The sequence below is a fragment of the Vibrio sp. CUB2 genome (genome assembly GCF_001557945.1).
GTDB lineage: Bacteria > Pseudomonadota > Gammaproteobacteria > Enterobacterales > Vibrionaceae > Vibrio > Vibrio owensii.
Genome location: NZ_LNRB01000004.1, coordinates 1 through 57671, shown reverse-complemented (window position 1 = coordinate 57671; position 57671 = coordinate 1). Strand labels below are relative to the sequence as shown.

The 57671-nt window shown below is 45.6% G+C and carries 53 protein-coding genes (1 of these 53 running past the window's edge); 20 read left to right on the top strand and 33 right to left on the bottom strand.

Annotated elements, in window-relative coordinates:
- The 3 genes in view from ATB78_RS07340 to ATB78_RS07330 are tightly spaced (at most 6 nt apart) and all read left to right on the top strand, a layout consistent with a single transcriptional unit that may run on beyond the window.
- A protein-coding gene (locus ATB78_RS07340; protein WP_005432209.1) for an ECF-type riboflavin transporter substrate-binding protein crosses the window boundary here: on the top strand, positions 1–28 show its end. The gene continues 521 nt to the left of window position 1, outside the view; only the last 28 of its 549 coding nucleotides appear in the window; its start codon lies off the left edge, out of view; its stop codon occupies positions 26–28.
- Positions 29–34: 6 nt separating this feature from the next.
- Positions 35–1816: a DUF3744 domain-containing protein gene (locus tag ATB78_RS07335; RefSeq protein ID WP_061008254.1), complete on the top strand. Its 1782-nt coding sequence runs from the start codon at positions 35–37 to the stop codon at positions 1814–1816.
- On the top strand, positions 1813–2652 hold the full coding sequence (locus ATB78_RS07330) for an energy-coupling factor transporter transmembrane component T (RefSeq protein ID WP_061008253.1): 840 nt from the start codon (positions 1813–1815) through the stop codon (positions 2650–2652). The genes ATB78_RS07335 and ATB78_RS07330 overlap by 4 nt, the downstream gene beginning before the upstream one ends.
- Positions 2653–2756: 104 nt before the next feature.
- On the opposite strand, the gene ATB78_RS07325 is transcribed toward ATB78_RS07330, so the two are convergent.
- Together ATB78_RS07325 and ATB78_RS07320 are read right to left on the bottom strand one after the other, a co-directional pair.
- Positions 2757–3938, bottom strand: a complete 1182-nt coding sequence (locus ATB78_RS07325) for an MFS transporter (RefSeq protein WP_061008252.1) — start codon at positions 3936–3938, stop codon at positions 2757–2759.
- Positions 3939–4113: 175 nt separating this feature from the next.
- Positions 4114–4581, bottom strand: coding sequence for a YhcH/YjgK/YiaL family protein (locus ATB78_RS07320; protein WP_061008251.1), 468 nt, complete (start codon positions 4579–4581; stop codon positions 4114–4116).
- A 306-nt stretch (positions 4582–4887) separates the two neighbouring features.
- Between ATB78_RS07320 and ATB78_RS07315 the strand changes: the two genes are divergently transcribed.
- The 3 genes from ATB78_RS07315 (at position 4888) to ATB78_RS07305 (ending at position 7836) form a co-directional block, all read left to right on the top strand.
- A complete protein-coding gene (locus ATB78_RS07315; protein WP_005438999.1) occupies positions 4888–5766 on the top strand; it encodes an NAD(P)-dependent oxidoreductase in 879 nt (292 codons plus the stop codon).
- Positions 5767–6009: 243 nt separating this feature from the next.
- The gene (locus ATB78_RS07310; protein ID WP_061008250.1) at positions 6010–6756 is read left to right on the top strand and encodes a metalloregulator ArsR/SmtB family transcription factor; all 747 of its coding nucleotides are present in this window, start codon (positions 6010–6012) and stop codon (positions 6754–6756) included.
- An 834-nt stretch (positions 6757–7590) separates the two neighbouring features.
- Complete coding sequence (locus ATB78_RS07305; RefSeq protein WP_005439002.1) at positions 7591–7836, top strand: hypothetical protein; 246 nt, start codon at positions 7591–7593, stop codon at positions 7834–7836.
- 37 nt (positions 7837–7873) lie between these two features.
- Here the strand turns inward: ATB78_RS07305 and ATB78_RS07300 are convergent, their stop codons facing one another.
- From ATB78_RS07300 to napG, 3 genes are all read right to left on the bottom strand, one after another.
- Positions 7874–8125: a hypothetical protein gene (locus tag ATB78_RS07300; RefSeq protein ID WP_061008249.1), complete on the bottom strand. Its 252-nt coding sequence runs from the start codon at positions 8123–8125 to the stop codon at positions 7874–7876.
- Between the two features lie 204 nt (positions 8126–8329).
- Positions 8330–9184, bottom strand: coding sequence for a quinol dehydrogenase ferredoxin subunit NapH (gene napH, locus ATB78_RS07295; protein WP_061008248.1), 855 nt, complete (start codon positions 9182–9184; stop codon positions 8330–8332).
- The gene (napG, locus tag ATB78_RS07290; RefSeq protein ID WP_061008247.1) at positions 9184–9954 is read right to left on the bottom strand and encodes a ferredoxin-type protein NapG; all 771 of its coding nucleotides are present in this window, start codon (positions 9952–9954) and stop codon (positions 9184–9186) included. The genes napH and napG overlap by 1 nt, the downstream gene beginning before the upstream one ends.
- A gap of 405 nt (positions 9955–10359) precedes the next feature.
- On the opposite strand from napG, the gene ATB78_RS07285 reads away from it, so the two are divergent.
- A complete protein-coding gene (locus ATB78_RS07285) occupies positions 10360–10860 on the top strand; it encodes a GNAT family N-acetyltransferase (protein ID WP_005439016.1) in 501 nt (166 codons plus the stop codon).
- Positions 10861–10920: 60 nt separating this feature from the next.
- Here ATB78_RS07285 and ATB78_RS07280 read toward each other — a convergent pair whose 3' ends face one another.
- Positions 10921–11904, bottom strand: a complete 984-nt coding sequence (locus ATB78_RS07280) for an aminoglycoside phosphotransferase family protein (RefSeq protein WP_061008246.1) — start codon at positions 11902–11904, stop codon at positions 10921–10923.
- A complete protein-coding gene (locus ATB78_RS07275) occupies positions 11904–12179 on the bottom strand; it encodes a GNAT family N-acetyltransferase (RefSeq protein WP_061008245.1) in 276 nt (91 codons plus the stop codon). The genes ATB78_RS07280 and ATB78_RS07275 overlap by 1 nt, the downstream gene beginning before the upstream one ends.
- A 155-nt stretch (positions 12180–12334) precedes the next feature.
- Here ATB78_RS07275 and ATB78_RS07270 point away from each other — a divergent pair, with 155 nt between their 5' ends.
- Positions 12335–13069, top strand: a complete 735-nt coding sequence (locus ATB78_RS07270) for a flagellar brake protein (protein ID WP_009704960.1) — start codon at positions 12335–12337, stop codon at positions 13067–13069.
- A 163-nt stretch (positions 13070–13232) separates the two neighbouring features.
- Here ATB78_RS07270 and ATB78_RS07265 read toward each other — a convergent pair whose 3' ends face one another.
- From ATB78_RS07265 to ATB78_RS07255, 3 genes are all read right to left on the bottom strand, one after another.
- Positions 13233–14198 carry a porin gene (locus ATB78_RS07265; RefSeq protein WP_061008244.1) on the bottom strand — a complete coding sequence of 322 codons (966 nt, stop codon included), beginning with the start codon at positions 14196–14198 and terminating at the stop codon, positions 13233–13235.
- A gap of 408 nt (positions 14199–14606) precedes the next feature.
- Positions 14607–16235: a methyl-accepting chemotaxis protein gene (locus ATB78_RS07260; RefSeq protein ID WP_005439025.1), complete on the bottom strand. Its 1629-nt coding sequence runs from the start codon at positions 16233–16235 to the stop codon at positions 14607–14609.
- A gap of 227 nt (positions 16236–16462) precedes the next feature.
- Entirely contained in the window at positions 16463–18823 is a 2361-nt protein-coding gene (locus ATB78_RS07255) for an ATP-binding protein (protein ID WP_005439027.1), read from the bottom strand.
- A gap of 197 nt (positions 18824–19020) precedes the next feature.
- Between ATB78_RS07255 and ATB78_RS07250 the strand changes: the two genes are divergently transcribed.
- Positions 19021–19518, top strand: a complete 498-nt coding sequence (locus ATB78_RS07250) for a hypothetical protein (RefSeq protein ID WP_045499762.1) — start codon at positions 19021–19023, stop codon at positions 19516–19518.
- 74 nt (positions 19519–19592) lie between these two features.
- The gene (locus tag ATB78_RS07245) at positions 19593–21224 is read left to right on the top strand and encodes an ABC transporter ATP-binding protein (RefSeq protein ID WP_061008243.1); all 1632 of its coding nucleotides are present in this window, start codon (positions 19593–19595) and stop codon (positions 21222–21224) included.
- Between the two features lie 221 nt (positions 21225–21445).
- On the opposite strand, the gene ATB78_RS07240 is transcribed toward ATB78_RS07245, so the two are convergent.
- On the bottom strand, positions 21446–23485 hold the full coding sequence (locus tag ATB78_RS07240) for a prolyl oligopeptidase family serine peptidase (RefSeq protein ID WP_061008242.1): 2040 nt from the start codon (positions 23483–23485) through the stop codon (positions 21446–21448).
- Between the two features lie 137 nt (positions 23486–23622).
- Positions 23623–24522, bottom strand: coding sequence for a LysR family transcriptional regulator (locus ATB78_RS07235; RefSeq protein WP_005439033.1), 900 nt, complete (start codon positions 24520–24522; stop codon positions 23623–23625).
- Between the two features lie 156 nt (positions 24523–24678).
- Here ATB78_RS07235 and ATB78_RS07230 point away from each other — a divergent pair, with 156 nt between their 5' ends.
- A complete protein-coding gene (locus ATB78_RS07230; protein ID WP_061008241.1) occupies positions 24679–26370 on the top strand; it encodes an L-lactate permease in 1692 nt (563 codons plus the stop codon).
- A 290-nt stretch (positions 26371–26660) separates the two neighbouring features.
- Positions 26661–27800: an FMN-dependent L-lactate dehydrogenase LldD gene (lldD, locus tag ATB78_RS07225; protein WP_061008240.1), complete on the top strand. Its 1140-nt coding sequence runs from the start codon at positions 26661–26663 to the stop codon at positions 27798–27800.
- Between the two features lie 74 nt (positions 27801–27874).
- Here lldD and ATB78_RS07220 read toward each other — a convergent pair whose 3' ends face one another.
- Positions 27875–28930, bottom strand: a complete 1056-nt coding sequence (locus ATB78_RS07220; protein WP_061008239.1) for a glycosyltransferase family 9 protein — start codon at positions 28928–28930, stop codon at positions 27875–27877.
- Between the two features lie 92 nt (positions 28931–29022).
- On the bottom strand, positions 29023–29370 hold the full coding sequence (locus ATB78_RS07215) for a helix-turn-helix transcriptional regulator (protein ID WP_005439037.1): 348 nt from the start codon (positions 29368–29370) through the stop codon (positions 29023–29025).
- 349 nt (positions 29371–29719) lie between these two features.
- Between ATB78_RS07215 and ATB78_RS07210 the strand changes: the two genes are divergently transcribed.
- On the top strand, positions 29720–30823 hold the full coding sequence (locus ATB78_RS07210; protein WP_061008238.1) for a mechanosensitive ion channel family protein: 1104 nt from the start codon (positions 29720–29722) through the stop codon (positions 30821–30823).
- 66 nt (positions 30824–30889) lie between these two features.
- Here ATB78_RS07210 and ATB78_RS07205 read toward each other — a convergent pair whose 3' ends face one another.
- The gene (locus ATB78_RS07205; RefSeq protein ID WP_039988583.1) at positions 30890–31609 is read right to left on the bottom strand and encodes a carbonic anhydrase; all 720 of its coding nucleotides are present in this window, start codon (positions 31607–31609) and stop codon (positions 30890–30892) included.
- 503 nt (positions 31610–32112) lie between these two features.
- Here ATB78_RS07205 and ATB78_RS07200 point away from each other — a divergent pair.
- A complete protein-coding gene (locus tag ATB78_RS07200; RefSeq protein ID WP_061008237.1) occupies positions 32113–33093 on the top strand; it encodes a hypothetical protein in 981 nt (326 codons plus the stop codon).
- Between the two features lie 145 nt (positions 33094–33238).
- Here ATB78_RS07200 and tdh read toward each other — a convergent pair whose 3' ends face one another.
- The 9 genes from tdh to ATB78_RS07155 form a co-directional block, all read right to left on the bottom strand.
- Positions 33239–34270 (bottom strand): L-threonine 3-dehydrogenase, encoded by a 1032-nt coding sequence (tdh, locus tag ATB78_RS07195; protein ID WP_005383983.1) that lies wholly within the window; start codon positions 34268–34270, stop codon positions 33239–33241.
- A 201-nt stretch (positions 34271–34471) separates the two neighbouring features.
- Complete coding sequence (locus tag ATB78_RS07190; RefSeq protein WP_061008236.1) at positions 34472–35665, bottom strand: glycine C-acetyltransferase; 1194 nt, start codon at positions 35663–35665, stop codon at positions 34472–34474.
- Positions 35666–35877: 212 nt separating this feature from the next.
- Complete coding sequence (locus ATB78_RS07185) at positions 35878–38205, bottom strand: EAL domain-containing protein (RefSeq protein ID WP_061008235.1); 2328 nt, start codon at positions 38203–38205, stop codon at positions 35878–35880.
- Positions 38202–39134 carry a transporter substrate-binding domain-containing protein gene (locus ATB78_RS07180; RefSeq protein ID WP_061008234.1) on the bottom strand — a complete coding sequence of 311 codons (933 nt, stop codon included), beginning with the start codon at positions 39132–39134 and terminating at the stop codon, positions 38202–38204. The genes ATB78_RS07185 and ATB78_RS07180 overlap by 4 nt, the downstream gene beginning before the upstream one ends.
- A 61-nt stretch (positions 39135–39195) precedes the next feature.
- Positions 39196–40590: an aminotransferase class V-fold PLP-dependent enzyme gene (locus ATB78_RS07175; RefSeq protein ID WP_061008233.1), complete on the bottom strand. Its 1395-nt coding sequence runs from the start codon at positions 40588–40590 to the stop codon at positions 39196–39198.
- 599 nt (positions 40591–41189) lie between these two features.
- Positions 41190–42563, bottom strand: coding sequence for a HAMP domain-containing sensor histidine kinase (locus tag ATB78_RS07170; RefSeq protein ID WP_061008232.1), 1374 nt, complete (start codon positions 42561–42563; stop codon positions 41190–41192).
- Positions 42564–42679: 116 nt separating this feature from the next.
- Positions 42680–43411, bottom strand: a complete 732-nt coding sequence (locus ATB78_RS07165; protein WP_061008231.1) for a response regulator transcription factor — start codon at positions 43409–43411, stop codon at positions 42680–42682.
- A gap of 146 nt (positions 43412–43557) precedes the next feature.
- Complete coding sequence (locus ATB78_RS07160; RefSeq protein WP_061008230.1) at positions 43558–44253, bottom strand: spondin domain-containing protein; 696 nt, start codon at positions 44251–44253, stop codon at positions 43558–43560.
- Positions 44254–44262: 9 nt separating this feature from the next.
- A complete protein-coding gene (locus ATB78_RS07155) occupies positions 44263–44946 on the bottom strand; it encodes a spondin domain-containing protein (RefSeq protein WP_005384002.1) in 684 nt (227 codons plus the stop codon).
- Positions 44947–45234: 288 nt separating this feature from the next.
- Here ATB78_RS07155 and ATB78_RS07150 point away from each other — a divergent pair, with 288 nt between their 5' ends.
- The 3 genes from ATB78_RS07150 (at position 45235) to ATB78_RS07140 (ending at position 47091) form a co-directional block, all read left to right on the top strand.
- On the top strand, positions 45235–45708 hold the full coding sequence (locus tag ATB78_RS07150) for a hypothetical protein (RefSeq protein WP_061008229.1): 474 nt from the start codon (positions 45235–45237) through the stop codon (positions 45706–45708).
- A gap of 77 nt (positions 45709–45785) precedes the next feature.
- Positions 45786–46715, top strand: a complete 930-nt coding sequence (locus ATB78_RS07145; RefSeq protein ID WP_061008228.1) for a LysR family transcriptional regulator — start codon at positions 45786–45788, stop codon at positions 46713–46715.
- Positions 46708–47091 carry a VOC family protein gene (locus tag ATB78_RS07140; RefSeq protein WP_005375080.1) on the top strand — a complete coding sequence of 128 codons (384 nt, stop codon included), beginning with the start codon at positions 46708–46710 and terminating at the stop codon, positions 47089–47091. Before ATB78_RS07145 ends, ATB78_RS07140 begins: the two co-directional genes overlap by 8 nt.
- Before the next feature lie 51 nt (positions 47092–47142).
- Here the strand turns inward: ATB78_RS07140 and ATB78_RS07135 are convergent, their stop codons facing one another.
- From ATB78_RS07135 to ATB78_RS07120, 5 genes are all read right to left on the bottom strand, one after another.
- Positions 47143–48582 carry a PepSY domain-containing protein gene (locus ATB78_RS07135; protein ID WP_061008227.1) on the bottom strand — a complete coding sequence of 480 codons (1440 nt, stop codon included), beginning with the start codon at positions 48580–48582 and terminating at the stop codon, positions 47143–47145.
- Between the two features lie 150 nt (positions 48583–48732).
- Positions 48733–49092, bottom strand: a complete 360-nt coding sequence (locus tag ATB78_RS28250; protein ID WP_081096574.1) for a hypothetical protein — start codon at positions 49090–49092, stop codon at positions 48733–48735.
- Positions 49093–49265: 173 nt separating this feature from the next.
- Complete coding sequence (locus ATB78_RS07130; protein WP_005436021.1) at positions 49266–49655, bottom strand: cytochrome b562; 390 nt, start codon at positions 49653–49655, stop codon at positions 49266–49268.
- A 100-nt stretch (positions 49656–49755) separates the two neighbouring features.
- The gene (locus ATB78_RS07125; RefSeq protein ID WP_039987536.1) at positions 49756–50508 is read right to left on the bottom strand and encodes a phosphatase; all 753 of its coding nucleotides are present in this window, start codon (positions 50506–50508) and stop codon (positions 49756–49758) included.
- Positions 50509–50594: 86 nt separating this feature from the next.
- The gene (locus ATB78_RS07120; RefSeq protein ID WP_005436019.1) at positions 50595–51035 is read right to left on the bottom strand and encodes an SRPBCC domain-containing protein; all 441 of its coding nucleotides are present in this window, start codon (positions 51033–51035) and stop codon (positions 50595–50597) included.
- Between the two features lie 255 nt (positions 51036–51290).
- Here ATB78_RS07120 and ATB78_RS07115 point away from each other — a divergent pair, with 255 nt between their 5' ends.
- Positions 51291–51476, top strand: coding sequence for a hypothetical protein (locus tag ATB78_RS07115; protein WP_033005232.1), 186 nt, complete (start codon positions 51291–51293; stop codon positions 51474–51476).
- Positions 51477–51483: 7 nt separating this feature from the next.
- Positions 51484–52191, top strand: a complete 708-nt coding sequence (locus ATB78_RS07110) for an EAL domain-containing protein (RefSeq protein WP_061008226.1) — start codon at positions 51484–51486, stop codon at positions 52189–52191.
- Positions 52192–52199: 8 nt separating this feature from the next.
- Here ATB78_RS07110 and ATB78_RS07105 read toward each other — a convergent pair whose 3' ends face one another.
- The 4 genes from ATB78_RS07105 to ATB78_RS07090 are packed head-to-tail and all read right to left on the bottom strand — an operon-like array spanning position 52200 to position 57275.
- Positions 52200–53141: a hypothetical protein gene (locus ATB78_RS07105; protein ID WP_061008225.1), complete on the bottom strand. Its 942-nt coding sequence runs from the start codon at positions 53139–53141 to the stop codon at positions 52200–52202.
- Between the two features lie 18 nt (positions 53142–53159).
- Entirely contained in the window at positions 53160–53888 is a 729-nt protein-coding gene (locus tag ATB78_RS07100; protein WP_061008224.1) for a fimbria/pilus periplasmic chaperone, read from the bottom strand.
- Positions 53854–55206 carry a fimbrial usher protein StbD gene (stbD, locus tag ATB78_RS07095; protein WP_061008223.1) on the bottom strand — a complete coding sequence of 451 codons (1353 nt, stop codon included), beginning with the start codon at positions 55204–55206 and terminating at the stop codon, positions 53854–53856. The genes ATB78_RS07100 and stbD overlap by 35 nt, the downstream gene beginning before the upstream one ends.
- 2 nt (positions 55207–55208) lie before the next feature.
- On the bottom strand, positions 55209–57275 hold the full coding sequence (locus ATB78_RS07090; protein WP_276278477.1) for a fimbria/pilus outer membrane usher protein: 2067 nt from the start codon (positions 57273–57275) through the stop codon (positions 55209–55211).
- 80 nt (positions 57276–57355) lie between these two features.
- Here ATB78_RS07090 and ATB78_RS07085 point away from each other — a divergent pair.
- Positions 57356–57671: transposase (locus tag ATB78_RS07085; RefSeq protein WP_179946996.1), on the top strand; the 316-nt coding region annotated here is incomplete at its 3' end.

The following is a 57671-nucleotide window of genomic DNA, read 5'->3' as shown; positions in this document are numbered from 1 at the left end:
GCAAAGCCGCAACTTAACAGAGGCTTAATGTCGAATGACAATCGAATTTTCTAACTTCTCTTTTAGATATGAGTCGCTGGACAAACCGACACTAAAAAATATCAATCTAAGGATAGAGAAAGGAGAGAAAATCGTCATTATCGGTCCAAGTGGTAGTGGTAAATCTACCCTTGGCCAATGTCTTAACGGACTGATCCCACACGCTATCAAAGGGGAAACCAGTGGCCAACTGACCATCAACGGTCAAGACACCGCCCCTTTTGACATGCACCAATTCACCGAACAAGTTGGTACCGTACTACAAGATACGGACAGCCAATTTGTTGGGTTGAGCATTGGTGAAGACATCGCATTCGCGTTGGAAAACCAATTGATGTCTAACATCGACATGTACCCATTGGTCAAAGCAACGGCCAAAATGGTCGATTTGGAACAGATGTTAGATCGCTCCCCTCACGATTTATCAGGCGGTCAGAAACAACGCGTTTCTTTGGCGGGTATTTTAGTCGATGACGTCGACATCTTGTTGTTTGACGAACCACTTGCTGCCCTTGATCCAAAGACGGGCAAAAAGACCATCGAGATTATCGATGATCTGCACTGTGAAACGGGCAAAACCATCATCATTATCGAGCACCGTCTTGAGGATGTACTGCATCGCTCTGTTGACCGCATTATTCTGATGGAAAGCGGTGAAATCATCGCAGATACCACACCAGATGAAATCTTAGCGTCCCCGCTTCTTGAAGAATACGGTATCCGTGAGCCTCTTTACCTTTCTGCTTTGAAAGAAGCAGGCTGCGCGATTGAAGGCGATGCAAAACCATCGAGCTTAAGTACATTGCCATTGGCGCAATACCAATCCGCCGTCAGCGCATGGTTTGAAGCCTCAAAAGCAACCAATGTTGAAAAACAAGCCGAGACTCTTCTGGCTGTTCGTAACCTTACCTATTCATACGATGGTGAGAAAAACGCGCTTGAAGACGTTAGCTTCGATGTAAAACGCGGCGAATTCGTTTCGGTTTTGGGTAAAAACGGCTCTGGTAAATCCACCATCACTAAACTTGTGATGGGCGTGATTGAACCAGACCAAGGCTCGATGATCTTGAACGGCCAAGACTTAAATGAGCTAACGATTTTCGAGCGTAGCCAAAAGGTTGGCGTGGTAATGCAAAACCCAAATCATATGATTTCGCATCACATGATTTTCGACGAAGTGGCTTTCGGCCTGCGTAACCGTGGTGTTGAAGAGAAACAAGTCGAAGCGAAGGTATTGGAAGTCCTTGAGCTGTGTGGTTTGAGCAAGTACCGCCACTGGCCAATTGAGGCATTAAGCTACGGTCAGAAGAAGCGCGTAACGATCGCATCGATTCTTGCCCTAGAGCCTGAGCTTTTGATTCTGGACGAGCCTACTGCTGGTCAGGATTATCGTAACTACACATCAATGCTGAGCTTCATCGAGAAGCTTAATCGCGAACTTGGCATTACGGTGATGATCATCTCTCATGACATGCACTTGGTCTTGGAATACACCACTCGTTCCATCGTGATTGCTGACAGCAAGTTGATTGCCGACGCGCCAATGACTGAAGTGTTTAGTTCCCCTGCACTGTTAGACCAAGCGAACTTGGCGACAACTAGCTTGTATGAACTGGCCACTGAGTTAGGCATTGAGAATACGAACGACTTTATGCAGCACTTTATTGACGTTGAAAAAGCGCGTCGAGAGCGTGAAAACAACGCCGATATCCAAGCTTCAGAAGCTCAAGATTCACAAAATAATGATGCTAAAAACATTGAGAAAGTAGTGGCATGAAAGACAACAAGATGAAGTTTGGTATCAACTACATCGATACCCACTCGCCACTGCACAAACTCAATGGCATCACCAAGTTTTTGATGTTCATTGCATGGGTAACGGTGGTACTTACGACCTTTGATTTGCGCATCATTGCTCTACTGATCGTTGTAGGTCTTGGTTTGTTAAAAATGACCAAGGTACCTTTCCATGTGTACAAGCCTTTACTGATCGGTACAAGCAGTGTTTTGTTGATTAATGCGCTGTTTATGTTTGCATTAGCACCGCAGCAAGGCAGTGAATACATGGGCTCAAAAACGGTATTACTATCGTTACCGGGTAATTACTCACTCACCCAAGAGACCTTGTTCTATCTGGTCACCGTGACACTGAAATACTTCAGCATGTTCCCAATTGCCTTGGTGTTTGTGTTTACTACGCATCCTACTGAGTTTGCAGCAAGTTTGAACCGCATGGGTGTGCCTTACAAAATCGCCTATGCCGTCAGTTTGACCTTACGTTACTTGCCAGAAGTGAAGAAAGACTTCGTGAACATCATGCACGCTCAACAAGCTCGTGGTGTTGAACTGAGTAAGAAAGCGCCGTTGTTTACCCGGATGAAGAACGTTTCTAAGATCTTAGGCCCGCTGATTTTCTCTAGCCTAGATCGCGCTGACCAAATCTCTAACGCGATGACATTGCGTGGTTTTGGGCGTCACTCTTCTCGTACTTGGTACAGTTTAAAGCCGCTGACCAAAGCCGATATGATGTGTATGGCGGGCATCGCCGTGATTGTTACCGCAGCGATTAGCAAACGCGTTATAGACACTCAACTGTTTTGGTATCCGTTCTAAACGAACCAGTCTCACGTTGAAAACTGAATACAAAAATGGGATGCCTCTGCATCCCATTTTTATAACCAGCTTTCGCGTTAAGCTATTGAGTAGTAAGTACTAACTTAGTTCCATCTCAACACACGCGTTTCGTTACCCTCTCCCGGCTTAGCTGGGATATTTAAAGACAGTAACAAGCTTACCCCGGCCATAGCCGCACCAATGTAAAACACGCTTGAAGGTGAAACCAACCAAATCACACCAAAGGTTACCGGAATCACGACAGCAGCAATGTGGTTGATGGTAAACGCCACACCAGCCGTTGATGCCATGTCTGCCGGATCGGCAATCTTCTGGAAGTAAGTTTTGATTGCGAGAGCCAGTGCAAAGAACAGATGGTCAATCACGTACAATGCTGCCGCCCACTCCGCAGTTTGCACTAAACCGTAACCGACGAAGACAAAAATCAATCCCACATATTCAAACATCAGTGCTTTGCGCTCACCAACGGCTCCGATAAAGCGACCAATACGTTTAGCAAACAGGAAATTGAACAAATAGTTGATTAAGAAGAGAAGCGTAATGTCTGCAGCCGAATAGCCAAACTTCTCAACCATCAAGAACCCGGCAAAAACCGTGAAGATTTGACGTCGAGCACCGCTCATAAAGGTCAACGCGTAGTAAAGCCAGTAACGCTTACGCAGAACAAGCTTTTTATTTTGTGGCACTTCCGTTTTGAATTCAGGGAACGCAAACGCCATCACCATGATCAGGATAAAACCCGTACCACCTGCTAACAAATAGACCGTCTTAAAATCCAACTTCAGCTGTTCTAGCAGTACCCAAATCGCCCCATAGGTAATTAAAGACGCCAACGCCCCAACCGAGATGAACTTACCCAGCATCTCTGGCGCTTCTTCTTTAGAAAGCCATTGTAAGGACAAAGATTGCTTCAATGTTTCGAAATAGTGGAAGCCAGTCGACATCAACAAGGTTGTGAAAAGAAGTCCAAACAAAGATGGGAAGTAACCTGTGATTGCCGTGCCCAGTGTCAACATGGCGAGCGAGATCAACATAAAACGTTGCTCGCGGATAAACAGCAAAACAAAGACAACAGTGAAAGCAAGGAAACCGGGAATCTCACGCACACTTTGCAGTAAGCCGATATCGGCTCCATCAAAGTTGGCTTTTTCGATAACGAAGTTGTTCAGCAGCGCCATCCAAGTGGAGAAGGCAATAGGAACAATAATGGAAATCAGCAGAAGAAAGTTTTGTGGCGTTCTCCAGCTTTTTTGTGGCGTATTCATGATGAGTCCTTAGAATATGAAGCCGCCATCATACCGCCAAATGTAACAAATTCGCAATATCATTATTATTTATTTACTTTCTGTTTTTTACTTAAATTTCCGAAAGTTAGAATAAAAAACCGCCTCTAAACTTGCGTTTTAAAAGCGGCTATGTCGTTATTTTTTAAAGTTTATTTTACAAAAAATCTTTATGTACTTTGATGATTGCCTTACGAACTGATGCCGGTCCTGACTCTGTAACAACCAATGGACGATGTGGTTGCCCCGGATAGAAAATAATGAACTCTCCGGTCCCCACTTTTATGAACTTCTCATCAACCAACTGTTCACTAAAGGCCACGTCTTTATCTGCTAGAAGGTCTTCTTCTATTGCTGTGAAAGGATTCAAACTGTAGCCAAATACCTCTTCACCTTCGAGCAGGATTTGTACATCGAGATAGTTACGGTGGATTTCAGAACGTCGGTGTTCAAGTGGCTGAGTTTGATCTTCAACCACCATCATAAAAGCCGGTTCTCCAAATAACTCATACTTACCATTTTCAATCGGTGTGCTGAGCTTATCTTTTGCTATCTCGATGACGCTTTGCAGCTTAGGAGATAAATAAGAAAGGAACGTTAAGTGTGCTAAATGTCCGGTGTACATAAATGCCTCAAGTAAATAAAACAAGATATATTTGTAATACAAATGAACCTATTCTACTTACGAAGACTTGTATGCTCGCCAGATCACAAAACCGTGAATTCATGCCTCTAGCTTTTTAACCTTTTCAGGCGTCAAAACTGAACGTAAGCCATTGATATAAATTAAAAACAAAAACATAAAATTTAATTCACTAGAAGAAACTGAGATCCGACAACACATTTGGGGAATTTTTTCATTGCAAATTCCAGACGGGCGAATATTATAATGACCATATAATCATACAATAGTATATTTTAGGAGTTAGATATGACAAAACCTGTGATTGGTTTCATTGGACTAGGTCTAATGGGCGGCAACATGGTTGAGAACCTACAAAACCGTGGTTACGAACTAAACGTAATGGACCTGAACAAAGAAGCGGTTGCAGCGTGTGTTGCTCGTGGTGCGAAAGAAGCAAGCTCTGCAAAAGAACTGGCTGCAGCAAGTGACATCGTGATGCTTTGTCTAACCACTTCAGAAGTTGTAGAAAAATTGGTTTACGCAGAAGACGGTATCCTAGCAGGCATCAAAGAAGGTGCAGTGCTGATCGACTTCGGTACTTCTATCCCAGCTTCTACTCGTAAGATTGGCGCAGATCTAGCGGCAAAAGGCGCAGGCATGATTGACGCACCTCTTGGCCGTACTCCTGCTCACGCGAAAGAAGGCCTACTAAACATCATGGCTGCTGGTGACATGGATACATTCAACAAAGTGAAGCCAGTACTTGATGAGCAAGGCGAGAACGTATTCCACCTAGGCGCACTAGGTTCTGGTCACGTGACGAAACTTGTAAACAACTTCATGGGTATGACAACAGTAGCAACCATGTCTCAAGCGTTTGCAGTTGCAAAACTTGCTGGTGTTGATGGCCAACAACTGTTCGACATCATGTCTGCAGGCCCATCAAACTCACCATTTATGCAGTTCTGTAAGAACTACGCTGTAGATGGTAATCCAAACCTAGGTTTCTCTATTGCAAACGCAAACAAAGACCTTGGTTACTTCCTAGAGATGGTAAAAGACCTAGGTACTGAGTCTCTTATCGCTGAAGGTACTTCTGCAAACCTACAATCAGCGCTAAACGCTGGTCTAGGTCAATCTGACGTACCAGTAATCTTCGACTACTTCACTAAGCTAGAGAAGTAATTCGGATTGAGCCTTACTGCGCAAACGTCGCAGTAAGGCTACTTTACTCTTCCCGCTATAACTTTGTATTCCGCACTTTTCTATTCTCCACTTTTTCATCACGATTCTTCATATCTAGCACGTCTAAACGGTTAATATAGAACCTGATGCACGTTCGGGTGCTTCTTGTTCACCCCATGCAGCGTTATACTGTCTTCTATCAATGGTCACAGTGGCATACGCCTCCGCATTTTTTAGTTTGATATGATGAAAAAACAAGTCCTATTTCTTTGCACTGGTAACTCCGCTCGCTCGCAACTTGCCGAAGCGATCTTTAACCACATGGCAGGAGACCGTTTTCATGCTGACAGCGCAGGCGTTCACCCAAGTGAAGTCGACCAAAGAGTGTTTGAAGTTTTAGATGCACAGAACATCACAAGTGAAGGACTTCGCTCTAAAGATTATGCTGAAGTTGAAAACAAGCACTACGACTTTGTCATCACCTTATGTGACAACGCAAAAGATGAATGTGTTATTTTCGAACAAGATGTCGATCAGCTGCATTGGAATCTTGTTGATCCCAAACCATTGGAAGGCATTAAGCCATTTAAAAATACCGCCAAAGAACTGATTGAGCGCATTAGCCTATTTTTGCTCCTCAACAGCGAAGAGAACAACACACATGTTGACCCGAGCAGCTTCTTTAAACTGATGAGCGATCCGCTACGCTTGAAAATATTAATGCTTTTGGAAGACGAGCAAGACTTGACGGTCACAGATCTTAAAAACGCGTTGAATGAAAGCCAGCCGAAAGTCTCTCGCCACTTAGCATTATTGCGCGATACCACGTTCTTAAAAGACACACGCCAAGGGCTTTGGATTCATTACCGTTTATCGCCATCTTTGCCAATGTGGATCAAGCATTTACTGCAAACGGTTCGCGTTGGTAACCCTGGTATCATTAACGTTGAGAAATCGCGCTTAAAAGCCGCGCAACAGAACGAGCAATAAGAGCTTCACTCCCACCACACCGCTACATTTAATCCAGAGACACTGCTGAGTATTTTTATTTGAAGCAGTGTCACCTTGTCATCGTTTCGTCAATTCTATTGCTTGGTAATTACCCAAGTTCAACAAAAATTTAAACCATTGATATATAAAAATAATAAAGCACAATCTTTCCGCTTTTGGGTATAACCCATACCTCTTCGTTTTAGATGAGCAAACTAACCATTTTTCTGTTGGGCATCGACCAAAATCGCTTTATTTAAGATGCCTTTTTGAACACACCGGCAAACGATATTGTAGGTGTCTTGCTACTACGGTCCCGACTCCAGCTGGTAGCAGTTTGTGACTCCACATAAGCCTTGCCCACCTACCACTCCATAGGTGGGCTTTTTTTTCAAAAAATGCAGTGTGTAGGCATTCCAGACCGATATGTTTTAAAGGTGATAACTTCGGCTAGTATTCATTGAGATATCATCTGAACATCAGCCAAACAACTGGCTCAATCAATATTTCATCTTTGATACTCGGGAATACCCATGCGAAACGCTAAAATCGCGAAGACCATTTTGTGGGTTGTGGTCAGCAGTTCGATACTTTGGCGGCAGCTAGTCAGCATGGACTACTTGCTCCATTAAACAAGCAGACCGCACGCCTAGTGATAATGAGGTAAAACCTCATCGAAAGCCCTTTTCTCACGGAAGAGAGAGGGCTTTCAACTTTCCGTACCGACCTAAACGGCTATAGTCATCTGGATGATGAACAATCTTGGGAATGCCTAAATCCTTTTTAGTACCGATGCTAAATTAAGCACCGAATTGAGAGATTAGGATTCATGAGATGAAATACGCATTTTCAGTGATGTTATTGTCACTGCTTCCTGTGGTCGCAAACGCTGGCCCTATCGACCCGAAATGTAGCCCTAAGAAGCTGGCTAACGGTGTAACGAAGGTTGTAGGTAACCGTTGTACGCTTGATGAGACGATCGCGGATACTACGAAAGAAGCGCTAGGCGTCGACCATCGCGTTAACCCTAAGAAGCGACTAGAAAGAAAAGGCCTTATCAAAGACGAAAAGTCGGACTAAGCGCCCACCTTCCATTCCTTCCTAAAATGGCCAGTGTTTATCGACACTGGCCATTTGGTTTTAGCTCAACCGAAGCCCCCTCGCCTTTAATGGTCGTAGGCCCAATATCAAAGCGGCATGCTTCGCCACTAAGGTAAACGGTATTCAATAGATTGTGCTCTTGATAAGTGACTCTGACTTGAGACTCCATAGGAGCAACAACGATGATGTCAACTTCACGTCCAGTGGGTTGAGCTTGGTTAGCACAGCCAGCGCTAAGTAAAACAAGAGGAACTAAGAGGCTTTTCATAACAGTAGAGTTTTTCATTCACGTCATAACAGTCAAAAAAAACCACCCAGATACAAGGGTGGTTAATAAAAAGGAATACGCTATTTCTATAACAGTGATGAATCTTAATTAAGCTCAATAATATTTTGATGGCATCGAAAAATTAAGCAAAACTAGACTGCCTACCAGCTAAACTCGCTCTTTGTTCTCTTACTCTTTGTTTTGTTATTCAATGTTCTTCACATTCAGTCGATTCTGGAACTCAAACACCTTTTCAGGACACACATCTAAACAACGCCCACAACTCATACAGGTTTGATCCATCACGCGACGGTCGCCTTCTTTTAACGGTTGACGCAAAATCTCCGGCTCGGGGCAAACATAAAAACAATCCATGCACTTAGTACAGTCTTCTCGGCGCACGGCAGTGACTCGCATTAAACTCTTGCTACCAATCACACTGTACGTTGCTCCCAGTGGACACAAATGACCACACCAGCCGTGCTCAACTAGCAATAAATCCAGCACAAACACCAATAAGATCAAAACCCAGCCAGCGCCCATGCCAAATACCAAACCACGATGTAGCGCCGCAACAGGGTCAAGCCAAGTCCAAAGCACCGAGCCCGAAATCGCGCTGCCAAGCATCAATGCGGGGATTAACCAATAGCGAATGTTTGGCGACCAACGATAGCTCGCTTTGAGGTTGAGTTTTCTGCGCAGCCACGCAGCAAAATCCGTCACGATATTGAGTGGACATACCCAAGCACAAAAAGCGCGCGGAGCAAGAATCGCGTAAAACACCAACACAATCGCTACGCCTAGGAAAGCGTTGAACTCTGGAATATGACCTGTGGCGAGAGACTGTAATACAATCAAAGGATCGCTTAATGGCACGGTATTAAGCAGCATACTGGAAGACAAATTGCCTTGCAGAATGCCCCATGTTGGCCCTGCCATAAACAGAACAATGATGGTCAGTTGGCATAATCGACGTAGAATGAGAAAACGATGCGCATGCCACCATCCCAGTTTTTCGATGGCTTCTTTGCCAGCATCTTGCGCTAGGTTCTTGGCCATTATTGACCTCCTTTGAGCGACTCAAGCGCACCACTTGGTACTGGATTATCTGCTGGTAAGACATTTTCAAGCGGCTTGTCGATTTCTTGCCAGCCAAAGTTGTAGTGACTACCAACCTTACCTTTGGCGAGATCGGTCGGCACCACTTTGATCGCTGCCACATCAAGCACGCAAGCTTGTTCGCACTTGCCGCACCCCGTACACACATCAGAATTGACGGTCGGGATCAGTTTCGCGTGATAGCCCGTTCTGTCATTACGAATATTTTCCAATGTGATCGCTTCATCGATCAGCGGGCACACACGGTAACAAACATCACAACGTAAGCCTTGCCAGTTGAGGCAGGTTTCGTGGTCGATCAGCACAGCCGTCCCCATTCTCGCATCGTCTATATCGGTGAGGTCATGATCCAGCGCACCGCTAGGACAAGCCACGACACAAGGAATGTCTTCACACATTTCACAAGGAATATCGCGCGCAGTAAAGTACGGTGAACCATTGGCAACTGGGGATAGCAGACTCGCAAGCTTCAAAGTGTCATAAGGGCATGCCTGAACACACAACCCACAACGAATACAGGCAGACTCAAAATCACCTTCTGGCAAAGCGCCAGGCGGGCGAATAGGCACACCTTTAGTTTCGCGCGCTTGGCTCTGCAAAGACTGCAATCCAAGAACACACGCTGCCGCACCCACACCAGCGGCGGTACGGGCAGTGTCACGCAAGAATCGACGTCGACTTTGCGAGACTTTTGACTGAGAGGATTTCATTATTATTTTCCTCAAACACGCTCTAATTGCTCTTAAACAAGTTAAGCATAAATAGCGCTAAAAAGGCGTGCTCCCCATACCCCATAAGAGGTAACTCCAACCTGTCTTGATTAAAATCAACTCGTTGCAGATACCAACTTCACACTTTGATAAAAATGAGTTTATTTTAGTCAATACAACTTCACCATTATTCTCCATAAAGGTGATGTTCCTTAGTACAAAAATTCAACGGAAAATCACTCTCATTGGTATTTTCAATGATAATTCACTATAAAAAGTGAAAGTTAGAGGTTCGTAACATACTAATTTAAAAGCCATTTGAAGGGTAAAAGTAAAAAAAGGCTATTCAAAGTGACGTTCTCTGGTTAGATTGAAGTTAATTCCAACAAACCACAGGAGAGAAGCATGGAAATTATCGTTCGTCCAACCACTGTTGAAGACGCCGCTGCGCTAGTCGAAATTTATTCGCAACCAAAAGCACAACGTGAAACCCTGCAACTCCCTAAGCCATCTCTCAAGATGTGGGTTGAGCGACTATCGAACATGCCAGCTGGTGTGTATAGCTATGTTGCAGAAATCGATGGCAAGGTAGTGGGAAACATTGGATTTCATCATTCACAGCGCCCGAGAACTTCGCACACCGCCTCGTTTGGCATTGGTGTTCATGACAAGTTTCACGGCTTAGGCGTGGGAAGTGCGCTGATTAGTACGGTGACAGAGCTGGCCGATAACTGGTTAAATGTAAGACGTATCCATATCGAAGTGAATGCCGATAACGACGCTGCAATAGGCCTGTATAAAAAGCACGGCTTTGAGATTGAAGGTGAGTTTGTTGATGCCTCTTTCCGAGACGGTGAGTTTATCAACACCTATAGCATGGCTCGCATTCGAAAACCGAAAAACTAATAGTTATCCACCATGATAAAACTCCCGCTTTTTCACTGTGAAATCCTGCGGGAGTTTTTATTACTGCTTTAAGTCCAAATAGTCTAACGCTCGTTTCGTTAACGATTCGGTATATGGGTTAATCTTCCAGTGACTAGGACTCCAGCCTTTCACAAAGCGCTGAAAATCCGCCCAAGCAACAGCGAACAATGGTCGCCATTCTTGCTCAACCACAGAAGCATCAAGCTTAGGCTGATAGTGTTTAAGTGCACTATCTAGGGCGTCAAAGTAGGTATTCAGCACCCAAAATTCCATCTCTGCACACTGATCCGGTTCTACAGCACTGCTCATAAACAGCGCCACGTCTTTCATCGCACAGCCATGGCCTACATACTGAAAATCTACTGCTGCAACGGCTGAGCCTTCATCATCAAAGCAAAAATTGGCCAGCTTAGCGTCACCATGAACCAGTGTTTGAAAACGCGCCTGATGCAAAGTGCTATCAATCATCTCTGCGCGTTGCTTGAGCCTGTCATTTTGCAGTGCGGCCAATTCATCAGGTCTTGTGTCCAAATGCCAATAGGTACCTGTTGGCCATAAAGTGTCATCACTAACACCAATATAGCGCGCGTGGAAGTTTGCCAACCAAACCAAGCAGGCTTTCAAGTGTGCTTTACTCGCCTCTTTAATCACGTTTGGATAACCGGCTTGAGCGAGGTCTTCCATCACAATCAGCCATTCATTTTCGTTCTGAAAACATTTGAGCCCTTGCGGGATTCGGCAACGTTCGTCGGCTTGTTTGCTAAAGTGCTGATACCAACTCACTTCAACCTGATAAGAATGCAGCTTACGTTGATGGGAGCGTTCGGTGTTCCAACCACGCGGATGTTCCGATGTTTTAGGAAGTTGAACGTGTTTAACGATGATAGAGCGGCATTGAAAAGTCAGCCGAACTAACTCACCATAACCACCCCATAGAGATTGAATCACATCGATGCGTTTAAGCGAACCGAGTTTGAGCTCGTCACTGATGTTTTGATAAAGCGGATTGTTCATTGGCTCCATTATGCGAGTAAATGCGCCCATTCAGGGTGTGTTGCCATGTATTTAATCACGTAAGGGCAAACGGGTACAACGCGATAGCCTTGTGCTTCAATCTCTGGCAAGACGGCTTCCATCATCACTTTGCCATAGCCTTTACCGCGCACTTCTTCAGGTATTAGCGTGGATGTTATGTGCATCTCTTGTCCATCAAGCATATAAACCACTTTTGCTTTGTGGTCTTGCTCTAAATCGACCCAAAAAATTTGGCTTGTTGTGTCTTGTGTCACTTTCTGCATTATCCGTGCCCCACTTTTCACTCGTACTTTATTGAAACCAGCTATGTGACTGCATAGAATGATATCCACGCAATAGTCTAGTCATTTAGTACTACCATAACATAGCGCAAAACCGTCTTCTCACATTAGGTACGACAATAATAATGAGAAATATGATGACGAGTGCAAGGGACAATCGTTCGTCTCTTACAAATAAAAAAGCACCAGAACGTCAGGCAAGCACATTAAACAGCACCGATGCAATGGCAATGGTGGAACATGGAAGTGAAGTGACACTTAACGTCACCACGCCAGTAGGCACCAAGTTCATCACCACCAGTACATTTATGGGCTGTCATTCCAACAATACCGCGCTGATTGAGCTCCCAAATATCTCCGACGAGGATTTGAAGTTTTACTTTCAGGAAGGCTTCTGGATTAACGTAAAAGCCTATTCCCATCGTGGTGAAGGCGCCGTAATCCCTTTTCGAGCCCAGCTTCAGCACCGTTTGGGCGACCCATATCCATTATTGGTACTGAGTCTGCCTAACACCATGCAGGTTTATCAACTGCGAAAAGAAGTGCGATACGAAGTGAATCTGCGTAGCCGCCTTCAGTTCGAGCAATACCGAGCAGAATGTGAAATACGAGACCTTTCCAAGAGTGGCTGTCGATTTGTCACCTCACCGATGAGTAGAACGCTCCAAGTCGGTGATCTTGTCACTCTCGACATAACGATGCCGGGTAACGGACGCATGTTAGCGCCACTAAAAGGGCGAATCTGTAACTTACAGAAATCGACACACTACGCACGATACGGAGTCGAGTTTGATGATTTCGGAAAAGCAAATGCCAAAAACCTTTTAAGTCACCTCAAATTTGATGGCACCAAGCTAACGCTGAAAGGATAAACCAGTCCATATCCAACGTGTGAATCACTGCGTTCAAGTAGCCTAATTAGTTCAAATAACCCTAAGGCGTTCAAATGCCCCTTAAATGAAGAAAACCCCTTACCTCACGGTAAGGGGTTTTGTTTTACTAAGAAAAAGGCGGGATCTTAGAAAACAATTTGACTTAGAAGTCGTAACGTAGACCTAGTGCTAGTTCGTCTTGCTCGTCAGAACCTTCGTTGTCCATTAGGTCGAAGTTGTATGACGCGTAGCCACGGAAGTTAGGCTTGAAGTAGTAAGTTACGTCAACGGCTAGGTTTTCTACAGTATCTGTGTCTTCTACGTCACCTTTGTTGTAAGTAGAAGTGAACACTGTTTGGCCCATAGTGTATGCAGCTGCTAGTTCGTAACCTTTGTAATCGTCAGAATCTTGCTCGATACCTGTGTAGTTACCAGCAACGTAGAAGTTACCTACAGTGTAAGAAGCCGCAAGCATGTATTGGTCAACGTCATCTTGGTTAGCAAAGCCAGCACCTAGCTCAAGGCCAGTGTCAGCGAATGCGTAAATACCAGATAGAGAGAAACCATCTTGCTCGTTGTCGTCAAAGCCGTTCGCATCTGTTGTGCGATCAGCAAAACGGTAGCTTGCACGAAGCGCTAGTTGCTCGAATTTGCCTGAGTAAGAAACCATGTTGTCTGTGCGGTCAGCAACTGGCAGTTTTAGTGCTGCAGTGTTGCCGTGGTAAGCCATGATATCAGTGAAGTCAGTGATAACGCCTAGTGCACCATCGTTTTTACCGTAAGTGATTTCACCGTATTTGCCGCCAAGACCTGCGTAAGCGTAACGCGTGTCTAGTTCACTGTTGCTCTCACCATTTGCATTTTCGTCCACAGCGCCCATTTCATTTGTGCGGAACTCACCTTCCCAGAAACCAACACCGTATAGGCTATCGCTGATTTCCTGCTTACCTAGGAAGTTAAGACGGATACGTGAACGGTCTTCTGCTTTGCCGTCGATCATAGATAGACGAGCTTCAGCGCGGCCGCCCATTTCTAGTGATGTACCGTCTTGGTTGTACAATTCTGAAGCGACAACTTGAGATCCAGATGCCATTAGCGCCACTGCTACAGCTAAAGTTTTCAATTTCATTTATAGTTTTCCATATCTTTGTTTTGTCATCATTTTCTCACCAGAAAACAGGACTTTTCTGTACCAACGAGAAAACGGGCGGCATCGTAGCAGCTGCTATTTTTAACGCAACAAGTTGAATACACAGCCTTAATTGAACAAAACACCACTGGAGATGACGATGTGAATACCTCCAAACCCTCAAGTTATCGGTTCGGTGAATAAAAGCGTGCGCGTCAAAAAACTTTTGACGCTAAAAAGTGAGACTCAACATTTATAAATGTGACATGAATCACCTTTTATTTTTGGTAACTGACTGTTTTAATTACTGTTAATTAAATCATTACTCGATTTTTGATAAAAAAATCCCCAAGCCGAAGCTCAGGGATTCTTTTCAATCAGTCGATATTTGTCGCTTGCTGCTTTTGACTAAAGCTTGAAGAAACTCAACTGCTCTTTTTGTTTTTCAGCAAGGTGAGAAAGCTCAGTACTTGCGCTCGCACTTTGGCTGATGCCAGCAACGTTTTGGTTTACAAGTTCAGACATGTTTACCACGTTACGGTTGATGTCTTGTGTTACTTGAGACTGCTCTTCCGCTGCCGTCGCCACTTGCGTATTTGAATCGTTGATGTTCGCTACCGACTCGGTAATACCAATCAACGCATCGTTCGCTTGCTGAGTTAGCTCGTTGTTGCGGTTAAGCATCTCTAGGCTCACCTGCATGCTGTCATTTGCAAGACCAGACTGCGCTTGAAGCTCTTCAATGATAGAAGAGATTTCTTGCGTTGAGTCTTGAGTGCGTGCCGCTAGCATACGAACTTCATCTGCTACAACAGCAAAACCACGACCAGATTCACCGGCACGTGCAGCTTCAATCGCTGCGTTCAGTGCTAGGAGGTTAGTTTGCTCAGATACGCCACGAATCACTTCAATAACGTCGTTGATTTGAACCGATTGTTCTTTCAGACGAAGAACCACTTGCGCCGCATCGTTAAGCGCTTGAGACATTTGCTCGCTTGCTTGTGCACTCTCTTGGAAGATAGCTAGGCCAGATTGCGCTAGACCATCCGCTTCACGTGCTGTTGCGTCTGCTGATGTCGCGTTGTCGCTTACGTTGTTTGCTGTGCTTGCTAGCTCGTTAACCGCCGATGCCACTTGCTCGATTTCAGCCAATTCTTGTTGAGCATTCGCTTCAGCTTGTGTCATTACCGCTGCAAGTTCTGTTGAAGCAGAAGCCACTTCTTCACTGATGCGCATCAGTTGGTCAACCGTATCGTGAAGCTGTTTCGCTGTTTGGTTTACGTCTTTGCTTAGCTGCGAAATTTCGTTGTCGCCATCAATGTCTGCACGCACTGACAGGTCACCACCTGCTAGTTTACGCATCACTTCTTGAAGTTTTTGAATTGGCGTAACGATCATGCCAGATAGGAACCAAGCGCCTAGCAAAGAGAATGCAAATACCGCGATCACCGACATCATGGCATTGTTTTGTACGCGAGTATGTTCACGTGCGCTTGCTGCAGTTGCTTCCGTCGCAATCTCATTCACACGCTGTGATAGTGAGTTGATGGTTGCAACCATTTCGTTACCAACACGGCGGTAACCTGAGATAAAGTTTGTGTATTCGCTATCAGATACTAAGCCACGGTCGTGACGGTTAAAGAATTCTACCGCACGTGTTGAGTAATCAATGTAAGCATCAATACTTTGGCGTACTTTCTGCGCTTCTTTGCTGAACGTACCACGAGCATCGACAAGATCGAGATCGGCATCAATCGCTTTTGCACCCGCTTTTAGGTCAGCAAGGAAAGCATCACGACGAGAAGCATCGTAGATTGCGTAAACCGCGCTAATGCGCAATGGGTAAACTTGGTCGTCGATTTTAGCCAATGTGTCTTTGTAGAACACAAGAGAGTCGGAGTTAGAAGCAACCAATTCTTGCTCTGCTTCTAGATTGTTTTGAGTGATCCACAATGTGATGAACAGAGTGATCGCGGTGAATAGAACTGGAACCAAAACTTGCGTTCGTACTGACAAGTTTTTCAGGGATAGCTGCATGAGTAACCTCAGGTATTTGAGTGTTGGCTTCCTTGCGATGGGATTATTCCCGGACGAATAGACAAGGGGGCAAATACTAGAGATAGATCACACTTTTGTCCAGAGCAAAAAGCCATCAATTTCATGGCTTTAGCGACAATATCCCGACAACTGCGTCGGGATATTGTCATTATGACAAGTTATGAAGATTTATACGCTTTTCTATCAACTTTTATGTCAATAAGTGCTTATTTTCTCAGCGCATTTAGCTTAGCTTGTGCCAAGCCAAAAATGGTGTCGATAGGGTAAGTTCCCTCGTCGGTCGCTTCACCTGCGTCTTTGCCAGTAAACAGCTCTACCGCTTCGGTTACGTGGTCAATAGCCCAGATGTGGAAATCCCCCTTCTCTACCGCTTTGACAATGTCAGGGCGAAGCATCAGGTTATGTACGTTTGAGCGCGGGATAATTACCCCTTGTCCAGCATGACGACCTTTGATTTCACACACATCGTAGAAGCCTTCGATCTTCTCGTTTACACCGCCAATAGGCTGCGCTTCACCGAATTGGTTCATCGAACCGGTAATCGCAATGTCCTGACGGTTCGGCTGTTTCGAGAACGCCGACACGACTGCACAGAACTCAGCCATACTTGCACTGTCACCATCTACACCACCGTACGATTGCTCAAAGGTAATCGTGGTTGTCAGTGGAACGCGTGCTGTCTTACCAAACACAGACGACAAGTAAGCAGACAGAATCATCACACCTTTCGAGTGAATACTACCGCCAAGATCAACACTTCTCTCGATATCAATCACTTCACCATCACCGTAACACGTGGTTGCCGTAATACGGTTCGGCGCGCCAAACATGTGGTCACTGGTGCTCAAGACCGACAGTGCGTTGACCTGACCAACTGCAGAACCTTCGGTACGAATCAAGGTCGTGCCATTAACGAAGGTTTCCATCACGCTATCTTGCAAACGGCTGACTCGCATTTCTTGATTGCTCAGTGCCTCTTCCACGTGTCCGATACGGATCATGTTGGAATTCGCCTGACGAGCCACGTAGTTAGACTCACGCAATAGGTTAGCGATGTTGGCAGAATGCAACGAAAGCTTGGTTTGGTCTCCAGACAAACGTGAACTGTACTCGATGATGCGCGCGATGGCTTTCTTATCGCAGTGCAGCATGTTGTTGTCGTTCACCACACTAGAAATAAAACGTGCGTATTGCAGTTCTGAATCCGGTGTACGCTTCATTTCGTCTTCGAAATCCGCCGTCACACGGAACAGTTCACCAAACTCTGGATCGTAGTGTTGCAGCAGTTGGTAAGTGCGGTAATCACCGAACAAGATGATTTTGATGTCTAATGGAATCGGTTCAGGATCAAGAGAAACCGCGCCAGTCAATGTCACTTCTTTTTCTAAAGAAGTAAAACTCAGCTGACGAGAACGTAATGCACGCTTCAACCCATCCCACACATAAGGTTGCTCAAGCACCTTTTGTGCATCCATCAACAACACGCCGCCGTTCGCTTTATGCAAACTACCCGCTCGAATCAAAGAGAAATCAGTAAACACTGTGCCTTTGAACGTCGCCGTTTCAATAGAACCAAATAGCGAGTGGTAGTTCGGATTCTCTTCCACCACGATTGGGAACTCGCAATCTTTACGACTAACCAGTACGTTGACTTTGTAACGACGTGGAAGCTTCTTATCCAAGGAAGCGGTAGCAATCTCGCCTTGTTCACCACTCTGCTCTAGAAAGATGTCCGCGTTTTCGACAATGTCTTTTTGCAGATCAGTGAGGTAGGTTTTGATTTCCGAATACTCAGCGTAATCCACTTTCAATTGCTTGATGAAGTGGGTAATCACGTCCAGCGTTACGTCATCATTAAGCTTTTTGATCTTCTCGCTAAATGAATCTTCCCACTCCGTGAGCTCGCGAACCATATTACGCAAACTGACTTCTAGCTCATCGATACTGCTGCCAAAGTATTCTTGCTCTTTCTTGCTGAGCGCTTCAAAAGACTCTTCGGTATGCAGCTCTTCACCGTCCATCGCAACAAACTGATAATCACCTTGCGCCGTGATCGTTAGGCTGATGCCTTTCTCTTTTGCTTCCTTACTGATGCTGTCCAACTCGTGTTGCTGTTTATTCGCAAGTTGGTTTTTTAAGCGATCAGCTCGGCTGTAGTACATCTCATTGTCGAACGCGAGAGGTAAAGCATTGAGCAATTTACCCATCAGCTTTTCGATGTCTACTTTGAGCTTACTACCAATTCCGCACGGGAGCTTTAGGACTTTTGGTATACGCGTGTCTTCAAAGTTCGCGACATAACACCAATCAAACAGTGCCGCAGCATCGTGTTGATGGCGGTTTAAATAGCGCAAAATCATGGTGCGCTTGCCTAGGCCGTTCTGACCAATGGCGTAGATGTTATACCCTTTCTCCTTGATTGACATGGCGAACTCGACCGCTTTCTGTGCGCGCTCTTGCCCTACAATTTCGTCAATCGGAGGTAATTCCTTGGTCGACTTACATGGCATATTCTCTAGATCAGCTACAGAATACAGCTGTTTAGGTTCCAATCTTTGTACTGCCATACTCGCCTCCTTTTCTTATTGTCGTTACCTCAGTGTAGAGATTATTTGTTTAAATTTAAGTGATTTATCTTCCACCCCGGTTCGTTTGAACATTTTACGAACAGCTGTACGCCTTTTAAAATGATAAAAAGTCGCACTTGCAATTGATAATTAATTTCATTTAATATCTGTTCAAATCGAATTTTGTGGAGATGAAGATGAATATTGAGCAATGCTGGATGCGCTATTTAAAAGCAGAGCAGCTGATGGAACAAGGCCATTGGCCAGAAGCTCATCGCTTGTACGAAGACGTGCTCAGCCACCTGCCAAACCACATTCACTCCGCACTTGAAAACGAACAAACCAAGCCGTGTCAGTTTGTGTGTTTAATCAGTGGGTTGCGTGATGCGAGCGTTGCGCAGTCAGAAATTCTCAACAAACTCGGTATGCAGCAAGAAGCGTTCGCGGCGCTTAACCAGTCTTACGCTCTGTTCCAGTTCTTACAGCTCGAGAGCCACGATTTAATTGGCCGCGTTAGCCAAATGCTAAGCAAACAGAGTGAAGATTTATTGGCTCATATGGCAGCATTTTGCTCTGCCCAACGTAACGCTCAATGGATGATAGAGCTCGATCACGTCACCCGTGCTCATGAACAGTTCTTGTATCTACAAGCCATGAGTACTGCAGAAGCGGGCGCGTCTCAACTCTACAATTAGCCCTCTTCATCAGAGTTGCCACGGTAAGGCACAACAAATAACAGTAACAACAACTCGATACACAAGGAAACGTGATGTCCACACAAACCATTCTTTCGGTGAACAACCTGTCTGTCAGCTTTACGACAAACGATGGTATCGTCGATGCAGTAAAGAAGGTGAGCTTTGATCTTAAAGCTGGTGAAACGCTGTCTATCGTAGGCGAATCTGGCTCTGGTAAATCTGTCTCAACCAATGCGTTGATGAGGTTGCTGCCAGATAATGCCATTTTGCACGCCGATTCCTCTATCGTCTTTGAAGGCGAATCAATCCTAGAGAAAACCGAACGCCAAATGCAAAGCATCCGTGGCGATCGCATTGGTATGATTTTCCAAGAGCCAATGACTTCTCTTAACCCATACATGCGCGTTGGTATTCAAGTGGCGGAGGCCATTATGTGTCATCGCCCGGTGAGTAAGAAACAAGCCAAAGATAAGGTGCTTGAGCTGTTTGACTTAGTGCACTTACCAAATCCTCAACAAGCTTACACAAAGTATCCGCACGAATTCTCCGGTGGTCAGTTGCAACGCATCATGATTGCGATGGCTCTAATAAACGAGCCAGACATTCTGATTGCCGATGAGCCAACCACTGCGCTTGACGTTACCGTTCAGGCAGAAGTGCTTTATCTGATCAAAGAGATCCAAGCCAAGATGGGCATGGCGATCTTGTTCATCACTCACGACTTAGGTGTAGTGAAACACTTTGCTGACCGAGTATTGGTGATGTGTAAAGGTGAAGTCGTCGAAGAAGGCATCACAGAAGCACTCTTCTCCGAACCACAGCATAATTACACCAAGATGCTGATTAACTCGATTCCTAAAGGCAGCAAAGACCCGATTGAAGAAAACGCCGCTGAACTTCTTAAAGCCGATGATATTCGCGTTAAGTTTCTTGTTAAGCCGCATTTCATCGCCAGCAAGAACGAGTATTTTGAGGCAGTTAAAGGCATCTCACTAGAGTTAAAGCAAGGCGAAACGCTTGGTATTGTTGGTGAATCAGGTTCCGGTAAATCGACACTGGGACGGGCTTTGATTGGTTTGCTGCCATCAAGTGGCAAGATTCAATTCAAAGGACAAGATCTTTCCCTACTTTCTGCCAAACAACGTTTTGAGTTAAAGAAAGATGTGCAGATGGTGTTCCAAGACCCTTACGGCTCGCTTTCTCCTCGCATGACGGTCGGTGACATAATCACTGAAGGACTCACTGTGCATCAACCTCAAATGAGCAAGGCAGAACGAATGCAAAAGGCACGTGATGTTCTGCGAGAGGTGCGCTTAGACCCTGCATCTATTAACCGTTACCCGCACGAGTTTTCTGGTGGTCAGCGTCAACGTATCGCTATTGCGCGTGCGTTAATTCTTGAGCCTTCTTTCATTTTGCTTGATGAGCCAACCTCGGCTCTCGACCGCTCTGTTCAGTTGACCGTCATTGATCTTCTGAAAGATCTGCAGAAGAAACACAACATCGGCTTCCTGTTTATTAGTCACGATCTCTCTGTAGTTAAAGCTTTGTCGGACCGTGTTCTGGTGATGCAAAAGGGTGAAGTCATGGAGCAAGGAACGGCAGAAGAAATCTTCCATAATCCGAAAAGCGATTACACAAGAAAACTGATTGATGCCTCATTTGACCTTGAAAACAATGAAAATCAAGATGATGCAGCCTAGATTCATCACAGTTTCATATTCTTAAACTAGGATTAAAGTATGGTGAATTTTTCGCCATAACTACGAAAAATGGTATAGCTGCCATTCGGTTTGGCCGCCGAGACTGGTTGGTTCAAAGTTAGGCTTAGTCACCCTAACTAATACATTGAGTTCCCCCAACCATGAAAAATGCCGCGATGAATGTCGCGGCATTTTTTATTATGTTGAGTCTAAGCTTCGTACTAAATATCGAGCGTTTCGATACCCATGTTATGTAATGCAAACGCGTAAACATCGGTAGTCAGATCGATTTGTTTGCTCAGCGGCATCCCCGCGCCATGGCCAGCATTCACATCGATACGAATCAGCACCGGGTTGTCTCCTTGATGCTTCTCTTGCAGCTCTGCAATGAACTTATATGAGTGCGCAGGGACAACACGGTCATCGTGGTCTGCGGTCGTGACAAGTGTTGCGGGGTACGAGACACCTTCGTTTACGTTATGCACTGGTGAATAACCAAGTAGATATTGGAACATCGCCTCGGTTTGCTCTGACGTGCCGTAGTCGTACTTCCAGCCCTCACCAGAGGTAAAGGTGTGGTAGCGAAGCATGTCTAATACACCAACCGCAGGAATCGCCACTTTAAACAGCTCTGGACGCTGAGTCATACACGCACCAACCAACAAGCCGCCATTTGAGCCGCCACGAATCGCAAGGCGTTCTGAGCTGGTGTAGTCGTGCTCAATCAAGTATTCCGCCGCAGCAATAAAGTCATCAAACACGTTTTGCTTTTGTTGCTGAGTACCTGCATTGTGCCAAGCTTTACCATATTCGCCGCCACCACGCATGTTTGCCACCGCGTAAATACCACCAAGTTCTAACCAGTTCGCGACATTTCCTGAGAACATCGGCGTCAAACTGATGTTAAAACCACCATAACCATACAGCATGGTTGGCGCCGTACCATCGAGCTTGGTGCCTTTCTTATACGAGATGATCATCGGCACTTTCGTTCCGTCTTTTGAGGTGTAGAACACTTGTTGAGACTCGTATTCTTGACGATCGAACGGGGCTTTCGATTCTTGGTAGAGTGCAGACTCACCACTTTCTACATCAAAAGAGAAGATGGTTGGAGGGGTCACGTAGTTAGTAAAGGTGTAGTAAAGCGTCTTATCTTCTGCTTTGCCCTGTAAGCCATATACGGTGCCTTGATCAGGCAGAGTAACCTCACGCACTAACTCGCCTTGGTAAGTAAACTGCTGAACCTTAGAGAGAACATCAACCATGTAAGTCGCAAACAAGTAGCCACCACCTTTGCTTATATCCAGTGGTTGTTCCTGCTCGGCAATGATCTCTGTCCATTGCTGGGTTTGAGTGTTGTAGCCAACCACTTTGCCGTTAGGCGCATCTAGGTTGGTATAGAAGATTAAGGTGTCATCTTGGTTATCAATCAGATGTGTATCACCATCGGTTGTATCTCGAAGCGTGATTACGTCTTGCTCTTCTGAAGCTAGATCGACATAGAACAGCCTGTTACCCGATGTCGACTCTGCGCCGGTAATGATAAGGAAGCGATCATCTTTGGTTGTCACTCCCCCTACATAACGATGCTTCTGCGCGTCCAACGCACCAAAGACGACTTTGTCTTGAGATTGTGGTGTGCCTAACTCATGGTAGTAAAGCTTGTGCTGCTCAGTACGCGCCGAAAGCTCACTGCCCTTAGGTTTGTCATAACTCGCGTAGTAAAAGCCCTTGCTACCAAGCCAAGAAATTGTGGTGAACTTAGCGTCGACAATTTCAGGCTCAAGCTGTTCTTTGGTTTCTACATTAATGACGAAGATTTTACGCCAGTCGCTGCCACCCTCAGAGATAGAATACGCGACAAGAGAGTCGTCTCTAGAGAACTTAACTTCACCAAGCGATGTTGTTCCCTCTTCTGAAAAGGTATTCGGGTCTAGGAAGATTTCCGCTTCTTCATCACCCTTTTTGCGGTATAAAACGCTCTGGTTCTGCAAACCATCATTTTTATAGAAGTAGGTATATTCACCGTGAACAAAAGGCTGAGAGTACTTTTCGTAGTTCTGGCTGCTCGCCACTAAGTCGCGAATTTGTTGGCGGAAAGGAATTTGACCTAAGTAATCAAAGGTCACTGAGTTTTGTCCTGAAACCCACTCTGCGGTTTCTTGGCTGAGATCGTCCTCTAACCAGCGGTATGGGTCTGCGATGTCGTGACCAAAATAAGTGTCGACGACAGAATCTTTACGAGTTTTTGGGTAATGCATAACGTCCGTGTTACTCCGTTTGAAGTTAAGTGTTTTGTTTTATTATTTTATTGAGATTTATTCTCAATACCTACCTTAGGGTTCAAACACCGAATTTCAACCAATAGATTGAAACATTTCTTATATTTATGAACCAATTAAAAGTAATGCGAGATAGTGAGGTATCGCTCTCGGATGTGTTCGATCAAAAGCTTCACTTTATTCGGCGGCTGACGAGTAAAAGGGTAAACCGCATAGATGCCAAGCTTTTTACCAACTAACTCCGGGAAAATATCCACCAGCTCACCACTGCGAATATCGTGATAGACCAAACAACGCGGTACGTAGGCGATACCATGCCCACCCAAAGCTGCCTTGCGTAAGGCCGTAGCGTTATCTGTCGAGAAACAACCCGAGACTCTGACGATGTAATCACCATCTTTGCCTTTAAACTGCCAGTCGGTCGCCCCGGTAGTTTGATAGGCGTATTGCAAACAGTTGTGCGTGGTTAAGTCGATAGGCTCAATCGGTTTGCCATTTTTGGCGATGTAAGAAGGCGAGGCACAAACCACCCATTGTGAATCGAGAATATGACGGGCAATCAGGCTGGAATCTTCTAGATAGCCAGTTCGAATCACCAAGTCAAAGCCTCCAGCAACCAAGTCAACAAAGCGATTATCAAGCGACATATCGACGGTTAAACCTGGGTGCATATTACAAAACTCGGCTACAGCGTCCGCCAGAATCAAATCACCCGAGATAGTCGGCACCGACATTTTGATATGACCGCTGACATTCTCACCAAAGCCTGAAACTGCATCCATAGCCTCCTGAGTGGCTTGCTTCACATTTTTAGCACTGTGTAACAAAACCTTTCCTGCTTCGGTCAGGGTCAATTTACGCGTTGTTCGATATAATAGTTGAGCACCGATTTCTTCCTCTAGCCGAGCAATCCTCTTACTAACTACCGAATTTGTAAGGTTATTTTCTTCCGCCACCTTACTAAAGCTACCCATTTCTACTACCTGTGAGAACAGGATTAGGTCATCTGCACGCATCGATTATGTCACTTTTGGAATAAATTAATTTCATTATTTCCCTATATCTATAAAAAATAAAGGGGTAAATTCACGCCAAATTAACAAAATCATTACAACAAAAATCATCTCTACAGCATAAAGCCGTTCGAGAAGTCAGCGTACGAGGATGTACCAATGAGTGAAACCCTACTTGCCCTTGTGGCGTTTTCGCCAATTGTTGTCGCCGCCATATTATTGGTTGGTCTCAACTGGCCTGCTAAAAAAGCCATGCCTGTTGCGTTCGGTCTAACCGTCGCTATCGCCCTAATGTTTTGGGATATGTCAGCTACTCGCGTACTGGCGTCTGTCTTCCAAGGATTAGGTATTACTGTCTCTGTTCTATGGATCGTGTTTGGTGCCATCTTCTTGCTCAACACTTTAAAACACACTGGCGCGATCACCACTATTCGCAATGGGTTTACTGATATTTCAGCCGACCGTCGTGTTCAAGCCATCATCATCGCTTGGTGTTTTGGTTCTTTCATTGAGGGCGCATCTGGCTTCGGTACGCCTGCTGCTATCGCTGCTCCTCTATTGGTAGCCATTGGCTTCCCTGCGCTTGCAGCGGTACTGATGGGCATGATGATCCAATCTACGCCAGTATCCTTTGGTGCGGTTGGGACACCAATCATCGTAGGTGTGAACAAAGGTTTAGATACGCACAATATCGGTGAAGCACTGGTTGCTCATGGCTCAACATGGGACGCGTACCTACAGCAAATCACCGCAAGCGTAGCAATGATTCACGCAACGGTTGGTACTCTCATTCCTGTACTCATGGCAATGATGCTGACGCGCTTCTTCGGTAAGAATAAGAGCTGGAGCGAAGGTCTAGACATCCTACCTTTCGCGCTATTCGCTGGCGTTGCCTTCACTGTGCCTTACGCACTAACAGGCGTGTTCCTAGGTGCAGAGTTCCCGTCATTAATCGGTGGTCTAGTTGGTCTGGCTATTGTAGTTACTGCGGCGAAGAAAGGTTTCCTCGTACCAAAAACCAAATGGGACTTCGAGAGCGAAGATAAATGGCCAGCAGAATGGCTAGGTTCTCTAAAGATCAATCTTGATGACAACCCAGTCAAACCAATGAGCCTAACCAAAGCTTGGGCACCATACGTGATGCTAGCGGTTATCCTAGTGGCAAGCCGTGTAAGCCCTGAGTTCAAAGGTCTACTTAAGAGTGTAAGCCTATCGTTTGGTAATATTCTTGGCGAGACAGGCATCAGCACAACAATTCAACCTCTATACCTTCCGGGTGGCATCTTAGTCTTCGTAGCGTTACTTGCGGTTCTTTTGCAAGGTGGCGGCGCTAAGTCACTAGGCAAAGCGTTTGGCGAATCAAGCAAGACACTAGTCGGTGCAGGTTTCGTTCTCGTGTTCACCATCCCTATGGTTCGTATCTTTATTAACTCAGGTGTCAACGGCGCCGAGCTAGCAAGTATGCCTGTAACGACGGCGAACTTTGCAGCAGACCTCGTTGGCTCAGCATTCCCGGCGTTGAGTGCTACTGTTGGTGCCCTTGGTGCATTCATCGCCGGCTCTAACACCGTGTCGAACATGATGTTCAGCCAGTTCCAGTTCGAAGTAGCGCAGACACTGACTATCTCAAGCGCCATTGTGGTTGCTCTTCAAGCGGTTGGCGCTGCTGCCGGTAACATGATTGCCATCCACAACGTTGTGGCAGCCTCAGCAACGGTTGGCCTGCTAGGACGAGAAGGTGCAACGCTGCGCAAGACTGTTATCCCAACATTCTACTACTTGGTGGTCACAGGCATCATCGGTCTGATTCTGATTTACGGATTCCAACTTACAGACGCCTTAATGAAGTAACACTTACGCAGGGTCTCCCCCACCCTGCACTTTCTCTGGCACCGCGGTCAGCACTACTACCCCGACACTTTTGGTGTGGCTTGCTGCATCAATCCCCCGACCGATGTGCCAGTCTTTTTCAGTGCAGATAATTGATTGTTCCGTGTATGGAATGTCTCACAGCTCAATCACTTATCTATACTCTATTCTGATGTCGACTGCCGAAAGGATGGCAGTCAGTGAAACACTGACAGAGCAGGTGCTCATTGACTCAGGACGCAATCTTAGAATAACAGCCAGGACACACGAATATGATTATCTCTGCTTCTACAGATTACCGCGCTGCTGCGAAAGCCAAGCTGCCTCCATTCCTTTTCCATTACATTGATGGCGGTTCATACGACGAGCGCACGTTAAAGCGCAACACCGATGACTTAGGTGACGTAGCACTGCGTCAGCGTGTTCTGCGTGATATGAGCGATCTAAGCCTAGAAACAGAAATCTTCGGTGAAAAGTTGGCAATGCCAATCGCTCTGGCGCCTGTTGGCCTGACCGGTATGTACGCGCGACGTGGTGAGGTCCAAGCAGCAAAAGCGGCAGAAAAGAAAGGCATTCCTTTCACCATGTCGACTGTATCTGTTTGTCCAATTGAAGAAGTGGCACCTGCGATTGAACGCCCAATGTGGTTCCAGCTGTATGTTCTAAAAGATCGTGGCTTTATGAAGAACGTGCTTGAGCGCGCGAAAGCCGCTGGTGTAACAACGCTGGTCTTCACGGTCGATATGCCAGTTCCAGGAGCTCGTTACCGTGACATGCACTCTGGTATGAGTGGCCCTAATGCCGCAATGCGCCGTGTATTCCAAGCAATGCGTCACCCAAGTTGGGCGTTGGATGTCGGCGTATTAGGTAAACCTCACGACTTAGGTAACATCTCAACTTACCGTGGCGAACCAACTAAGTTGGAAGATTACATTGGCTGGCTAGGCGCAAACTTCGATCCTTCAATCTCTTGGAAAGATCTAGAGTGGATTCGAGACTTTTGGGATGGCCCGATGGTCATCAAAGGCATCCTAGACGAAGAAGATGCAAAAGACGCGGTTCGTTTCGGTGCCGATGGTATCGTGGTATCTAACCACGGTGGTCGCCAGCTTGATGGCGTGCTTTCAACAGCAAAAGCGCTGCCAAGCATTGCAGATGCCGTAAAAGGCGATCTGAAGATTTTCGTCGATTCAGGTATTCGTACAGGTTTGGATGTCGTGCGTATGCTGGCACTTGGTGCAGACTGTACGCTACTTGGTCGCTCATTTGTATACGCACTCGCAGCGCAAGGCGGTGCTGGCGTAGAGAACTTGCTTGACCTTTACGGCAAGGAAATGCGCGTAGCAATGACGCTTACAGGAGCGAAAACCATCTCTGACCTATCGCGTGATTCTTTGGTGAAGATTCCTTAGGCAAATCGCCCTAAACCATGTTCATACAAAAAGTGACAGCCTATTGTGCTGTCACTTTTTCATTTCATCCGGCGTTACGCCATTCTTAACACAGGCTCAAACTCGGCTTGTTCCTCCGAAAGAAACAATCGAATCGCATGACATTTCTCGCCCATCAACCCAAATCGTTGTGGGCACGTTTCCGTATAAAAACCAAAGCAAGTCGCTCCTGCGGCATCCGCTAAATGCAGCGGTCCAGTATCACAACAAAGAAAGCCATCGAGGTAGCGCAGCGTCGCACCCAATTGGCGCAGATCTTTGCATGCCAAAGTGCGGGAGTCTTTTAATAGTGGCTGCTGGATATCTGGGCTTAGCACTTCCACCCAATTCACACTCTGTCCTTGCTTGCGTTCAAATTCAGCCAGAATGGTTAACCAAGCATGATCACTGAGCTTTTTCTTGCCTCGCGCACCACGGAAGAAAGCAAATGTTGGCTTGCCTTCTTCGCGTAATTTACGTGCTTGCTGAATACCAGAGGAAAGCTCTTTTGAATCATACACAATATGATGATCCAAGGCATTATCAAGCTCATGTCCCATCGCTTCAAGGATAGAAAGTGGCTTGTAGGCACCGTGACGAAAAGGCGAATCGGCGACCGAGGAGTGAGTAAATACTTGCTCTGTTTTAACTTTCTTAAAAGCGATCTTGTTCTTCGCCGGAATCACAGCGGAAAGAAAAGTGTCACACGCGCCCGCCGTTGGAGCGAACAACAAGTCATATCTCTCTCGCTTTAACAAACGGATGGTCGCAAGTGCTTTATCTGGCGATTTGAATGACAAGTTGGAGTAATGAATCTGATTGATGCCAAGATTCTTGAAGACTTCCCCTTGCCAAGGCGAATTCAACAATAGATCAACTTTCGCATTTGGGTATAAGCGCAGAACCTGATGAACAAACGGAAGCAGGAAGTACATATTTCCGATACGGCTGTTGTTTCTCACGATCAAAATACGTTTCACCTGATCGTGCGGCATTGGTTCGTGAACAGTGAGAGAGTCGTCATTCAACCAACCTGCAAGTTTAGGCTCAAGTTGGTGCGTCAAACGACGACGTTGTTTATCGCAATTACGGAGAAAAGTCTTCACAGCCATTCCTTTCATTCAAAGGGACATCATGGCTGCTAGTTTTATCAGTAGAGATGTGAATAAATTGTCTACGACAAAAAATACACGGATGGAATCGGTTAGTTCACCGTGTGTTCGTACTCGATCACAACTTGGTTGCCTTCAATGAAGACATTACGGATTTCACCATCTACAGTGATACGGTTTTGTAGGTACACTGAGCCCGAAGAAGATATATCGCGTTTGCTCATAGATGGAATCACTTGACCAGGACGAACGTGCAATTGTTCGCAAAGTTGTTTCACGAAGCCAAGTGTTAACGGAGCGTTCCCACGCAACAAAGCAGAGAACTCATGCAAGCTTAAACCTAGGCGCTTTGCCATCTCCATTTGAGTGAGGTGCATTTTTGCTTTTTGCGACATCCAAATGTCGTAGAGCGCATTTCGATCTAGCTCTGTGAATTCCATGGTTTATCTCCGTATGTCAAAGTGACACTAAAGTCTCATATTTGAGCTTGATAAATGTTAGCGATGAGTCAAAGAACCTACAATTGATGGTTCGAATGATAGCGCTTATCTTTCAAAGTTCGAGTTTCATCACACCATGTAGGTTGAACAGCACGAACGTTACATTTCACCATACGTATCATCACCTTGTATTTACACATTAATCATTAACATCACTCTAAACACTTCTCTCCTTAACAGCAGTGATAAGAAGACAAGAACGGATTATTCGAATCACATCATTTTGCTAGGGCGAAAACTCAAACTCTGCTACCTTTCACTCATTGTTCCAAAAAATGAAACTTTACTTATGCCACAGTGGTTTACAGAACTTCAAACTTACATCATGGCCCATCATCAAGACTGGAGCAGCAGCGTACTGTTCATTACGATTGCGAGCTTTTTTGCTTGGATTGCGTGGCGCGTATTGCATTCTCGATTAGCCATTTTGGTCGAGAAAACCCCCTTTCATTGGGATGACCTTTTATTAGAAGCACTCAAAACCCCCGTCAGTACCTTAATCTGGTGTTGGCCTGCGACGGTATCTTTAGGCATTGTTCTGCAAAGTGAGTTGGGGAACGAATTCAACTGGCTCAGCACCCTTAAACTCATTCTTGTTATCAGCATCCTAGTTTGGATTGTGATGCGTCTTATCACCAACGTCGAAGACTACGTGCTGGAGCAGAAAACCCGTGACGAAACGACCGTACAAGCCGTCGCGAAAGTCGCTCGCCTGTTCTTTATCGTCATCGGTGTATTAACGGTTATGCAGGCATTTGGCCTGAGCCTTTCCGGTTTGCTGACCTTTGGTGGTGTCGGTGGTTTGATTGTCGGTTTGGCAGCCAAGGATCTTCTATCAAACTTCTTTGGTGGCTTGATGATTTACTTCGATCGTCCGTTTAAAGTTGGCGATTGGATCCGCTCTCCAGACCGTCAAATAGAAGGAACAGTGGAACGTATTGGATGGCGTATGACCAGCATTCGTACCTTCGATAAGCGACCTATCTATGTGCCTAGCTCAGTATTCAGCAACATCGTGGTAGAAAACCCGTCTCGCATGTTGAACCGCCGAATCTTTGAGACAATTGGCCTGCGCTACGACGATGCAGACAAAGTACCAGTAATCATTGATGAAGTGCGCGAAATGCTGAAGAGCCACAAAGACATCGATACGCGCCAGACACTTATCGTCAACTTCGATGCGTTTGGTGCGTCTTCACTGAACTTCTTTATCTATACCTTCACCAAAACAGTGAACTGGGTTCGCTACCACGAAGTGAAGCAAGATGTGCTTTTGCAGGTCATGGCGATCATCAAGAAGCACGAAGCGGATATTGCGTTCCCTACGCAAACACTCAAGCTTGATCCGATTCAAATGGCGAAAGCCCAAGCGCAAGACGACAGTGGTTTCTAACTTCAGAATACCAAACACAAAGCCCGCTAAATCAGCGGGCTTTTTTATGACTGGTCACTTCAACCCTTATTGCTGCGCTAGAATCATTCGAGCGTTAAGCGGTTGGATTGGGCGGTTGTTTTGCCCCATCGCTTTCGCAAACTCTTTCACCTGCTCTGGGGAGATGGTTTGTGTCTCTTTGATCACCAACCAGCGAACGCCTTCAGAACACGGTGGCGTGGTTAGAGAGCCATTGAAACGGTAGTAATCTTTATCACTTGGGATAAGCGCGTCAGCATCAAATGGAACCTTGATGGCAACATCTTGATCTTTAGTTGGGATGTTAGCGAGCAACTTAGCTAGATCCGGGTTAGCATCACCCAGTTTAAAGAACACCGCGACAACGGCCAGATGACCAACCTTGTCGGCATGCACAAAGTGTGCTTCCAGTGGGTATTCTTTACCATCTACATGGTTTTCAGATGGCGTATGGAAGTGGAACTGTTTTAACGTGAACTCTTTACCATCGATAGTGAGCGTGTTTTTGCCTTCTAAACTGGTCTGTAAAGTGTGGCCGTTGTTCAGCAGTGAAATAGCCTTGCCTTCATAATCGAAATCCAGTTTTTCTAGCTTGGCTTCGGTCGCTGATTCGATATTGATTGGACTTTGGTTTTGACCTTTCGCACATTCAGAAGCGAACTCACCCCAATTTGCCGGGCCGTGCTCACCCTCATAGCCCCAGTTTGCCGCGTTTGCTGAGCCTGCAAATACCAATGCTAAACCAAGTGCTGTCAGTGACTTTCTCATTTTCATTTCCTTTTGTATCTATGGTTAAGTAATGAACACTTTCTTATGCGTATGTTCACGCATGCAGTATTAACAAAGGAATGAAGAAAATGGATTAGCTCGCGCTATGCAATCTATGTTTACCTGCTAAATTTGGAAATGATCTCCACATTTTATGTAATTGATAAGTCGGCAATTAGAAACCATAGAGAATCAGACCAGTACAAAAATATTGCAGCAATAAAGGGGAGAGTATTGGCTAAGCTGACTGTTAAAACAATAACTTTTAATATTATAAAGACGCACTTTAATAAGCATTACAAATAAATAAGTTCTTAACAGTCATCTATTGAATTTTATAAGTGGTTTTTATTTAGCCACAACAAACTTAAACACACAGCTGAACTTAAAATACAATTTCGTTCTGAGCTTTCTGTTAGTAAAAATCACTATTTAAACAGTCACCTCATGAAATATTGAAAATCATAGGTATTCTTTTATTTATTTTTATTGGAATGCCGACTATGCGATATCAATCAGCGCCTGCTAATACAGAAGAAGCACAAGAAACCACAGCGCAACGAGCAGCACGACAACAGCAAGAACGCAGGGATGAGTTAACTTACTCATCAAGTGACTACAAGCGCTGGAATGATAACCGAGACAAAGTCGCCGCCGACCGCAAAGAAGAAGAACAGAAAAACCATATTCACGTGGGTGAAGAGCGTGAGCTGCCTGATGCAATTCTGTCACCGATGCCAACATCTAGAATGGAAATGAACGATGCAATCGGAAAACGCGTATTGCCATCCGACCTGCTTGGTTCTAGCTTCGCCAATCAGCTTGTTAGTGCAGAGGTTGTCGCTCTTCAGATGTCATCACTCAACCCTGTGACTCAAAAGGAAGTTAAAGAGAGTGGTGAGCTTGTATTTAGTGGTATGCAATACAAACACGCTCATGGAGCAGTAGGTGCACTTCAAGTTATCGATACATATGCAGGCGAACAACCCGATAAAAATACATCACAGATGGCCTACTGGGTCGCGCAGGGCAAGTATCTCGATATACCTAAACACCCTGATCCTCATCGCGACCATTTATATGTTTTCACGCCCAACTTCAGCGGCTGCTCTTTTGTTGTGGATGACTGGAGCGATGATTTAATCAGGGTTTACCATGTGGAAGGTGGCAAAGAAGATAAACAATACAATGATGTGAAAGACCATAGCAACGGATTAATCAACTATATGAGTTTCCGTGATTATGGCTTTTATCAAAAAGGCAGCACCACGATTAAGAATATTACGGGCTTTGCCTTTATGCGCTACAACACCCAAACTCGACATTGGGAAATTCATTACCAGAAGCAAGAGCATGCCCCTTCTATCAGTCAACCTACGACATCAGCTAAAACTCTTTTCTCATCAGAAAAGCACACGGCAAAAGTCATGGCGTCGAAGGAGTCTCATGTCGTGGAAACAGGAACCATCGTAATAAAGCGCTAGCGCTGAAGTAATTATGAGTTTGAGTTGTAAACGAAGCGCTATCCAACAAAATAGCCAGTTATTAAAAACAAAAACGCCCTAAGGTTCACTTAGGGCGTTTTTATTAATTTGACATTAAGAGGTTTTAAGTTGCTTTATCGCGACCTTATTCCCAATCAAGAATAACCTTGCCTGACATACCGCTGCGCATTACGTCGAAGCCTTCTTGGAAGTCATCAATCTTGTAGTGGTGCGTGATGATTGGTGATAGATCCAAACCAGATTGGATCAGTGAAGCCATCTTGTACCAAGTTTCGAACATTTCACGGCCGTAGATACCTTTGATCACCAAGCCTTTGAAGATAACTTGGTTCCAGTCGATACCCATGTCTGATGGTGGAATACCTAGTAGTGCAATGCGACCACCGTGGTTCATCGTCGTTAGCATTGAGTTGAACGCAGCTGGGTTACCAGACATTTCTAGACCTACGTCGAAGCCTTCTGTCATGCCTAGCTCAGCCATTACGTCTTCTAGCTTCTCTTCTGCAACGTTTACTGCGCGCGTTACGCCCATTTTACGAGCAAGTTCTAGACGGTATTCGTTCACGTCTGTGATCACTACGTGACGAGCACCAACGTGTTTTGCTACTGCCGCTGCCATGATACCGATTGGGCCTGCACCTGTGATAAGCACGTCTTCGCCTACTAGGTCGAAAGAAAGCGCGGTGTGTACTGCGTTACCAAACGGGTCAAAGATAGACGCTAGATCGTCAGAGATGCCTTCAGGGATCTTGAACGCGTTGAACGCTGGGATCACTAGGTATTCTGCGAATGCACCTTCACGGTTAACGCCCACACCAATCGTGTTACGACATAGGTGAGTACGGCCGCCACGACAGTTACGACAGTGACCACACGTAATGTGACCTTCACCAGATACGCGGTCACCGATTTCAAAGCCACGAACTTCCTGACCAATCGCAACCACTTCACCCACGTATTCGTGACCAACAACCATAGGCACTGGAATTGTCTTTTGTGACCATTCGTCCCAGTTGTAGATGTGTACGTCTGTACCACAGATAGCGGTTTTCTTAATTTTGATCAGAATGTCGTTATGGCCAACTTCAGGTTTATCAACCTCAGTCATCCAGATGCCTTCTTCAGGCTTTAGCTTTGATAATGCTTTAATTTTCATAGTATTCACCAAACATTGCCCCGCTCTATGCGTGACAAAAAATTCTTTCATCTAATGCGTTTAAAGAAGGAATAAAGGCTTTACCCATGAGCCGACTCAGAAGAGTTGGGAAAGCCTTTTGCTCTTTAAACGTAAGCTCTTTCTCCTTTCCATCTAATCCCTCCCCTATGTTAGGAGGAGGCTAGGAAGAGGAAACGAAACTTAGATGATGCCCATGTCCTTACCAACTTGGATGAACGCGTCGATTGCACGGTCTAGTTGCTCACGAGAGTGAGCCGCAGACATTTGAGTACGGATACGCGCTTGACCTTTTGGTACAACAGGGAATGAGAAGCCGATTACGTAGATGCCTTTCTCTAGAGCGCGCTCTGCGAATTCTGCTGCTACTTTTGCGTCACCAAGCATGATTGGAATGATTGCGTGGTCCGCACCACCCATTGTGAAACCAGCGTCTTCCATGCGAGTACGGAAGTGTGCTGCGTTTTCCCATAGACGGTCACGTAGGTCACCGCTCTCTTCTAGTAGGTCTAGAACGCGGATAGAAGCGCTTACGATTGCTGGTGCAACAGAGTTAGAGAATAGGTATGGACGAGAACGCTGACGTAGCCAGTCAATCACTTCTGCTTTACCAGACGTGTAACCGCCTGAAGCGCCGCCCATTGCTTTACCTAGCGTACCAGTGATGATGTCGATACGGTCAACCACGTTGTGGTGCTCGTGCGTACCTGCGCCTGTTTTACCCATGAAGCCAACAGCGTGAGAATCATCAACCATAGTCAATGCGCCGTACTTCTCTGCTAGGCCACAGATAGCTGGAAGGTTTGCTACTACGCCATCCATTGAGAACACACCGTCCGTTACGATAAGAATGTGGCGAGCGCCTGCTTCTTTCGCAGCAATCAGTTGTTGCTCTAGCTCTTCCATGTTGTTGTTTGAGTAGCGGAAACGCATCGCTTTACATAGACGAACACCATCGATGATTGACGCGTGGTTTAGCGCGTCAGAGATGATTGCGTCTTCTTTGCCTAGGATAGTTTCAAATAGGCCCGCGTTTGCGTCGAAACATGATGTGTAAAGAATCGTGTCTTCTTTACCTAGGAACTTAGAAAGCTTCTGCTCAAGCTCTTTGTGGATGTCTTGAGTACCACAGATGAAACGTACTGAAGCCATACCAAAACCGTGCTCGTCCATGCCTGCTTTACCCGCTGCGATAAGTGCAGGGTGGTTAGCAAGACCAAGGTAGTTGTTCGCACAGAAGTTTAGTACTTCTTCACCAGTAGAGATTTTAACAGCCGCTTGCTGTTGAGACGTGATGATACGCTCTGCTTTGTAAAGGCCTTCCGCCTTCACTTCTTCAATTTGCTGTTCAATCTGTTGGTAAAATGCAGAAGACATTCGCAATTCCTTCCTGTTTATTTTGTCGAGTTTTCACTCGATTAGAATTAGGTTGAGCCTTTATGTGACGGGGGTCACAGGCACTTACTTATCAATTAAGTGTAGTGTAATTCAAGGAAGGAAAAACGATTATCCCTCAAGGTGGAAAAGCATTAATGAATCCGAGGCACGAATCCAGTTAATGCTTTTCTATGAGGTTGTAATGAAAGGAGTTATAGCCAAGTCGGCTTAGCTAAGAGTGCTTCAAAGTCCTGAGCAGGTAATGGTCGGCTATAGTGGAAACCTTGTCCGAACTCACAGTTTAGGTTTTTCAAGTAATCCACATGACGCTGTTCTTCGATGCCTTCTGCGACGATCTTCAGATTCAGCGCTTTCGCCATCGCAATAATTACGTTCACAAGCTCGCGGTCGGACTCATTCTCAAACATGTTCTGCAAGAAGCTGCGGTCGATCTTGAGGCGATCAAACGGGAACTTCTGCAAGTAACTTAATGCAGAATAACCGGTACCGAAATCATCAATGGTGAGCTTCGCGCCCAATGCTCGCAAGCTGTCTAACATCCCCATCAGTTCGTTACTGTGGTTGAAGAGCAAGCTTTCCGTTACTTCTACATCAAACATCTCGGCAGGTAATCCCGACTCTTCAAGATGCTGCTTAATTTGTTCTAAGAGTTGATCGCAGTATCTAAACTGCACACTAGAGAAGTTTACTGACACGAACAGAGGTGCAACGGTCTGCCATTGGGCAGCTTGGTGGCACGCTTGGCGAATTGCAAAGTCCCCTAGCTGATGAATCAAACCGTTCTTCTCGGCAATCGAGATAAACTCTTCTGGATTGACGAAACCAAACTTCTCATCGTTCCAACGCATCAAGGCTTCAGCACCAACAATCGTACCGCTGTTCAAGTCAATAATAGGTTGGTAGTAGAGCTCTAATAAATCATGCGCAATGGCATGACGCAGACGGCTTTCTAAATCTAAGAAGCGCTGCAAATCTTGGTTCATGTTGTGGTCATAGAAGCAGAACGCATCACGACCATCTTGCTTCACGCGGTACATCGCCATGTCTGCACACGCCAGTAGTTGCTCTGCGTTGTCGCCATCCTCTGGGAACACTGACATACCGACACTCGCCGATAGGAAGAATTCGTGGTTTTGCCAAACGAACGGTTCATTGAACACAGACAGGACAGTTGTTGCAAAACGTTTTGCGCTGTCGGCATCTTGCAAATCAGGGATAACCAAGAGGAATTCATCGCCACCAATACGCGCGAGTAAGTCAGTCTTGCGTACCGCGTTGTGCAGGCGTTCTGCTGCCAGTTTCAAGACTTCATCACCAACAAAGTGACCCATGGAGTCATTGATTTGTTTGAAGTGGTCGAGGTCAATGAACATAACCAATACGTTGGAACCCATTCGCTCAGCGCGTGACAGTTCCAGATCCAAACGTTCTGAGCCATATACTCGGTTTGGCAACCCGGTCAGAGAGTCGTGTTTTGCTTGGTAAGCTAACTCCATCTCTGATGATTTACGACGCTCGATTTCACTGGTTAATCGTTGGTTTTGCTGAGACAGAAAGTCTTTACGCTTTTTTTCTTCTTCCAGTTTGATCTTAAGCTCGACGCGCGTGTTATTCAGGCTAAACGCATACAAAAGACCAAACACAATCAAAATAGCAAGGATACTCAACCCAGTAATGAATACGCGCGAGGTGTAGATGTCGCGTTCACTGAGCGATTCAAACCACGCCATCAGCTCAAAGTGATGACGTTCAATTGGCACTTCGAAATAAATCTTCTGTCTAAGCTCTTGAGAAAGCGCCTCTGGGCCCGTGACGTTTTCTTGTTCCAGTTTGCGGCTGATCGAATCCCACACTTCCATTTCAACGTCATTGATCTTCAGAACCATGCGACTGTAGCTGTCTTCATGTTCCTGATTGGTGAGTTGAGAAATCACCACTTGCTTGTTGATGTCTGCAATCAAATAACCAACCGGTTTGCCAGAGAACATCACTTGCTTGACCACTTGGATTAACACTCTGCCGTCATCACGAACGGCTCGTATCTCTTCGGTATTTTTGTGGTTTTGCAGTAATCGCGAGGTGTCGATGCGATGGTCTGTTTTCGCACCGGTTGTGACGATTGTTGAGCCATCAAGGCCAATCAGAGTCAGCTTCTTGTAGATGATTTGGTTATTGACGATTTTCGTTTCGGATTTTTCTTGCAGCTTGCGTTTCAAATTAATCAAACTCGCACCCAAGCCGTATTCCATCGACATGCCAGAAGCGAGGTTAGCAAAAAAGGTCTGCACCGTTTTATCGGTGGATAAATGGTCTATATCTTCGCTGGCAAGCGTAAATAAATTATCAAGCGTACCTGCGTAACTTTTCACCTTTAGGCCGAGTTCTCGGTGTTGTGAATCTTTTAATTTATTTTGACCTAAACTCGTCACAGTAATAAGCATCGCCAAGTAGAGCGATACCAAAATCGCACTGATGGTAATGATCTTCTGGCTTGATATTTTTTTTACAGACTTTCTCATATATCTTTCTTACTATCTTCTAAGAAGTAGTCATTATAGAAATAGTAAATAGATGGGTAATATTTCTCGACCAAGGTTTGGTACGTCCCATCTTGCTTAATTGAATTCAAATATTGGTTAAACGCGGCTTTTAATTCAGGAGAATCCTTACGGAAGGCAACCGCCATTTTTTGATTTTCAGAGACAGGGCCAATGACTTTGATTTCACCTGGCCATTTTTCTAATGCAATCAGTGTATCTGCCACATCTAGCAGCGTACTCTCTGCATCGTTCTTCATGATGGCAGGAACCATTTCGTTCAAACGGCGCTGGCCATCAGGCAAAATCACCTTAGCACCCGTGTTATACAAGTTGTAAAGATTTGGGTCTAGGCATGAGTGCTCCATCGCCAGAACTTCACGTCCGTTAATCAAAGCTTTGACTTTGGTGATGTCGCGCTCCACCGAGCCAGTCGGCGTGATTGGCGTAAGAGTAGAATCGGTACGAGCCACCAGCCACACTGCAGATGGGAAGTAGTCATCTGAAAAATCGACGATTTGAGCACGCCAATCCAAAATAGTGACACCGTTAGCAATCAGATCGCCTTCAACCGGCATCTTCTCACCTACAACAAGCTGCGCATCTTTGTATTCGACTTGCTGGCCAGTCAGTTTACCAACCACATTATTCCACTGCGCTGGCACGTACTGGTAACGCACGCCGAGAGATTGAGCAAACCCTTTGATGATATCGACATCAAGACCTGTCAGTGTTTGCATTTCCCCTTGATCAATGTAAGAAACGAAGTTTGCGTAAGGCACACCGATATGACGCAGCACGCCACTGTCTTTGATGTCTTGCAAATCACCCGCCGAGGCAGAAGTCGACATGATTGAAGCAAGAGCAACGGTAAGTGCCGTCATGGTTCGTTTGATTGTTTTCACTGACATGGTGAATATCCCTCTCTTCCACAAAGCGCCCAATAAAGGGCGCTTTGAAAGTTCAACAACGTTAGAACGAGTAGTAAAGATCCGTGATGGCTTCAACAAGCCCTTCTACGTCTTTCTCATCGTGGAATAGATGCGTTGAGATGCGCAGTGCTTGTGTTTCGTAAGCATCATCTTTGTACAGCTTGAAGCTTGTCGTGCGGATGATGTAGCCATAGTCTTCACGCAGACGGTCGCGGAACAAGGTGAGTCGTTCTTCATCCGTCACATCGCTAAATAGGTTGAACGTCGTTAGGCCGCTGGTTAAGCCTTCCACATTTGGCGAGTACATCTGAGCATGTGGTAACGCTTCATTAAGCAGCGTTTTGCATAGGTCACTTAGTTCAAGAACGCGTTCTTGAATACGGTCACGACCAATCTCGTCCCACATTTTACAGCTATCAGCAAGTGCTTGTTTTGCTGGGTAGTTGTCATTACCAATGTATTGCAATTGCTTGCCTAGGTAATCAGCGTGAGAAAGAGAAGAGTTGATCAACCACAATGGATTCTCGCGATCGCTCCAGTACTCATTCAAACGGTTGCCGTTATCACGTACATACAAGATACCTGTCGCGCCTGGACCACACTGCCACTTATGGCCAGATCCTGCATAGAAATCACAATCCATATCGTGGAAGTCTAAATCGAACATACCAACAGTGTGCGCACCATCAACTAAGGTTGGGATACCGTGTTGTTTTGCAAGAGAACAGATTTCTTTGGCTGGAAGAGTAGTACCTGTTTTGTAGGTAATGTGCGAGAAGACGATAAGACGAACGTTGTGGTGGGCTTCAATCGCTTCGCGGAACGCTTGAATGTAATCTTGTTCAGAAACGTCTTCAGTACCAGTGAAAACAGGAAGTTGAATTTCGACCACATCCACACCGAAGCGGTGTTTTGCTACATTCATTGGAGAAGTGGCAGCAACGTGTTCGTGGTGAGTCGTTAGAATGACATCACCCGGTTCGAAATGAAGGCCATTGATAATAGAACATAGGCCATCAGTAGTGTTGCGGCTCAGAATGATTTCATCTGGGTTAGCACCAAAGCCCGGCGCTACTTGCGTCACCATTTCAGAAACATGAGGCCAAGCACCAAACTTGTCTTTCATATCCCACGGGTACTTAGCAACGATTTTGTTGTTGTCTTCGTATCCTTCAAGAACATGTTTTGGCATTGAACCTGTCGTACCGATGTTCATGTAAGTCGTTCGTTTATCCAATACGAACTGCTTTTGAACTTTACGCCAGAAGCGCTTATCGTTCTTTCTACCTAGTCTACTCCAATCGATATTCGGTTCTTTTGCTTGAACAGCACCAGAAAACGCTGAAGCACTGACGCCAGCCACAACTGCACCAGTTGCACCTTTTAAAAAATTGCGGCGGCTGCGATTAGTCTGAATAGATTCCTTGTCGCTCATCTTTTCGATCCTTGTCGGAAGTTTAGCCATATTATAAATTATGAATCCGTAACTATCTGTTACTAAACCATTATTACCTAATAGGTCTATATTTTAGATTTTTCCGCAGCAATTAAGTGACTTTAGTTCCACTTTTTCATTTCATCTGATGATATAAGCAACAATTCCCACCCCAACAAATAAACAACTTAACGCATAATAAAATATTCACTAAAACACTTATTCCTAATATAAATAAGAAAATAATTTATAATCTTAATCATCGTTCAAGTAGAGACTTGTAATATTTGCGTCACAAATTAGACAACAAGGTTAATATTGCAATCTAGCACGTTAAATATGTTACAGAATACGTTTTATTCGTGATTATTATTTATTCTCAGATTAAATAACTGACGGAATGAATTATTCGATATGAAATTAATGATTAGCAAGTATGGCTGGTTGATCCTGTTTTTCAGCGGATACATTGAGTGTGGAGCTTAGGCGGCACTCTACGAGACAGACAAAAAACATCCGATAGATAGGCGCTTTCTTAAGGTGTGACAGAATTGGGACTAAGGATTTACGGTAATAACCTAAAGGCAGTGAGAAAACGCTCACACCGCTCTTAGAGTGAACTTCTGTTGATACTGAGAAGAGGTTGCGTTGGTCTCAAGATAGCTGTGGTGAAGCATTAAGATAGATTGAACAATCTTCGTCCCGATCCCCAAAGAGCCACCCTCCGCTTCTTCCTCAATGTGATTGACGAACGTAAAGTGGATACGCGACTTATCCTCACTCAAATGCGCTTGGCAATGCACTTCCGAGCCGATTGGGCTGTGGCGCAATGCATTTTCAAGCAGGTTCAATACCAACCGCTCCAATAGCCCCTTGTCACCCACGGTTTGGATTTCGCTATCGATATCCACTTTCAACACCACTTCTTTACGAGAAAACTGGCTCTGCATCGTTTCAGCACATTCTGCCATCAAAGCGCCCAGATCTACGGGGCGGTACTCGTAATTTGGCATTGGAGCTTCTTTGCGCGCGGCGTCTAATAGAGAATGCAATTGAGTTGAGAGCTTCTCACAATTTCGGAAAGCGACGTCGATCAAAGGATCGGATTCCGGATGTTGCAAACGCCACGTTTCCAAATAGCCAAGCACGCTCGATAACGGCGTTTTTAAATCATGGCTAAGCTGCAACAAGCTTTGACGACGATGAGACGATTGATACTCCAACTGTAAAAACTGCTGCTGAATGTGCTTCGCCATCATCTGATAAGAGTGCGCAATCGGCACGAGCTCCGGCACTTGGTGAGTAAAATCAGGTTGCAGGCGGAAATCATGTTCAGCTTGTTGTTGAAGTTGCTTGGTCACACGTTCAATCGGATTCAATAGGCTACGTTTGACCAGCACATATGCCCCAAGAGCAAAGCCTAAAATGGACACTAAGACCAGTCCTGCCAGCGCGATATAAGGAGTATCGACTTGAGCATTGGCAATGGCGTCATGTCGGGTACTGCCAATCACCACGTAGAGATAACCGACCGTAGAGCCTAATTCCTCTATCGCCGCGACAGAAAAGACTTTGTGCTCACCACGATTACGTGGGTCTTCACCCAAAATAGGAAAAGGCTGGTCATTTAAGAATTGCTTAATGGGATTGAGATCCACCGCTCCCATGATCTCCGCTCCTTCTGGTGCTGCATGGGTGGTGATATTGCCTTGGCTATCGAGGAAGTAGATTTCAAAGTCAGGGCCGATCAGCATGAGCGTGTGAAAGATCGACTTAAGTGCTTTAGGGTTGTAATCCGTCCCGATCATCAGCGGATTATCGTCACGCATATGGCTAGCTAGCTCTTTATGCAGGCTTTGCTTAGTGCGTAACTCGATGGTTTCTTTTTGCCAATTGTAAGTCAGTGCAATCACCACCGCCGCGAGGCAGAACCACAAGCTAGTAAATACTACCAAGCGAGATTTGAAGCTCATCCTATCGCCTCCTTAAACAGCGATGTTTTCGAAACAACCGTGATGATTGAAAAATGACAGTGAAAACAACTGCCGACTTACTGTCTTGGCTTGATGTTTTGACTTACTTTCTTGCATTAGTGTCTTGGCTGAAACTTATATCCAACACCCCACACGGTTTGAATGAAGTGATGATCAGAGTCAGACAACGACAGCTTGCTGCGTAAACGGTTAATGGTGCTACACACCGTATGGTGATAACCAGAATGACTGGTGTTCCAAACGTGATCGAGCAATTCATCTTTACTGTAGACTCTGCCCGGACGAGTCGCGAGAAACTGCAGCAAAGTAAACTCTGTCGCGGTAAGAGTGACATCTTTGTCGTTTAGGGATACTTGGTGCAACTCCGGAATAATTCTCAGCGGACCAAAATCCATCGCATCTTCGAGGACTTCATCTACTACTTTGGCTTCTGCGGTTTGGCTGACTCTGCGTAACACGTTTCGCACTCGTGCTTGGAATTCTAATACGCTAAATGGCTTAGTGATGTAGTCATCAACACCCGCTTCTAAACCGTCAACCTTGTCCATTTCACCGTCTCTGGCGGTCAGCATGAGCACAGGGCTCCAATCTTGTTGCTGACGCAAATAATGACAGATGTCTAGGCCATCACCATCTGGTAAACCTCGGTCAAGGATCAATAAATCAAAGGGTTGTTGCTGGTATTGCGCTTTAGCATCGGCGACATCTGTGGCTCGCGACACTTGGTGTCCTTGAAACTTGAGATGCATCTGAACCAGTTCTGCCAAATCATCGTCATCTTCCACCAACAAGATGTTCGCGACTAAATTGATTGCCTGTTGTTCCATGGTCCTTTCCTTGCCTTCGAGTATCCTCACTTTGCACATGACCGGAACAAATTAGAAATTCTTTCAAAAAAGGTTCCGATGACGCCATGAGGGATAAAGCGCTCGGCTACAAGCGCTTTGGAAAGGAGACGTCATCGGAGCCTGTGTTACTCGACTCTAGTGATGGTGACTTTCGCACCTGGGTTCAAGAAACGATGGTTCGCAGAAAGTGCTGAATTTGCTAATCCGTCATCTTGGCTGACAATACCCGCATGGAATGCAACAACGTCACTGCTGTCATTACGAGCGGCATTGAAGCCCTCACCACCACCTGCTGGGCCCGGAATGGTTGCAGCAAGTTCATCGTTCAATTCTGTGCCGGAATCCCAAACGTTCATGCTCATTTCGTAGCTTTCACCTACTGCGAGCGATTTGAGCGATAACCCCGTTTCGCCAACAAAAGCATCATTGGTATTTACAAACATAGACGCCACAGACAAATAACCGTAACGACTAGGGTCAACCGTGATGGTGACTTCGTCCGATGCGCCAGGCAACACCAATCCATTGCCCGAAATACCTTGGTAAACACTGTCATTGCTGTTCATCAACTCAATCAGCTCAGCGTTACTACCGCCTTCGGCAAGGTGCTCAAGTTCAACAGATGCCGCTTGTCCAATTTCAAACAGTTGGTAGTCACCATTGTGAGTGAGTACCGCGAGCGGAGACATAGGTTGATTCGCAGTCAAGTTCGCCACGTTGACGGTGTAGCGGTACGATTTCACTACGTCATTATCATCATCGCTTGGACAACCGGCGAGCAAGCCGACTGAAGCTGCTACTAGTAAGATTCTGTATTTCATACATCCCCCTTACTTCACAACGATTGTGATGGTTGCGACTGGGTTTAACCAACGATGGCTGCTGCTGTCTAGGTCACTGATGCCGCCAGTTGGGTCGCTATCACCAAGGTTACCCGGATGCACGTGAACTTTGTCGTTAGTTACCGTTGCTTCAACGCCTGTGCCGCCAGTACCAAAGGTAATGAAAGGTGGGTTTGGCATGCTAGACGCAAGTTCATCGTTCGCTTCTGTACCGGCATCGTAACTTCTTAGCGTTGCTCGGTATGTACCCGCTTCCGTTGGAATCTTCCAGCTATCTAGGCCGACAAAACCGTCATTGGTTGGCAACAACATCGCGCTCAGAGAAAGATAACCGTGGTCGCCACTGTCTAAGGTGAAGGTGGTTGCCACACCCGGATTCAAAATACCACCAGCAGGGTTCTCAACCACCGCACCACCAGCGTTACCAATCACACTAGCAAGACCAGAGATATCACCGCCTTCTGCCATTGCTTCTAGTTCTGGCGTTGCTGCTTGACCCGTTCTGAACATTTGAAGATCAGAGCCATGTGCAGCAACAATAAGAGGCGTAAAGTAGATGCCTTTGGTTGCGTTTGTCACGGTGATTTCCAATTCCGCCGCATTCACTGATGCAGAGCCTAGTGCCATAGCGACTGAAGTCATGACGAGTCCGAGTTGGGTACGTTTTTTCATTGTGATTCCATCCTTTAATGAGGGTTGAACTACCCAAGCCCATGTATACGGCTTTACTTCTTTGTTCGTGACTTGAGTAGGTTAAGCATTACGTTTCGAACGTTTTGCGTTCTTGCCTCTAAGAATGACGAGCAAATCTATCAGCAACTTCATCGAATTCTCATAAAATTCTCACAAGTTCTGTTCGAATTCTGTCAGCAGCACTTTTTTACTCTTAATCAGGTGTTTACACTTCGCGCTTTCCCCTTCTACAATGCGGTATTCCCTGTTTAAATCACGATTCTCACCATGATTGATAACGTTCTGTCTGCCTACTATGGCGAAATCTACGGCATCGCTTTTTTCAACCACTACTTGAGCCATTACGCCCAAAGTGAACAACAAACGCTGTGGCAAACCTTGATTGAAGTGGAAGAACTCACCGCAGAAAAGCTCAAACCTGTACTGCTGAAAAATGGCATGGATATAGAAAGTCGATACCAAGAGATGCTGGATAAAGGCTTGGAAGATGCAACCAAATGGATTGATTTACCATGGCAAGAGTTGGTGGCGACTCTTCTGAAATGGGTAGAACCTTATGAGGTCAAGTATCGAGAGTGGCATGAAGAAGTGAAAGCTTCACAGCAGTATTCAATCGCTGAGCGAGAAGCTATCGAGTTGATTGCAGACCACGAAACGGCCATTTATCACTGTTGGCAGCAATACCATACTGGTGAATCTGGCTTGCCTGAACTCAATGCATTTTTGGCAAAATATCGTTAAAGCGAGACAGTGACACTTGAACCTCGTGAAACCGTACCAGACAATATCGTTATTCCGCTGCGCAGAACTGAACAATTATGGTTAATCCAAAACTCATTGCCCTACTTCCTGATCTTGCTTCGTTTATCTTAGTGGTAAACGAAGGCAGTTTTACCGCAGCAGCCAAACAACTCGGCGTGACGCCATCGGCTTTAAGTAAGTTGATCACACGATTAGAGCAAGCGCTTTCGGTCAAATTGTTTGAGCGCACGACTCGTAAGTTGATCATCACTCAAGCAGGACAAAAGGTTTACGACCAAAGCATCGCAATGGTGAATGCCGCGCAGCAAGCCGTTGAGCTATCTGCGGAAGATCATGCCGAGCCAACAGGTGCACTCACAGTAGCAGCCCCTGAAGCATTTCTTAATTCGGTGCTTCAACCGTTTGTGTTGCCATTCCTAGAACGTTATCCAAATATTCAGCTTAAGCTGCGTGCAGCAGATGGTGAGATCGATCTGTTCCGCCAAGGCATTGATGTCGCATTTAAGCTCACCGACAAACCCGATGAAAATCTGGTACTCAAAGAGATCAGCAAGACCAACCTTGTTTTGTGCGCCTCTCCAGATTACCTAGCCAAACATGGTATGCCTGAGCATCCCACTGAACTTGAGCAGCACGACTGTATTTACCTTGCCGAGAACGACAAAGACAACATCTGGTCGTTCTTTAAAGAGGAAGCCTTTCATTCGATTGCAGTAAGTGGACGCTACGCCGTCAACCATTCTCAAATGCGCTTGAATGGGGTTAAGTCTGGCTTGGGAATTGGAATCTTCCATGACTTCGTGATCAAAGACGCGTTAGAGCAAGGTGAAGTGGTGGAGGTTCTGCCGGATTGGATGATCAAGAGTAACTACCATGGCGCTATCGCGATGCAGTATGCGCAAACCAAATACATGCCTGCTCGTCTGCGCGTGTTTATCGACTTCGTTAAGGAGCATTTAGTCTCCGAGGACACTAACCATGTTTAATGCCATTCACCACGTCGCGATCATTTGCAGCGACTACCCAAGATCAAAACGCTTTTACACTGAAGTATTGGGATTAAAAGTCATTGCTGAAAACTATCGTGAAGCCAGAGACTCCTACAAGCTTGACCTCGCTTTACCTGACGGCAGCCAAGTGGAGTTGTTTAGCTTTCCGGGCGCACCAGAGAGACCGAGCTTTCCTGAAGCACAAGGGCTACGACATCTCGCGTTTTTGGTTGATAATGTTGAGCAAATAAAAGCCTACCTAGAATCGAATGACGTTGAAGTTGAGCCAATTCGTATTGACGAATTCACAGGCAAAGCCTTTACCTTCTTCCAAGACCCAGATGGCTTGCCACTGGAGATTTACCAGAAATAAAAAGAGCCAGCACGTCGCTGGCTCTTTAACTATTCCATTCTTTGTCTGTTACTAATTCAACGCCGTTTTCAGCTTCTCGACGCGGTTAAACAACAACCAATCCAATGCGAGAACCGTAACAATCGCCAAACCGCCCATCGGGAACGCCAGACACAATACTACCAACGTTACTAAACCAAGCTTCCAAATACCGTCTTGCTGAAACTTAGGTGGCGCGCCCAATGCAGCACTGCGACTTGGCCTACGAATCCACCACATCACCACAGCTGTGATTGAGATTAAGATGAACGCCAAACAGAACACCACGTTGAGTACTTTGTTAAGCACACTGACATCACCTTGGTGTAGTGACACACCTGCCGCCATGAGCTTGGCAAATAGGCTGTAATCTTGCCACGTTACATCTACCAACAAGCGACCGGAATATTGGTCAAAGTGGCTGGTGCGATCTTGTCTTGGGTCGGAAATATCGCCGCCCATAGAGTTAGCTGCAACGGTGTAAACGCCCGTCTCAGAGCGTGGCAAAAACAGCTTATAGCCAGTGAAGCCCATCATTTCAGCCTTGAGGATGATATCATCAATGGAGAGCGCATCATGGTTGCCTGCGTATGCCATCTCTTCCTTCATATTGGCATGATCATGAGCGGGTTTGTCTTTCGACTCTGGCACAGCAGCAAGCTCTAAGTTCCATGGCATCTCTTCTGAAGCACCATGGTTAAGATCTTTGTGTGCCAGTGTCGACTCTGGTTTCTCACCCCATGTGTAATAGGTTGGGAAGGTATTCCAAGCTTGCACCATTTTCGCGCCCCATATCCCAGCCCAAGACAGACCTGAAATCAAAAAGAACAACAGAACAATTGATAGCACACCGCCTAAATTCGCATGCAGATCTCGCATCAAAATACGAGTTCCACTGCCAAAACGAATTTTCAAAAAGCCAGCACGGCTGGCGTTGTCTCTCGGTAGCCAAAGGTACAAACCAGACACCAACAGCAAAATCCCCAGACTTGCGGCGATTTCAATTAAACGGTCGCCTAGGTCGCCGATGAGCAATGTGCCGTGAATGCTGTTCATCAGTTCATAAATGCTATCACCACGATTAATGGTGCCTTGTACGTCTCCTGTGTAAGGATTTACTGCAACAATCAGCGAGCTGCCTTCTTGGTTTTGAATCGAGAATCGGTTGGCAATATCGGCCGTTTTAGCAGGTACAAATTGAGTGACATTAAAATCGGGATACGCCTGCTTTACGGTTTCTAATTGTGCAGAGACAGGAACCATTTGCTCTTGTGGTGAAACTTGCAATGTCGCTTCGTATCGAGCCAGTTCGATTTCATCATCAAACAACATCACCAACCCAGTGAGGGAAAGCATGAGCATAAATGGAATGACGAACAAACCTGCGTAGAAGTGCCATCGCCACGTCATAAAGTAGATGGATTTTGCGCGTGAGGCTTCCTTGAGTTGAGGCTTTGCCGAGTTTCTCAACATGTGTATTTTCCTTTTTTCATTGTTGAACACCCAAATTCAGCCAAACGCAACTGCACATACACATTCGTATGCAGCGCTAATTGACTTAGATTTGGGAGTACCACTGCTCGAAGTGGCAGTGTTATGTGACTTTACTTGTTATGGTTTTTGTTATGAGAAAAGGGAAACTGGCGGCGCTCGAGGAACTGGTGTTTCAAATCGCACACTTAGAGCCAAATAAGCGTAGCTGTCAGAAAGCACCAAGCTCAGTCTTGAGAGTATTGGTGTCGTTGGAAGTGTATCGTGATGAAAAGTCGAGAAGTGGCTAAAAGGACAAGGCTTACCTTTGTGGCTGACAGAATTGTCGCCCTCTTCTATTTGAACCAACTCAAAACCGTCAAGCGTACATAACGTCGCCCACACGCCCATGCTGTTACCATGAGCATTGATAACAGGCATCAGCGTCACTAGCACCCAACTGAGAGCACTAGCAAATAACATCGAGCGGTAAAAAGGAATTAATCTACGCATAACGGTGACTTAACAAATTTCACACAGCGTAACCAATTCTGAGTGGTAGCTCAAAAACAGGATCAATAAGTGGTTGCTACCTCACAGGTTTTCTTGAATACCTCGATTGACAGGCACAAAAAAGCCCGCCGAAGTGGCAGGCTAATGGTCATTTCTTCAAGTTGGATAAACGGTTAGCTAAACAGTTTGCTCCAGATACTTGGGTTGCGTTTGTCGTGGTACTCTTCACGAAGGCTATCGATTTCACGCAGTTGGTCTTTCGCTTCTTCTAGCTTGCCCGCATCAAGATCCGCTTCAATCTTATCTAGCGTTACCGTCAGCTTGTTAAAGCCTTCTAGGTAGATATCGAACTTCTCTGGTGGGTAATTACCACGCTTAGATTGTTCAACGATCGCTTGCAAGCTATCAATCGCAGATTTCATAGTTTCAACATCAGACGCTTCTGCCGCCTGTTTGAATTCCATCTTCATCTGCTTCATGTTTTGTTTTAAGTCGACGGCTTCTGCCATTGCGTACGTTGAGCCTAACGCAATTACACACCCCAATACTAAAGGACGTAACATCTTCACTTCTCCATTGAATGCCGAATTCTGAGTCGGCTTTTTAATGCGAGCAGTGTAAAGCAATCCCTTAACACTTGCATAACCAAAAATGTAATCAAGTTTATGCGTTGCGAATCTCGTCATACTCTGCAATTGGCATACGGCCACGCAGCTCTAAGAAGGCTAAGAATTGTTGTGCTGAGTGAGTAATAACCTTGCTGCTGTCGATACCGACTCTATCCATTAACTCACCCACCAAGCTCAGGTTACCTACATCGTGGCAGAAGTGCGCATCACTGCCTGTAGTGAAGAAGACACCGAGCTCTTTACCGATTTGTGCAATTTCATGGCAACGGTCTACGCTGCCGACACGGCTGTTGCCTTTCAATGTGGTGTTATTGATTTCAATCGCGACATTGTGCTCTTTAGCGCACTTCAATACAGCTTCAAAATCGAAGTCAAAGTTGGGGTTACCCAAATGGCCTAGCGCATCAACACGACCGTTTTTGATGATGTTCAACAGCGCTTCAGTGTGCGTAGCACTATCCGCTGGACGGAACACTGGCTCATGAAAGCTAGCAATCACCCAATCCAAGTTGCGATCAACGCTATCTGGAATATCGATCTCACCCTTGGTGTTCATGATGTTAGATTCAACACCGCGAATAATCGCAACGCCTTCAAGAAAGCGAGGCAGAATTTTCTGGTTAGAGAAAAACCAGTAATGAGGCGCACCCGGCATTGATTCAGCGTGGTCGGTCGTGCAGAACATATCCAGCCCGTTCTCTTTTGCCGATTTCGCGTTTTCAATCAACGTACTATAAGCGTGGCCGCTGGCGTACGTATGCGTGTGGGTATCAACCTTAAATTCCATCATCAACTCTCTTGGTGCGCAAATTGGCGGCTATTGTATACCCACAAGCAACCTGTCGTCAGCCCAAATTGACCCGCAATCTAACCTTACTCTTCGCTGATGAGCTTGATCAACGGCAGTGCCTTTTCCCAACCATGATTGAACATCGACACAAAATCACTGTGAGTATGAATGGTGATACTCAGCAACAAGCGATCTTCTATCGTCTCGATCTGATAGATCTCCCGCGATCCGATCCACTTAGATGCCAAATCCCCATCCAACTGCTGCCGATTATCCGGGTTAAAAATGGCAACATGATGAAACTCGAGTTTTTGCAGCGGCAGCACCGTATCGATGATCGCCCTTGTCCCGCCCATATCTGGATCAAAGAAAGTAATGTCACTTCCCTCTTCCCATGCACCATCAAATTGAGACTGAGGTGAAAAGGCTTGCGCCCATCGCTTGTATAGTTCGACATCGGTCAACACGCTCCATACGCGTTGAGGCGTCGCGGCAATCTCGACGTGATAGTTTAAAGTCAGCATATTTTCTCTCCCTGCTCCTTTCTTGACGCTAGTTCATTCTGATTAAAAATCAAACAATTCAATGGCAACCAAAGGAGAATTGCGAAGCCCGACATCAATGGTGCAACCTGATAGGGAAATATGAGCACTTAGAAAGGCTTAGCAGTTTAGGACATTTTTATATAGAAGTGCCATCTCAATGCTCGGTGGTTTTTATTACATTTACCTCGTCGATAACAACCCGCGACACAGTAATACACTAGCAATGGAATGAGCATGAATAGCGTAGAACACAGCGAGTTTAATTACATAAAACAACGCATTAATGAAATGAGGCCAGAACAGCTCCACGAAATCAAAGGCGTCATTGAATTTAAAAGGAAATCGCTACTCGATGAGAAACCACTTATCTCCGATGAAGAGATGGAGTTCATCACCATCATGTTCAAGAAAATGGAATAACGGACAAATGTGCTTTTTGATTGAAGATTACTTAAATAAAAACAGCAAGACCAACCTTTCTGATATCAATTACAAGCTACAAGAGATCGTCGATGAAAACGGAACAAACCTTGGCTACGAAGTTTTGATCGACCCTATCAATCTTTCAAAGAAACTTGCTAACGACGTCTATAAAAGAGAAATAAAATATCCACATCTAAGCCGTGCGTTAGTCACTCGATTAGAGCGATACATTAATCGCCATGTGAGTGACTTCGCCGGCAAACACCTCTTTATCAACCTAGAGAGAAGCAATCTATGCGATAAGTATCTACTGTGCGATCTAGTAATGCTTAAGAACGCGTTAGAAGCACTTAACGCCTATTTAGTCATTGAAATCACTGAACGAAATGTCTGTAAAGACTGTTCTAGCGTTCGCAAAGGCTTTGAATTTCTCCGCGACCACAAAGTGCTGTTGGCCGTGGATGATTATGACCTCAACGCTGATTTTAGAGAGCAAGAGTTACTTTCTGGATTCTATCAATTCGTGAAAGTCGAACACTCAGCCGAAGACAACTACTACAACAAAGTTATTGAACTGAGTAAGAGGACCCGCACAAAGCTGATCATTGAACGGGTCGAGTCTCACCTAGAGCGAAGCGATATCACTCTACATCAGGTGCCTTTTTGGGGCTTACAAGGGTTCTTATATAATACGCGAGCGGTCAGTCTTTAAGGAGAGAGCTAGCAAAACTGTCTCAAATTACAGAAGCTGCAATCTTTGCTGGTATCTTGCAGACACTGAAGTTTCTTTTTGACCTTAGGGATCAAAATTGGGTTTGCAATGGAACGAACGATATCCACCTTAACAAGGTATAAGCCGACTTTTTGGCTTCTGTCCTTCGGTGGGTAGTATTTCACTTCTTCTGCGTTAAACACTTTTTTCGCTAGTTCTAGGATTGGATACCCAGAAACAAACATGTATACGTAGTCTTTTGTCTTATAAAGATCGAGTAAGTAATAGCAAATAGCCTGCACCACTAATTCAAAGAAGTGAGTCGAGTTCATGGAGTATCCCAGCTTCACTAAGCAACTGCGCTTTAGCTCACTTTCAGGAATAGAAATAAAGCTTGGTAGGTTATTCAACTTCTCCAAATTGAGGATGCCCGCCCAGTGACCAACGATGTCATCTCTCTTATTTTTCAACAAAATACATTGATATTTGATGTCCGTCTTCATCGCATAAAGTTCACTGATGAAGCCCTCTAGAGCGGACACATTGCTGTAAAAATCTTGGAATGTATCCACATGCTCATAGTAAGTCTGACAACGCACTTCACTTCGAACGCATTCTGTCACCTTGTAGTACGAGAGCGCGGTTAACGAGAAGTCGAATGCTTTTACCAAGTTAGCCACGACCGATGCATAACGCACTGGAAATTTATGCAGGCTTTCATCGATATTAAGGAAGATATCTATCAAGCTCACTTCCAACGAACGTGCTATGTAGAACTGTTTATACAAAGGCGGCACCACTTTCCCGTTCAACCAACGACTCAAAGTGATCGTGTCCAAACCTTTAAATTCTTCGTAATAATTTTGCTGTAAAATCGCGATCAGTTCTTTTCTAGAGATTGATTTTTCCTCTAGCCAAGAAGCGAGCTCCCTCTCAAATTTGTAATTCATAAATCCACCACTTAAATGCTAATTAACCAAGGTACTTTTATAGTTTGTTGTATTGCCGTCATCTCCTAGGATGTCGAACTGTACTTGTTGTGTTTTTAGTTGTTGAGCCAGCGTTAGATTAATGCTGGAGAAAGGTTCAACAGTGATTCTTTCAAACTTCTCCTCTCCTACTTTGATAGCGAGAAAGTTCGCATACCAAGGCAGTTCATTGACGACCTTAATGCTCTCCCCTGTTTGTATGAAGCGAATCTTCCCAAAGGCTTGTTTGTTTGGTTTATCAATCCCTTCGGGACGAACAAAAACTTTTAATCTCAGCCTCAATGGCAAAACGATCTTTTGGCTGTTTGCATTGGCGTCATCTGTCACTTCGTTTACTTGAAAGATGTTTAACCACAGCAAATTTTCACGGTCATCGAACTGCAAATCTTCTCGATTAAGTAACAAACGCGCTCCCCTTACTTCCTCTGGCGCCATCTTGAAAATAGGCGGAACAACGAACAAAGGCGTCTCCACTTCAGAAGGGGAAACGGTGAGATCCCCGGTATCTGTCCAAATCTGCAATAGCACATTTTCTTTGCCAGTGTTTGCCAGCATAAAGCCGGCTTCGGTGTCTCCTTCATTCATTACAATTCGGGTTCTATCGATGTCGACGGCAGCATTCGCAGTCGATATCCAAAGATTGAGAACCATGAAAAAGAACAAGCATATAAAGCTATTGAAAAGTAACGATAATTTGAGCTTGTGCATAAACTGTCCCTGGAGTGGCGGTTTCGCCACTTATTTTTTCTAGTGAGGCCGTGAAGTGACCTCGATATGTTTCTAAAGACGTGCCTGTCGATTCCAGTTGTGTGACTTCTTTAAAGCCATACCACCCACCAGAATTCCCCGTTCCGGTAGTCGGGCTTGGCAAAAAGTTCATCGCGGTGCCCGAGTCGTCATATATCTTGATGCCAACACCTTCCGCCACGCCCGCATTGCCGTAGTCATTGCTTAGCAAGTACGTCAAACCTCCGCCTGTTGTTTTAAGTCCCAACAACTCGGCTTGGCTAACGGCGTTGGCTGAATTAGCTAGCAATCCAATTGCTATTGGCCTAGTCGCGGTCAAGCTGCTGCTGGTGTTGGATGTGGTTCCCGATTCCGCATCAAGTTCACACGATAGACCGATAGTAAAATTGGCTTGTGAAGGTATGCCGCCATTTAAGGACGCCGCCGTTGTTTTAGGTATGGTCACCACAGGAGTGTAATCTGAAACTTGGCAAAATGCGCCTCGGATGAAGGTCACTTGATTTGCCCACCCCCATGCGCCAGGCCAATCGCCATACCAGCCGCTGTAGCAACCTCCACCGTGGTCACAGCCAACGCTCAGCCCTGCACTTCGGCCGCCGCCTTTAAACGCAATGTAACCTTGAACACGTTGTGCGGTTGGTCGGTATCGACCGTAATTCAAACCGTAGTTTTTGTACGGCTCTTCCGTCACTTTCAAAACCTCAACACTGACATCACTGAACAATCCGGCATGCACATAGATGTAATTGCTGTCTTGAAACATGTCGTCTGGGTTGAGCTTTCTCGATTTCCAGTAGCGTGAGTAGTATTCACCCGTCGCTAAATTGGTCAGACGAAATGCGGCATAGCGGTAATCTGAGTAGTACGCTCCTGGAATATCGGGGACGTCATGCTGGCCCGCATAGCCATCGTCACCATTTACCGAGTAGTACTCCCACAAGTCATCCTTATCCGCTAAGTCACAGCGAAACAACACTTGCTTATCTCCATAAGGCGTGCGGTTTGCAGCGCCTAAGAATGACGTTGTTGCTGATGCGAGTACGCTGCCATAAGGCTGAAAATTGCTGCCGCTATTGATGTTGATGACACTTGGCAAGCCATACTGGCCAAAGTATCCGTCAGCGGCACCAACAAAGTTATTACTCACGTAATAGCCTGCGCTTTGCGCTTCCGCAGACAAGTAGTTCTGATTGGTTGTGTTCAGCTTGGTACAAGTTGCAAAAACTGATGCACTTACAAACCAAACGGATAGGCCAATCATCCTGATTGAATTGTTCATGTTTACCTCATCATGCAGGTTTGTTCTGTAAGAAGAAGGACCTTGTCAGACTTAGGTGGCGTGTAACGAATGTGACACTCTTTGCCCATTCCCCAACGCAAAATCACTTCCTTATTCGTTTCTTTCAATCGGGCATAGACTTGTCCCGCTTGGCCTACCATGCCAATCTTGATGCCTTGTTGGTCGAACGCGTCTGCCCCCATTGGAGGAATGCCACCTTCATCCAGAGTCGTGTTAATCAGCACCGCTTTTCCTTTTAAGGTTTCGAACTTGACCTTCACGACGGCACCGGAATATGGAACCACTTTGCGACTGCCCGTTTTAATCTCTGCGCCGTTATCCAACCCAGTGCTTTGCAATGACACATCGGTGTAACGGTAAGGCATTAAAGAAGGCAGTAATGCATAGCCAGAATCATCTATTCTTGCGCCTTGCCCGTTCATGACTTTGGCACCTTTCGCTCCTTTGGCTTCAACCAGAGCAAATGAATCATTGGTATAAGGACCAAGAGTCACGCCTCCACCATGCACCAAGACCGTGCCAGAAATACCAGCAGACAGGCGATGGTAGTCTTCACCACTCGCAGACGCTAAAGAAACGCCGCCATAAGGAGTTCTTGTGTATAAGCTGCCACCATAGGTATTACTGTCGCCTTCTCGACCGGCATAAACCGAATAGGAAACTGGCGCATCTTCACCCAATGTACCCGACACATTAGCCGTCGAAGATTCGTTCGACTTGCTGTGCGTATGGTTGAATCCAAATGTTGACCAACGGTCATAAAAATCAAATGGAATGGATACACCCAGCGCCACTGTACTTTCGTAGTCACCGCTATCCTGTGTGCCGTAGTAATACTGACGACCGACACTGACGTTGTACGAAATGCTGTTCCAGTGATTGTTGTAGCTCGCTTGATAATCCACACTCTCATCACCGTCGTAGTAATCCACCAAAGAGCCACTTAAGTTGATGGTGCCATACTCGTTCAGCGACTGGCTCACCGACATCGTCAGTCTGTTTCGTTGGTTTAGTGACTGAGATTGATAGTCGTAATCGTCATCACTGGTGTTTTGGCGTTGCTTTCTTAGTCCGAGAACATCTTCAAGTTCCTTATAGTTTTCAGAAGAGTATCGGTATGCCAACAAGGAGAAGTTTGTTCCCGTATCGAATGAGCGACCGTAGTTCATCTCTACTTGCCAACCTCTTTGATACTCTTCTTCCTCATAGACTCGCGCGAAAGAGAATGTACTGTTCACACCAAAGGCACCTATCGGCGTCGCAACCACACCACCAGCTAAGTAAGCTTGATAGTCTTTCCCCATGCGAAGACCGTAGTTGAGCGTTAAACGGTTATTCACACCTTGCTGAATAGAGCCTTCTGCAAACCAGTTGCTAACGTCTTCATAACCACGAACATCCCCTATTACTGTGTTGTAAAGCACTTGCCCTGGTCTAACCGACAGTGGTACCGACGAGTAAGGAACGTTAAATGAACTCACGCTGCCGTCTGCTTCATGAATGAATACCTCTAGCTCACCGTCGCTCTTGGTATCGTTCAAATCGCTGATCACAAAGGGACCAGGGGGCACATCGGCTTCTTTAATCACTTTGCCTTGCTGCTTAATAACCACATGGGCATAAGTCGCCGCGACACCTCGAACCTCAGGGGCGTAACCAAGCTGACTCTGCGGCAGCATGCGCTTGTCTGTCGACAGTTGAATACCACTGAATGACAAGCTACCAAACATCGACCCATTGGTGTAAGACTCACCTAATAGCAACGAACTATTTATCGATGCAATTGGACGTTGAACATAGGTGTTTAACGTGGTGTATTTCGTTTCATCCTCGAGATAACGGAAGTAACCATCATGGCGAAATTGCCATAAGCCTAGGTTCATCCCGACTTTCAAATTACTGTAGAGATAATCGCTGTCTTCCAAGCGGTCATACTCGTTGTGGTAGTAATTCGTATTGTGCTTGATGAACAAAGCCGTCATACCCTCATCCCACTTCTCTGAGTCGATGTAACCACGTGGCTTGTTGACCATAGCGGCTTGGGGAATAGGCTTTGTTGCTTAAATCGATGGAACTAAATCTAGAAGCTACGATCTGATCGGCTACCCCCATCAATCGTCGTAGCCTCATGCCTAAACCTCGTTACAAAACAACTAACTGGAAGCAGTACAACAAAGCCTTAATCAACCGTGGTTCTCTGACCTTTTGGATTGATGAGGAAACGATAGCTGAGTGGAAACAAAACAAACAAGGCAAGCGTGGTAGACCTCGCCGATTCAGCGACTTAGCCATTACTACCGCACTGATGGTGAAACGCATTTTCTCTATGCCATTGAGAGCGCTACAAGGTTTTCTAGACTCTGTATTTAAGCTGGCTAACATCCCGCTTGTTTGCCCGCACTACACCTGTATAAGCCGCCGAGCTAAGGAAGTTGAGGTTTCAT

Coding starts and splice junctions, on each gene's coding strand:
- ATB78_RS07130 (WP_005436021.1), bottom strand. CDS start 49,655: ATGTTACGTCCTTTAGTATTGGGGTGTGTAATTGCGTTAGGCTCAACG.
- ATB78_RS07320 (WP_061008251.1), bottom strand. CDS start 4,581: ATGTACACCGGACATTTAGCACACTTAACGTTCCTTTCTTATTTATCT.
- stbD (WP_061008223.1), bottom strand. CDS start 55,206: ATGAACAATTCAATCAGGATGATTGGCCTATCCGTTTGGTTTGTAAGT.
- ATB78_RS07185 (WP_061008235.1), bottom strand. CDS start 38,205: ATGAGAAAGTCTGTAAAAAAAATATCAAGCCAGAAGATCATTACCATC.
- ATB78_RS07145 (WP_061008228.1), top strand. CDS start 45,786: ATGGTTAATCCAAAACTCATTGCCCTACTTCCTGATCTTGCTTCGTTT.
- ATB78_RS07280 (WP_061008246.1), bottom strand. CDS start 11,904: ATGGAGCCAATGAACAATCCGCTTTATCAAAACATCAGTGACGAGCTC.
- ATB78_RS07135 (WP_061008227.1), bottom strand. CDS start 48,582: ATGTTGAGAAACTCGGCAAAGCCTCAACTCAAGGAAGCCTCACGCGCA.
- lldD (WP_061008240.1), top strand. CDS start 26,661: ATGATTATCTCTGCTTCTACAGATTACCGCGCTGCTGCGAAAGCCAAG.
- ATB78_RS07305 (WP_005439002.1), top strand. CDS start 7,591: ATGAAATACGCATTTTCAGTGATGTTATTGTCACTGCTTCCTGTGGTC.
- tdh (WP_005383983.1), bottom strand. CDS start 34,270: ATGAAAATTAAAGCATTATCAAAGCTAAAGCCTGAAGAAGGCATCTGG.
- ATB78_RS07285 (WP_005439016.1), top strand. CDS start 10,360: ATGGAAATTATCGTTCGTCCAACCACTGTTGAAGACGCCGCTGCGCTA.
- ATB78_RS07310 (WP_061008250.1), top strand. CDS start 6,010: ATGATGAAAAAACAAGTCCTATTTCTTTGCACTGGTAACTCCGCTCGC.
- ATB78_RS07110 (WP_061008226.1), top strand. CDS start 51,484: ATGTGCTTTTTGATTGAAGATTACTTAAATAAAAACAGCAAGACCAAC.
- ATB78_RS07240 (WP_061008242.1), bottom strand. CDS start 23,485: ATGCATTACCCAAAAACTCGTAAAGATTCTGTCGTCGACACTTATTTT.
- ATB78_RS07300 (WP_061008249.1), bottom strand. CDS start 8,125: ATGAAAAGCCTCTTAGTTCCTCTTGTTTTACTTAGCGCTGGCTGTGCT.
- ATB78_RS07260 (WP_005439025.1), bottom strand. CDS start 16,235: ATGCAGCTATCCCTGAAAAACTTGTCAGTACGAACGCAAGTTTTGGTT.
- ATB78_RS07160 (WP_061008230.1), bottom strand. CDS start 44,253: ATGAAATACAGAATCTTACTAGTAGCAGCTTCAGTCGGCTTGCTCGCC.
- ATB78_RS07165 (WP_061008231.1), bottom strand. CDS start 43,411: ATGGAACAACAGGCAATCAATTTAGTCGCGAACATCTTGTTGGTGGAA.
- ATB78_RS07115 (WP_033005232.1), top strand. CDS start 51,291: ATGAATAGCGTAGAACACAGCGAGTTTAATTACATAAAACAACGCATT.
- ATB78_RS07200 (WP_061008237.1), top strand. CDS start 32,113: ATGCGATATCAATCAGCGCCTGCTAATACAGAAGAAGCACAAGAAACC.
- ATB78_RS07105 (WP_061008225.1), bottom strand. CDS start 53,141: ATGAATTACAAATTTGAGAGGGAGCTCGCTTCTTGGCTAGAGGAAAAA.
- ATB78_RS07175 (WP_061008233.1), bottom strand. CDS start 40,590: ATGAGCGACAAGGAATCTATTCAGACTAATCGCAGCCGCCGCAATTTT.
- ATB78_RS07140 (WP_005375080.1), top strand. CDS start 46,708: ATGTTTAATGCCATTCACCACGTCGCGATCATTTGCAGCGACTACCCA.
- ATB78_RS07265 (WP_061008244.1), bottom strand. CDS start 14,198: ATGAAATTGAAAACTTTAGCTGTAGCAGTGGCGCTAATGGCATCTGGA.
- ATB78_RS07170 (WP_061008232.1), bottom strand. CDS start 42,563: ATGAGCTTCAAATCTCGCTTGGTAGTATTTACTAGCTTGTGGTTCTGC.
- ATB78_RS07245 (WP_061008243.1), top strand. CDS start 19,593: ATGTCCACACAAACCATTCTTTCGGTGAACAACCTGTCTGTCAGCTTT.
- ATB78_RS28250 (WP_081096574.1), bottom strand. CDS start 49,092: ATGCGTAGATTAATTCCTTTTTACCGCTCGATGTTATTTGCTAGTGCT.
- ATB78_RS07220 (WP_061008239.1), bottom strand. CDS start 28,930: ATGGCTGTGAAGACTTTTCTCCGTAATTGCGATAAACAACGTCGTCGT.
- ATB78_RS07120 (WP_005436019.1), bottom strand. CDS start 51,035: ATGCTGACTTTAAACTATCACGTCGAGATTGCCGCGACGCCTCAACGC.
- ATB78_RS07230 (WP_061008241.1), top strand. CDS start 24,679: ATGAGTGAAACCCTACTTGCCCTTGTGGCGTTTTCGCCAATTGTTGTC.
- ATB78_RS07215 (WP_005439037.1), bottom strand. CDS start 29,370: ATGGAATTCACAGAGCTAGATCGAAATGCGCTCTACGACATTTGGATG.
- ATB78_RS07270 (WP_009704960.1), top strand. CDS start 12,335: ATGACGAGTGCAAGGGACAATCGTTCGTCTCTTACAAATAAAAAAGCA.
- ATB78_RS07330 (WP_061008253.1), top strand. CDS start 1,813: ATGAAAGACAACAAGATGAAGTTTGGTATCAACTACATCGATACCCAC.
- ATB78_RS07255 (WP_005439027.1), bottom strand. CDS start 18,823: ATGGCAGTACAAAGATTGGAACCTAAACAGCTGTATTCTGTAGCTGAT.
- ATB78_RS07205 (WP_039988583.1), bottom strand. CDS start 31,609: ATGAGAAAGTCACTGACAGCACTTGGTTTAGCATTGGTATTTGCAGGC.
- ATB78_RS07250 (WP_045499762.1), top strand. CDS start 19,021: ATGAATATTGAGCAATGCTGGATGCGCTATTTAAAAGCAGAGCAGCTG.
- ATB78_RS07155 (WP_005384002.1), bottom strand. CDS start 44,946: ATGAAAAAACGTACCCAACTCGGACTCGTCATGACTTCAGTCGCTATG.
- ATB78_RS07210 (WP_061008238.1), top strand. CDS start 29,720: ATGCCACAGTGGTTTACAGAACTTCAAACTTACATCATGGCCCATCAT.
- ATB78_RS07325 (WP_061008252.1), bottom strand. CDS start 3,938: ATGAATACGCCACAAAAAAGCTGGAGAACGCCACAAAACTTTCTTCTG.
- ATB78_RS07180 (WP_061008234.1), bottom strand. CDS start 39,134: ATGTCAGTGAAAACAATCAAACGAACCATGACGGCACTTACCGTTGCT.
- ATB78_RS07125 (WP_039987536.1), bottom strand. CDS start 50,508: ATGGAATTTAAGGTTGATACCCACACGCATACGTACGCCAGCGGCCAC.
- ATB78_RS07235 (WP_005439033.1), bottom strand. CDS start 24,522: ATGCGTGCAGATGACCTAATCCTGTTCTCACAGGTAGTAGAAATGGGT.
- ATB78_RS07150 (WP_061008229.1), top strand. CDS start 45,235: ATGATTGATAACGTTCTGTCTGCCTACTATGGCGAAATCTACGGCATC.
- ATB78_RS07335 (WP_061008254.1), top strand. CDS start 35: ATGACAATCGAATTTTCTAACTTCTCTTTTAGATATGAGTCGCTGGAC.
- napG (WP_061008247.1), bottom strand. CDS start 9,954: ATGAAATCCTCTCAGTCAAAAGTCTCGCAAAGTCGACGTCGATTCTTG.
- ATB78_RS07190 (WP_061008236.1), bottom strand. CDS start 35,665: ATGTCTTCTGCATTTTACCAACAGATTGAACAGCAAATTGAAGAAGTG.
- ATB78_RS07100 (WP_061008224.1), bottom strand. CDS start 53,888: ATGCACAAGCTCAAATTATCGTTACTTTTCAATAGCTTTATATGCTTG.
- ATB78_RS07315 (WP_005438999.1), top strand. CDS start 4,888: ATGACAAAACCTGTGATTGGTTTCATTGGACTAGGTCTAATGGGCGGC.
- napH (WP_061008248.1), bottom strand. CDS start 9,184: ATGGCCAAGAACCTAGCGCAAGATGCTGGCAAAGAAGCCATCGAAAAA.
- ATB78_RS07275 (WP_061008245.1), bottom strand. CDS start 12,179: ATGCAGAAAGTGACACAAGACACAACAAGCCAAATTTTTTGGGTCGAT.